The following is a 57,671-nucleotide window of genomic DNA, read 5'->3' as shown; positions in this document are numbered from 1 at the left end:
GCCCCCTCCTTCCTCTCCTTGCCGGCGCTCCTTTGCCCTTGCCGCGATGAACTCACCAGGGAGATGGCCTTAACCATCAACGAGGAGAAAACCAGAATGCACACACAAAACGTCAACATCAAAACCGCCGCTCAGGAATCTACCAGAAAGATGGGGGGCAAAACCGCGTCGCTCACCATCCTGATCGCTGAAAACGAAACCGGCACCTCTGCCCCGGATTCTGAATGGGATGTGATGGCGTTCAGCTCGCTCGCGGAGCTGACGAAAATGCGCCGCCGCAGCCCGGAGAAAATGAAAGGTCGCTACCACTATGCGCTCAGTGGCGGCGTGGATGAGCAATTTCGCCACGTTCACCTGGTGGAGGCTGACCACTTCAGACAATTTGCCCGCGAAATTAAGCGCCAGGGCTTCAGCATTTAACACGGTGCCGCCCTGACGGGCGGCAGATAAACACGAAATGGCGGCTACAGGCTGCCTCCAGGAGGAAAAATGTCAGCACTTGAAGCAGTACTCAGGCCCACCGAAATGGCTTTCTTTCAGGTATCGCGGTCGCGCATCTGGGCTTACGCCGTGCAGTCAGGCGAGGAATGGCGTTCGGCATTCGGCGGCCAGACTCTGGCGCAGATGCGTGAGGAGATGCCCGATATGGAGCTGATCCCCACCGTGGATGCACTGAAACGCGAGAATGACGGTTACCGGCAGCCCTGGTGCGAAATCAGCGAGGCGCGGTACATCGACCAGCTGGAGGTGCTGCCGCCGATGGACTGGCACCGCAGCGGTGAGTGTGAGTCGTTCAAGTCTTCGGAACGGTATGGCGGGGATGTGACCAGCATTTTTGCCCGCTTGCGTGGGCGCTTCTTCGAGTGCCGCGATCTGGACACGCTGACGCCGGAGCAGATCAGAGAAAGTCTCGTCAGCACGTTTTTTGCCGGGGATTCAGCGAATTCCGGGCATTAAAAAAGCAGGGCAAAGCCCTGCTTAATCAACGGGCAGCACGGTCAAGGTGCCGCCCTCATCAAAAACCAGGAGGTAGTATCCATGAAATTTGACCCGCAAACTGTCGCACATGCGAGGACGTTTGTAAACGCCCTGCGCGCAGGAAAACCCGCGCACATCCCAGCCATGCCCTTTGCGCGCTGGCAGGAGTTTATGACCACGGTTCACTCCGGTCTGGGGGCGTCTGCGGACGCAGATAATGGCAGCAGCGTTTATCCGGCGCTGGGACTGGCATAAGGGAGGCGGCCACAACTGCGGGGGTGGCCTGCCACTGAAAGGGAGAATAACGATGAAAGTTAACCTGACTGATACAGCCCCGGAACACACTGCGGCTGAAACAGTCCCGGCGACAGAGCTGGAAGCGCTGGCGGCACAGCTGCCGATCGCGGAGTTTCCCGTGGTGATACACGACAACCAGCAGCGCGCCGCCCTGGCTGCCGAAGCGCTGTGGCTGTTCGCGCAACGCACCGGCATGGCTGAAGATGGCGAGCCGGTGGGAAGCGTTATCGTCGATTTCATGGCAGATATGATGCACCTGTGCCGCCAGGTGGGGATCATCTCCCCGGCAGGTAACGGTCTGCCGGAACTGCTCAGGGTCGCTGAATTTCACTTCGATGCTGAAGAGGAAGACGATTTCTGAGTCCGTGCCCGGAACGGCAAAAGCCGGGAAGGGCGTTCCCCTCCGGGGAACGGGGCAGGGCGGGAACGCCTTCGGCGCACCCGCTCTCCTCCCTCCGCCTCCTCGCCCTCATCTGCATACAGATGCCTCTCATCTGCTCCTGTGTTCTGCTGCCTCTGTGGGGGTTGCGCAGGATTAGCCTGGGCTGCTCACCATTCCCGGTTGTTTCTGGCAACAAAATCAAAATCAAGGTCAGGGGCTGGCCACCTTCGGCTCCCCGTCCGTTCCGGCCGGGTCGTCGGCCCTACTCCGCCCGTCGCCCGCGCGCGGGCTCCAGTCTCCGGCCGAACCCCTTCGGGTTTCGCGCTTCGCTAGGCCCCGATGGAGAAGGTCAACGGCACCGCTTGCTGCGACTGTACCGGTCGCGCCGCGTCCACCGCCCCGGCGCTGCCGGTGCTTTAAGGTCGCCACGCCGTTCCGACGTGTCGGGTGTGTGCATTCTGTCAGCATGCTGTTGACCATCACCCTGACGTTCTCACGCGGAGGGCTGGTCGTAGCACCGTCGGGCCGTCATCCGGGGGGTGATATGCACTCCGCCAAAAGTTTTTGCGAACGGCCGCAAAAACTTTTGTCTCCGCCCCCCTCCTTCCTCCCCTTGCCGTCGCTCCTTTGCCCTTCGCCGCGAGAGAACTCACCAGGGAGATGGATTAACCATCGACGAGGAGAAAACCAGAATGCACACACGAAACGTCAACGGCAAAACCGCCGCTCCCGAATCTTCCAGGAAGATGGGTGGAAAAGACACGCCCCTGACGGATGCCCAGGCCACTGACATTCTCTGCTGGGTTTTTGCTGTCACATATGACATGCCTGGCGCGAAACGCCACGACTTTGACCCGCCAGCTGGCGCGGAGGAGATCGTCATATATCAGGACGATGTGCCGGACTTCAGCGTCATCTGGATTGCAAATGGCTGGCCGGTTGCGGCTGCCATGCCGCTCGATTCTTTATTTCGTGTTTTATCTGACTGATTAACTGTTAAGGAGAAAATTATGGTCCGCTTATCCACCCGTTATGCTGCCCCGAACACGATGCGTAATACCCGCCCGTTAACGAACGATGAATTAATGCGTGTCGTTCCGAGCGCATTTTCTGTTGAAAAACATGAGTCACGCTCTGAACGCTACACCTATATTCCGACCATTACTCTGCTGGATAAATTACGTGAGGAAGGATTCGAGCCGTATTATGCCGGGCAGTCACGGGTACGCGATCCGGAACGCCGGGATTTTACCAAACACATGATTCGCCTGCGTCGCGGAAATAACGGCAGCGGGTCAGAGGTGCCGGAAATCGTTTTACTGAACAGCCATGATGGCTCCAGCAGTTATAAAATGATCCCCGGTATTTTCCGTCAGGTCTGCACAAATGGCCTGGTGTGCTGGAAATCGTTCGGCGAAATTAACGTGCCCCACAAAGGGGATATTGTTTCGCAGGTTATCGAGGGGGCATATGAGGTGCTGGGCGTGTTCGATGCCGTCGCCGACAATATGGAAAAAATGAAAAGCATCCAGCTCGACAGCGCAGAACGTCGCCTGCTCGGCGCGATGGCGCTGGAATATAAATATGGCAAGGATAAATCGCCGGTCACCCCGGAGCAGATAATTCAGCCCCGCGCCTGGTATGACAAAGAAACCGATTTGTGGACGTCCTTTAATATTGTGCAGGAGAATCTGATCAAAGGTGGCGTGCGTGGCAGAACGGCGAAAGGAAAAAGAACCACGACGCGACCGGTGACCGGAATTGATGGCGACATCAAACTTAACCATGCGCTGTGGAAAATGGCGGAAGAGTTTGCCCTGCTGAAAAGCTGAATAAAAAAAACCGGTTAACCGGGTTTTTTTATATCAGTCTTTCAGCGGCTCATGCGTTATTTTTGCCGTCAGCTGCGTTTCTTCCTGCTGCACAGAACGCTGCGCCAGTATGGATTTTCTGGCCAGCAGAATGCGGTAAATATTTCTGATATCTTCGGCATAGGCCCGTCGCTGTTTGATCAGGTTTTTCGACGGCCCGGTATTATACATTCCCACACTGTCCCAGTTTTTTCCGTATGACCTGAAGTTATGCGCAAGAACCCACCCGCCGGTGTAAACGCACACGCAAGGATCATTAAGCAGATCCGATCGCGTAATATTAAACTTTTTCAGTTTCCTGTAATGCGAACTGTTTATCTGCATCCCGCATACATCCTCCGAACCGTCATTGTTCGCCTTATTAACCGCAGCGGGCCTGAGTCGACTTTCTTTGATTGAAATTGACATCAGCAGCAGCGGGTCGATTTGGTAATCCCGCCCAGCCTGGTCGAAACACATTTGCGGTGCTGCGCTGCAGGACATTGAGACGCAGAGCAGAATGAGACCGAGTTTATTCATATTTATAACCTTTGCGTTTTTCGCGCGTGGAATGTCGCCGGAGCAGCGCAATAAAAAATACCCCCGCCGATCATTTAAATCAATACCCGCTCTTACAAACGCGCAGAGAGCGCTGCGGGTACGTGCCAGGAGTCAGTCTCTGATATTAAAGAGGCTCTGGTGTCGCTTATTATTGGCCGCTCTTTGCAAACATATAAAACATGACACCCCACGCAAGACTTCGTCTTGCAGATTTTTCCTTTGGAATCAGGTTGTTGTTCTGATTATTTTGTGCGGTATTTGAAATATAAAGAAAAAGGTGTGTTATTCCCCACACATCACAGTGCCGTAACCGGCCACACAGCAGTGCCGGAACAGCACACCTGTTGGTGCCGCTGGCGGCACTGTAAAGTGGCCGAAAGGTGTGTACTACGTATATTCAGGAAGTTATAAAGCATATTTGGTTATACAGTGCCGGATTAACACACCATGCAGTGCCGCAAGCGAACACCTGTATAAAAGTAATTTTTCATTGACAGGTGCCGGATTAACACACCATATTACGCAAAATCATCCAGACTCATTTTTTAAAAATCTTTCGCTTACAGTGCTGCTTCCGGCACTGTTTGAACAGGACGGAAAATTAATGCCGCGTAAAAATATCTACTTTAAAGATAAAATCGATCGCGAGATTGAAGGTATTCTTGAAATGGAAAGACAGAAGGGCGCAACAAGCAGCGATGTGAGCTATTCCAATCAGGTCAATGAACTCGTTCGCCTGGGTATCATGGTATATAAATCGAGGGAAGAACCTGCCAGTTTCGATCTCGAAGGGTTTCGTCGGGATTTAATAAAAAAAGCGAGCGGAGCAAGGGAAGGAACCATGATACTGATGACAATGATTACAGAAATGTACCTGAATTCTAAAGGCATAAGCCCGGACGGTAATCTGGAAGAGCTGCTCAGCCAGAATTTTACGGCAATGAACAATGCTGAGGACGAGGCCGAATCTCACCACTTCATATCTGAAGAAGAATAACAACCTGACCGGCAAAGCCGCCGGCCAGACCTGTCACGATTACTCCGGTTTATTCCACGGAAGCGGCACATCCCCTGCTTCCGATAATTTTTCCCTGAGATACCACTCAAATGACATGCACAGCACTTTAAGCGCCTGCGCATCCTCGTTCTGGTCAAGAAGACGCTGGGTTAAATAACCCATAGAATCCATCAACCTTGTCAGCATTTCGTCATTCAGGCTGCGCTTATGCACCCGCGCCATAATTCTGATTTCAGAGGCAAGATTTTCAGGAATGCGCATACTGTAGCCTGACGTCTTTCCGGGAATTAACACCCGCACACCTTCACGCCACATCCAGGCAGGCTCATCGCGCGCCTTTTCCTTTCTGTTTTCATTTTCATCTTCACTACCATTACTTAATAAATCACACAGCCACTCTTCAAACTTCACTGCCAGAGAAATTAACCTTTCCCCCTCAGCCGTTTTAATAACAGGCACATGCGGCTGATAATTCAGTGAAATAAGCAACCGTGCGATAATTTCATCGTTAACACTCCTCTCGCTAATTCGGGCACACACCCGCAGTTCCATCAGCAGATTGTCCGGCGCACGCAGCCGCCACTCCACTGTTTCGCCCGCAGTGAACTTCCGTGGGCGTCCACGCTTTCCCCACAGATTCTCTTTTACTTTCATATTTATAGATCCCTGACATCACAGGCGTCATACCTGCATGACTCAGGATATGTTGCGCCACTGCTCAGATAATTCCTAATGATGTTGAAAAGTGTGACGCAGCTCACAGTTTTTTTTTTTTTTAGGGTCATGAGATACTTATGCCCGCGTAAACAAGCACTTACGCAAACACATTTTGTTTACATCCGGAGAAACAAGCATGTTTACTGAGGACAATGCCCTTAAGGTCACAAAGGGATGGGCGGTAGCGTCTTTATTTCGCAAAGCCCGTGAAAATATTCAGATGAGAAAGTATTTAAAAAACGGAGGGTTAATCCTTCTTTCTCTTCTGGCCTGCAATTATGCATTTGCGGGTAGCACTGATTTGCTGGCATCACAGTCAGGAACCATTTCTGGTACATTTGGTCATGGTTCATCGCTCGAGAAATATTTCTACTTCGCAGAAATCTTTATTGCGCTTTTTGTTTACTTCAAATCCCGCTCCCCGCTGGTATTTACTGGCTTCGTTATTGTCGTTATTTTTACCCGCGTAGCATTCGCCATCGCAGGCTAAAAATGAACGGGGAAGATGATAAATATTACTTCCCGGAAACCCTCAATCAGCAGGCCCGATTTTTCGGTCTCCCCCTCGACGAACTCCTCGTTATTGCTCCCCTGACCTTACTGGGTGTCGCCTGCAATATGTCGACCGCCCTGGGGATAGTTTCGGGCGTGCTGTGGTTAATTGTCAGGTATCTGAAAAAAGGGCAGGGCTCGTTCTGGTTACTGAATTTCTGTTACTGGTACCTGCCCACCTTTATTTTCAGGGTGACCTTCCGGTTAATTCCTGACTCAGGTTTCCGTCACTGGAGGGCGTGAATAAGTGAAAATGGATATCAAGCGAAGCAGGGATAAATACCTGCGACTCGCCTTTATCGGGATGGGCAGTTTCGCTGTTTTATGTACCACAGCAACGATTCTGAGCAGCGCTCTTGCGTGGCACTTTTACAGCACGCAAAGAACCATCACCACGCCCATGTCTTACAACCAGCCTTTCAGCTCCGATGCCTCATCTGCCGATACCGCAGGCATGAATATGTTCGCCACGTCATTCCTGTATCTCAGGCTGAACGTCAGCCCCGAGAACATCGACAGCCAGCAAAAGATGCTGCTCAACTACGTGCCCGCGCAGAGCCGCGACGCACTGAAAAAAGCGCTCGATGTGGAAGCTGACCGCATTAAAAAAGGAGGCCTCACCTGGCGTTACGATGTCCGCGCGCTGCGCATGGTCAGTCCCGGCGTGATTGACGCAGACGTCGTACTCCACCCCTCAACCACCAACGGCAATATCACCACCGAACTGAAGGAGCAGGCACGCACTTACCGGCTCCGGATGCGTTATGAGAACGGCATCATCAACCTCGATGAAATGTCCGAACTCATGCCGGTCACCACTAACTGAATCAGGACTGCCCATGAAAAAGCGTTTTTCACCGGCAGCTGCTGCTGTGTTAATGGCAACGGTCATGTTCACAGGCGGCCTTCGGGCCGCCACCGGACCCGTCGCCATACCGTTTGAGAATGACGCCTCATTCAGCGTTAATCTCAGTAACACCAACCCCAACAAAATCATCATTGACGGGGAACTGGTGACCAGCATCAGCGGGCCTACAGGTGCCTACGACCAGGACCACACTGCCGATGGCGCATTACTGCTCTCGCCACTCGTCGGTCAGAATTTCACGATATTCATCCAGACTGCCGGCGGTGCGGCGCTGAGCCTCAACGTCACACCGAAACCCGGCACAGGTAAGACCCTGCACTTCACCCCGCTCAGCGCCCCGAAAGTCGCTAATGACGATGCTAAAGCGTGGGAAGAAGGGCAGAGCTACGAAAAAACCCTCGTCAGCCTCTCCCGTACCATCGCCCTCGGTGATGTACCTGAAGGATATAAAGAGTTACCCGTCAGCCGCATGCCGGCGTATAACCCGGCCGTCACCGTCAGGCTGACCCCGGAGCGCCAGTTCACCGGCTCCCACCTGCGCGTTGTGCGGTTTCGCATGACAAACCCCGGCGTGGTCACCACGCAGCTGCGCGAGCGTGACTTCTGGCGCAAGGGCGTCCGGGCCGTGATGCTGTCGCAGAATCAGCTTTACGCGAACGGGGAAGAGTATGTGTGGGTGGTGTTCTCGTATGACGGAGAGCCGCGCGCATGAACCTGAATGTGAAAACACGCCGCACACAGCTCGCCATACTCATCGGCGTCCTGGCCGCTGCAGGCGTTACCACTGCCATGGTGCTGACCTTCGGCACCGAAGATAACAAAGCACAGCAGGCGCAGAACGCGCCCGCGCCCAACATGACCGGCGTCGTCACCGCCACCTTTGACGAGCAGGTCAACCAGTCCGCGATGGCACAACAGCAGGCCAGGACGTCCGCGCTCGAAGCGCAGCTGGCCCAGCTCGCGCAGTCATTTGAGCAGAGCAAAACCACTTTCAGCCAGCAACTGCAGAAGAAGGACGCTGAAATCCAGCGCCTCAGCGAGCAGATGCAGACGAAGCCGGGTGCCACCGGCAGCAACGAACAACCCTCCGGCCAGCAGACACCACCTGCTGCCGCAGACGGCACACCACTGCCGGGTCCCGTTGCTGCCGGTCAGGCCAGACTCCCCCAGTACACTGTAACCCCTGCGACAGGCACACCGGCCGCCACCGGTCCCGCCACCACGCAGGGTGCCGGATTCTATCCGGGCGGCAGTGGTAATCGCATGAGCGGGGGAATGCAGAAAACCTCATTTAATTATGAAAGCCTGAAAAAGAAAGCCACAAAGCTGCCCTGGATATCGTCCGGCTCCTTCTCGGAAGCCGTGCTGATTGAAGGTGTTGACGCTAACGCCAGTGTCACCGGCCAGCAGGACTCCAGACCCGTGACCATCCGCCTGCTGGGCAAAACCACCATGCCGAACAACAAGCAATTTGACCTGGACGGCTGTTTTATCGTGGGCGAGGCCTGGGGGGATATCTCCAGTGAGCGCGGTAACGTGCGGACACGCTCCATCGCCTGCAACCTGAAAAACGGTAAGGACATCGACATGGAGTTCGAAGGCCATGTCAGCTGGCAGGGCAAGTATGGCATCAAGGGCACACCCGTCATGCGTAACGGCAAAATCATCGGGTATGCCGGTGCGGCCGGGTTCCTGTCAGGGATTGGTGAGGGCGTCAAGTCAGCTGCCACGCCATCCGTCGGGCTGGGGGCAACCGCGAACGTGAGTGCCGGGGATGTATTTGGGCAGGGGCTGGGCGGCGGGAGCAGCAAAGCGGCTGAAACGGTGAGCCAGTACTGGATTAAGCGCGCCGAGCAGTATCACCCCATCATCGATATCGGGGCGGGTAATGCGGTCACCGTGGTGTTCCAGAAAGGCTTCCAGCTCGAAACCCGTCAGGATATGGAAGAAGCGAAAGTCCTGACCGAAGCACAGAAAGCCGGCCAGACAGCACAGAGTGCCGTCACCGGAAACACTGCCCAGGCTGTCCCGTCGTCCTCAACCTCCACGACCTCTGTCGGCAACATCGATCCGGATGAAGTCATGCGGCAGGCGCGTGGCCTGAAAATGGGTGACACCATTAACTGAGGCTGAAAGCATGAATGATGACTACAACATCACGATTCTTCGCAAGACTGGCAGTGATATTCAGAAATGGGAACGCAACGCCTTCACACCCCGCCAGGTGAGTTTTTATGTGGTGCTCTTTGTGATTGTCATGGCAGTCGCGGCGGGGAACGAGCATATCCCTGTGCTTTTAGGGATGGTTATCGGAGCAGCGACAGGCGTCATGTTCCTTATTAAGGGATGGCGGGATGACGACTGGCCACGGGCGATACGCCGGCGACTGTCACAGTACCGGCCCCGTAACAAGGCAGCCTGGCAGCACTTTCAGGAGACCATTGAACGGAAATTGCGTATGGACCCGGTCGACCTGCGGGCCTGGTATGAAAGCGAATGCATGACCGTCTTTCACCCGGAAAAAGCAACGCCGCAGACTCAGGCGAATACGCCGGACAAAGTGACGGTGAAAACATGAGCAAAGCACAAAACAGAATGTTGCTCCGCAAAATTGGAACGGATATCCAGTTGTGGGAGCATGATCGCTTCACACCCCGTAAAGCAGCATTTTACGCGATGGCGGCGATTTTGCTCTTCGCTGTGATGGTAGCGGCTGCTTTACTCTTTTCCCCTCCTTTATGGGTTTTAATTATTGGCTTCTTCATCTGCGCCCGGCTTATCGCGTCTTTTTGTGAGAACCTTCTGCCCGGATGGGCAGAAGACAACTGGCCCGATGCGATAGACAGAAAATTGTCCCTGTACCAGCCCTGCAACCATTCTGCCTGGCGATGCCTTCAGGAGGCTGTCAAAAGTAAAGGGGGCATTGAAAAGGACGACCTGCGAACCTGGTATGACGACGAGTTCAGGGTTGTCTTCCGGCAAACAGACAAACCACTGCCGCATTTTCTGGAGAACACCCCGGATAAAGCAGAGCAGCAAGAGGATGAGCAGTTGCCATGAACCGTTATGCAATGCACACCCTGATGCTCGTTACGCTGGCCCTGCTCGTCTCCCTTGTACTGATGGTCAGCGCCACTAAAAGCGAGGCTGCTCAGAAAGACTACATAACGCCGCTGCAGTGCTGTTCCTGCAGTGTCAATCCACTGAAGGGGTTTTCTCATCATGAGCTTAATTAAAAAAGCCGGCTTCGCCATGCAGTGGCTCTGGCTGGCGGTACTGAGTTACGCCTTTGGCCTGAAAGTGTACGCCATGCTGATACCCAAAGGCCTGGCAGGTTTTGAGTGGCCCCTCTGGCGGGTCGCGCTGGCCATTACGGTAATCTGGCTGACAATTATGGCAATGCATCTCAGCGACAGGAAAAGGGATTTATCGGTCCGGGCGGTATTGGCAACAGTCATCCCCTGGGTTGCCCTGGCGTGTGTCTGGCTCATGAAAATGTACTTTGACTGGACGTTCTCCTGGCCCCCTGCTGACTGGTTCTTTATCGCTTTTCTCAGTACTTACGGTCTCCCGATTTTCTGTGGCGTTGCATACCTCGCTCGCTGTCTGGTGTACGCCACTTAACAACTGCACTTCCTTTACCCATCTTCTTAACCCGGAGTCATCCATGCATAAATTACTGGGTGCTGCACTGCTGTGCAGCGCGCTGACCGGCTGCGCCGGTATGAATTCAGATTTCGACTGTAATGCCACCGCCACCGATAAGTGCCTGACCACCGCTGAGGCCAATGCCCTGGCCGCAAAGGGGAAAAGCATTAACGACATCGGTCAGGACACTGCCGTAAAAAAGCCTGCGGGTGAAACCCTGCCGGCACTGCGTAACACGGCACCGACGGTCAGTTCTTCCCGCCCCGTTTCTGTCGCAGCAACCGGTGTCATCGCCCCGCGCCCGATCGCCACCGTATCGTCACCGGTACGCAGCGCCCTGACCGGCCCGACTGCACAGACAACATCGTATGTGTCGCCGGCGAGCTCTGTCAGCGGCGCGGGACGCGTGACCGCGCAGCGTATTCCGGACGCCACACAGCGCCTGTGGATTGCCCCGTGGGTCGACACCGACGACAACTTTCATCAGCCCGCCGTCGTGGAGTTTGTGAAAAACAAATCTCACTGGGATGAGGGGTTCCGCATTATCGGGGAGGGGGATGAATGAGCCGCAAATCACCCCGGCGTGTCTGCCGGACCGGCAACGTTATCTGCACCGGGAAACCGGCTGCCGGTAAAAGCTTCCTGCTGTATGACATCCTCGTTGCGAAAGGCCTGGTCCAGCCAGGCGATATCGCTGCCCGCCTGCACCAGAGCGAGAGGACAAAATAATGTCTGACTTTATTGAAAGCATGATGGATTTGCTGAAAAAGGGCGGCCAGAAAGATGGTTCTGCAACAGCGAAAGCCAACCTGCAGCAGACCTGGGATTATCCCTCCCTGACCGCCGCGCTTCCGTGGCGTTATTACGATGACGCTAACGACATGTTCATCAATGCCGGCAGCGCGGGGTTTATCGTTGAAGCGGCCCCTCTGCCGGGAGCGAACGAGCAGGTGGTGGCCACGCTGGATGACATGCTGCGCAAGAAGCTGCCGCGCAAAACGCCGGTGACCGTCATCATGGTCGCCAGCAAGTGTGTCGGGGAGCGTATCTCGCGCGGCGTCAGCGCCGATATGTGGAAAGGTCCGATGGCCGCGCACCTCAACAGCATTACCCGCGCGTTCTGGGAAAAATCGGCGGTGGAGGGGCTGGCCAATGAACGTGAGTATCCGCTGTACCTGCGTAATTACCGGGTATTTATTGTGTACGGCCGTAAGGCTCGTCACTTCACCCCAAAACTGATTGATGAACTCAAGCAGATCCGTAACACCATCCGCGTGTCACTGAATGCCGCGCGCATCGACTCAGTAAACACCACTGCAAACGACTTCCTCTCGCTCATGCGTGAACTCGTTAACTACCGTTCCGGGCAGGTCATGCCTGCCGGTGATGAGTGGAACACCGAGGAGGAGATGAACCGGCAGGTTGTTGATCAGGGTATCGATATCAAGGTTCGTCCGTCGCATATCAGTCTTGCGCTGCCTGAAACCATCATTGAAAAGCAGATGCGGGATAACGACGGTAACGCAACGGAAGTCCGGCAGACGCGCGTGGCGGCCTCATCGTGTCGCGTGGTGAACATGCAGCTGACCAAAAACCCGACGCGCTTTGCACTCTGGCAGGGCGCTGACAACCTTCAGAACCTGCGTTTTCCTGACCTCGGCATTCCCTGTCCCTTCATGCTGACCTGGACCATTGAGCTGGAAGAGCAGACCCGGAGCCAGGGCGAAGCGATGCGCAAGAACATGGATCTCGGCAAGAAAGCCAACTCGGCCTATGCCATGCTGTTTCCTGGCGTGAAAAAACAGGCAGAAGAATGGCGAAGAATGCAGATGGAACTGGGCACGAACGAGGTGTCCCTGTGCCGGTATTACTTCAACCTCACCCTGTTCACGCCGGATAATGAGGCGGATGCGCTGTCCTGCGAGCTGGCCGCCGTTAACCTGTTCCGCAAAAATGAGCTGGAGCTGACCACGATTCAGTACCAGCAGATGCGTAACTGGCTGGCCTCCATGCCGTTCATGATGCAGGAGGGGATGTGGGAAGATCTGAAAGCGACCGGTGCCACACTGCGCGCCAAGAGCTGGAATGCCGTTAACCTGATGCCGGTGGTCGGTGAACGTCACCTGTCACGGCGCGGCATGCCGCTGCCGACCTACCGCAACCAGACTGCCTTCTTCGATATGTTTGATGAGGCGAACGGCAGCACAAACTCCAATATTGCGGTAACCGGCACGTCCGGGGCGGGAAAATCGTTTCTCGTTCAGGGGATACTGCGTGATGTCCTGAATTCTGGCGGTTTTGGCTGGGTCATCGACATGGGTGACAGCTACAAAAACTACTGTAAGCAGGCCGGGGGCGTCTACCTCGATGGAGCCGATCTGCGCTTCAACCCGTTTGCCAACATCCGTGATATCAAAGTATCTGCTGAAGGCATTGTACGGCTGCTTGCCGTACTGGCCAGCCCGACAGAGCCGCTTGACGGCGTCTGTGAAGCCATACTGCAGAAGGCTGTGACCGAGGCATGGCAGCTTAAGGGCAGCGGGGCGCGCATCGATGACGTCCATGCCTATCTCACCAGCCCGGAGGTCAACAACGGATTTCAGGACCGGCCAACGATTGTTGCCCGTCTTGCCGAGCTGGCCCTGTTGCTGGAAGCCTACTGCAGCTGGGGTTCATACGGGGAATACTTCAACGCAGAGAAGCCGACGCTCGACGAAGATACGCGCTTCGCGGTGCTGGAGATGCTCAGTCTGGAAAACAAACCCAAGTTGCTCAGTGCCGTTCTGTTCTCGCTCATTCTGGCGATTCAGGAAAAGATGTACCACAGTCCGCGTGACCTCAAGAAAGTGGCCATTATCGATGAGGCCTGGCGACTGCTCGGTGGCTCTAACCCGCACGCTGCCACCTTTATTGAGACCGGCTACCGTACTGTGCGTCGTCACAGTGGGGCATTCATCACCATCACCCAGGGTATCAAGGACTTTACCGCCAGTAAGCAGGCCGAAGCGGCCTGGAACAACAGCGCAACAAAAATCACCCTCCTGCAGGATGCAAGGGCCTTCAAACAGTACCTGGCGGAATATCCCGATCAGTTCACTGAAATCGAAAAAGAGGTCATCAAGTACTTCCAGCCCGCCATCGACACCGGCTACAGCTCGCTGTTGATCACGATCGGCGAGCGCAGTTCGTTCCATCGCCTGTTTGTCGACCCGGTCACGCGCGCCATGTTCAGTTCGCGTGGCAAGGATTTTGCGTTCATGCAGGAAGAACAGATAAAAGGGGCCAGTTCCGAAGAGGCAGCATACCGGCTGGCAGGTCTCAAATATGGTCAGGAACTGGCGGAGCTTGAAGAATGGGCAAAAGCAGCATGAGTGATAACAAACCTTATGACGCGGAGGTGGTGCGTGACGGTGTGACGCTGGCGGGCAGTATGGCGTCGCGCTGGCCGAAGCTGGTCGCGTGCGGCGCGGGCGCGCTGCTGATTGTGACCGGCATTGCCTGGGGCGTGGCCAGACTGGTGACTCCGCAGGTCGTGACGTTCGACATGAAGGGCACGATGGACATCTTCATCCAGCAGTCTGCGCAGCAGAAACTCGATGAGGCGAGGGCAAAAGCCCTGGTCAGTCGTTTCAACCAGGCCATGATCGACAGCCTGGCCGCGTGGCAGCAGAAGCATAACGCGGTGATTCTGGTGCAGCCGGCGGTGGTGAGTGTGCAGCCTGACATCACCCCTGTAATCCGCAACGATATCGCGGCGCGCATGCAGTCGCCTGCCGGGGAGGTGAAATGAACCTGACCCGCTGTCTGGCCGTGATACTCCTGGCGGGCATCACGGCCGGTGCCGGGGCAAAAGACCTCGGCACCTGGGGGAATGTCTTTGAGCCGCAGGAGCAGGACATGCTGGTTTTTATCCAGAAGCGCCTGCAGTCGATGGAGCAGAGCGGTGAGCTGAACCAGCTGCGCAACGAGGCGGTTGAGCGCGTTAAGCGTAACGCCGTCAGGCCGCCGCCCGTTGCCGGCCTGACGCCTGCCGAAAAGTACCGCGCCTTCAGTTATGACCCCACCTTCACCGTCAATGAAACCATCACCGATATGCAGGGCAATATCATTGCCCGCAAGGGCGATCAGGTGAATCCGCTCGACCGGGTGCCTTACAGCCAGACGCTCTACTTTCTCGACGGCGACAACCGCGACCAGGTGGCCTGGATGAAGCAGCAGCTGGCCGGCGCGACGGGTTTCAAAATCATCCTGGTGAAGGGAAACATCAAGGAAACCAGCGATGCCCTGAACGAGCGCATCTACTTCGATCAGGCCGGTGTCCTGACCACAAAATTCGGGTTTGAGCACACCCCGGCGCGTATCACGCGTGACGGTCGGGGCCTGAAGATTGAAGAAATACGTTTACCGGAGGTGGGAAAATGAACCCGGCTTACATGGTGATATCTCAGATGGTTCTGGTAACCCCGTTGTTGATATGGATCACGACGGGGTTATGCAGGAAAGAGGAAAAAAGACTTGCCCGATGGGCCTCACTGGTCACATTACTTATACAGTGTATTGCCTGCTTTATATTGCGTAAGCATTTCGTGGCAGACCCCTTTTCTTTTAGCCTCGCGTTTATATTTTGTCAGACCTTTATTCATTTCCAGCTGCAGACTGCCAGGGGGTTACGCGAGAGTTTTCATTGCCTGCGTGTGCTGTCTCCGGTGATTTCGGTCATGCTCAGTGCCTTCTTATACACCGTTCTGTGGTGGCTGTTTGCGGGTCGGATCCTCATCCTTTTTACCTGGTAATCAGAAAGCTGCTTATTGAATAGGCAAGGGTTACTACAATGGTGCAGGCAAACACCCCAAAAAAATAATGCCATTTTTTATAGTGCTTTGATGTTTCGAACACGTTTATAAGCATTAATACACTTCTGTTTATTATGCATCCATGCCAGAGGAGTATGAACAGGGAAACTATCGTTAATGCCAGGAGATATAACCAGTCCAGAATATCTGGGTTGATACATAGCCTTTTTCCAAAAATAACGATAAGCGTCATGATGGATGTTGTGGTCAGCGTGTCACGCAGTATATCCCTGACAGAGTCAAGGAAACGGTCGTCGCTAAATTCGGCCGGTAAACGCATCTGTTTAACTCCATTCAGTAATCACCTCTGTATCGTACCCGTACACCCATTTTATGTCGTGTTGAAAAGCGAAAGTCTCACCTTTTTGCCGGAGAAATAATGACAACAACCCTCGCAAACAGCAGTACCGGTCCGGTACCTGCTAAGCCGCTGCGTGTCAGTGGCAATCAACTGAAAGAGATTTACCCCGAACTTGATGGCTGGGCCAGTCATCTCGTGACCAAAGCCTTTGTGGGCTGGCAGCGCGCCACCGGCGTGATCGTTAAGGAGGCAGAGAAGCGCGATGAGCGGTTCACGGACTTTCTGATCAATGCGTTTCTTGATAAACAGCGGGAGAGCCGCGCATGAAACCCATACTCATTGCCTTGCTGGTTCTGCTGATGTTGGGTGTGGGCTTACCCGCATACGGAATACTGGCCTTTGACCATTCAGGACCTGTCATGATTGTCTGCTTTCTCCTCGCGCTGGGCCTCATGATTTACATGAGTCGCCAGCGCTCAGGAAAAGAAAAGGCCTGGCGCTATGGCACCCCTGTTGAAGCGTCGAAAAACGAGAAGCTGACCGATCTCAGCACGGCCGTTTATCTCTGGCAGGAAGGCGGACTCAGCACGATGATCCGGATGCTGGAAAGTCTGGAGCGCGCGCTTGATGAGGCCGGTTATGCACTGACGAGGGAGACCGGGCAGGTGCCCGGCATACTGGCGATGCGCTCCATACCCTTCGCAGACCGGCAGCAGATTGCCGCCGCCCTGGTCCGTGACCGGGAGCAATACTGGGCACCGAAGCAGACGGCAGAAATGGTGGAGGACGCTGTACGGCAGAGTCAGAAAACCGGCTACGGCGACAGGATGCTGGAAGAACTGCTCGAAAACCTGCGCAAGCGTGGCTGGCGCTTACAGCGGGTGGCGACACCGGAAAAAACCACTACGCCGATGTTCTGGCAGCTGATTCTGGACGTGGAGGCTGATGAAGGCGTCCCGTATGCCACTATCTCCCGGGCGCTGGGCCGTATCGGCAGCACCTGGCGGGAAGACCGCTCACTGTTTTCGGTGGAAGCACAGACGGTCAGCGGCGGGTTTGAGCACAGTGGTATCGCCGGCAATGACGCCTCACCCGTCCGGTGGTCTGTCACTACCCGGCTCTGTACCGACGGCGCGGGCTTCTTCCCGCAGAGCGGCATGATGGTGATGCCCCCGGCGCTACTGGAGATAAAGAACGCCGCGCCTGTTCCCGGTCGTTTTGTCGCCCGGATTATCGTGCAGGGGACGGCTCAGGATGACCGGGGCACTATGGCAAACCTGCTGCAGAAAGCGGTTTTCAGTATGAGCCTGGGAAGCGCGGAGGACGTCCTGGTGAACGGTGATGCTGGTTACGGATTCACGGCGCACGTACCTGACGCTATGTACAAAACAGCCTGAAAAGGTGGACACATGCTTAAAGACCCTGAACGGAGCGGGGCACACAGATTGATTATCTCTTCCGTCAGGCATAACGCGGATTCCGATGCCTGCCTGAAAGAGATCCTCGGCGAAAACCCGCTCTACAAAACCTCTGTAGTCATCCGCGCCGCCATTGTGGGGCTGCGCCGGATGGACAAGACCGCGCGTGAGCAGCTGATTATCGAAGCCGCGCCAAACGACTGATTTCCCCCTTTTACCCGCCCTCCCGCCGTCCGGTGGCCGTGGCATACCCCGCTGAGGCATAACATGAACCTTCCTGAATCTGTCGGGCCGGTGCCGGTTGTCCGCACACCTGACGGCTACTGGTGCCATCCCGCACTGACTGCATTTTACCGTGACCGTGACTGTGTCCCGCAGGCTGAATATGACCACTGGCTGGCGGACAACAGCCTGGAGGACACGCTGGTCTGTCTGGATCCTGACGAAGACACGCCGGCGGCGCAGGCCTATGCCCGCAATGCCGATATTTCATACTGGACGCCGCCCGTACCTGCAGGTGAGGGCTGGTTTACCGGCGCGATATTCGACGACGAGGATTACGGTCCCGCCTGTATCTGGCTGCGCCGGCGGGAGGTGCCATGCGACGCAGGCTGAGGGCGGTCTTCTTTCTGCTCGGTATTGTCCTGGCCGGCACGGCACTGCCCGTGTCGTCCGCCAGTAATGCCGGGGAAGGACGCTGGGTGAACCCCATCACGGACGTGTGCTGGAAGTGTCTGTTTCCCATGACGCTCGGCAACATTAAGCTGGCCTCCGGGCCACAGCCTGACACCAGTAACCCGTCCAGTCCGCTGCAGATATGCCCGGTCGGGGTGTTGTACCGCGTCGGGCTGGCCATTGGTTTCTGGGAGCCGATGGCCATGACGGACGTCACCCGCGAGCCGGGCGTGATGGTCAACATGGGCGGATTTAAAATCGATCTGGGGCGGACCGGGACCGGAACGGCCGGACAGAGCGACAGACCCGCTGCCGGCGCGTTCTACCATGTTCACTGGTACAAATACCCGCTGATATGGTGGCTGAATATCATTACCAGTATCGGCTGCCTGCAGACCGGGGATATGGATATCGCCTACCTCTCCGAGGTCGATCCCCTCTGGAATGACAGTACGCTCTCGATGCTGATTAACCCGGAGGCTGTGCTCTTCGGCAACCTGGTGGCACAGGCCGCCTGTTCGGCAGATGCCGCTGCCGCGTCCGCCGGCCTGCCGCTGTCGCCGCTGTTCTGGTGCGCAGGGGCGCAGGGGTCGATGTATCCCCTGACCGGGTATACCACCGGGGAATTTTCACCCCTGGAGACGTCAGTTCTGGTGACCGAGCGCATGGCGTTCAAAATGCACCGGGAAGGGCTGGTCTGGAACTCGATCGGTGCCAACAACGCCGTCTGTAACCAGTACCCGTCTCCCATTATTCCCAAAGAGCGCTGGCGCTATCAGATGGTGAACATGCTGCCGGAGGCGTCCAACTGCCACCCGTTCGGGGCCAGTACGCAGCTCTGGGGCACGTCCCACAACTCCCCGTCGTCGAAGAAAAACTTCGGTTATCTCCTCTGGCGTAAACGTAACTGCGTCTTTCTCTGAGGTCTTCCATGAAAAATACTCTTTTCCGGGCGCTGCTTGCCGGCAGCCTGGTGCTCTGCCATTGCGCCGAAGCCAGTGAGCAGGCTGACGTTTCCGCCCGTGACCGGGCGTGGATGAAGCAACAGCAGGATAATTTACAGGCTTTCAAAGACACGCTGTCCGGGCAGACGATGACGCTGCCGGCGCAGCAGCAGGACCTGATGTCGCGTCTTCAGCAGGGGATCGCGGCAGAGCATCCTGACGGTGAGAAAAAGACCTTTCCGGCCATTTACTTTGTCAGCCTGGGGCTGCCGCGCGAAGGTCTGGTGCCGATGCTGAAGCATGCTCACCGCTTTAACATCCCGGCCACCCTGCGCGGGCTTCGCAACAATAATTTCCGCCAGACCGCGGCGGCCATGTTTGAGCTGGCCAGAGAGGACAAGGACATCGGCGTCCAGATAGATCCGACGCTCTACAGCGACTATCACATCACCGCTGTACCGGCGCTGGTCGTCACCTGTCCGGGGCATTACGACGTCATTCGCGGCAGTCTCCCGCTGCAGCAGGCGCTCGAGAAGGTGGCGTCTGACGGTGACTGTGCCGCCACGGCACGCCAGCTGCTGGAGGCCGCCCGATGAAACCGGTCATTTTTCTTCTGGCGCTGCTTGCCAGTGGCCTGGTCCGTGCGGATGCGAATCAGGATGCATGGAGTGCCGGGGCCGGCTTTGGTAAGGGACAGGCCTCACAGGGCACCTCGTCCCTGAAAAACCCCGGCACGGTGCAGGGCAGCATTCCGGGCTATACCGCCAGCCCGCCCGAAACGGGCTACTACGGCGGCGTGTCAGGCGGCGACGGTGGCCTGAACAGTAAAGGTCAGCAGGCGCTGCAGAACAGCGGGGCGGGGCAGGTCGTCATCGATGCCGGCACGAAAAACCCGCTGCCGGTGATTGACCCGAAAGCCCCTTACATCACCGCCGGCAAGAACGCGGAAGGCGCTGCCGACAACATCGTCAACGGCACCGGTAATCCGCAGCAGTGTCAGCCTGGCACGGTCACGAAATCCGTGTTCGACAAATACACCTGCGAGCGGGATGTGTGGGTTAACCAGAGCTGCAAACGCAGCGCGACCGTCGAGGTGGATAACAGCGGTACCACCTGGGAAACAAAAACGGTGGAGTACGAAATGAGTCAGCAGCCGGTGCAGGAGATAAACGGCATGAACATCGCCACCATTGTGCCGACCGTCAGCGGCGAGATTGTCCGCGCCACATACACCTGGTCAGACCGGCTGGGCAACAAACCGCGCTTTTACATGACCATTTATGTCCTTGGAGCGGAAATCCCCTGGCATAACAAGGGCAGCGCGCAGGATGTGGCGTTCACGCCGGTCCCCGCCACGCTGACGGCCGGCGTGGCGTTTACCTCGAAACATCAGCACAGCATCCACTCCGGGTCGGGAAGTCAGACTTTTAAACACCGGCATGTGCAGCTGAAAATCTCCCTGATCATCCGGGTGAAAAAAACCAGCAGCGTACCGAAAGTGGTCTGGCGTGAAACCTGCGGCTTCGACAAAAAAGGTGCCGTGCCGGTTTCCAGCGTCTGTACCGTGCCCGGCGGCAACCGCCCTGTGGTAATCGACGGCGAGACGCAGCAGGTTCACAGCGACTGCTGGGAGTATGAGGACCAGTACCTGCAGAAAACCGGTTCGAACGGCACCTGTGCCTCGCTGATGAATAACCCGGCCTGCACCGTTACCGGAACGCAGTGCAAGACTAAAACCGGAACGTACTGTGAGCATGAAGTGGTCAGTTACGAGTGCCAGCGCAACTTCTCCTCCACCGGGCTTATCTGCGGCGGGACGTACTTCTGTAAGTCCGGGAACTGCAGCGATACCGATGGCGCGGGTGACAGCGGGTTCGACACCGCCGTGGCCAAACTGGCCAGTCTCGCCTCCGCCGCCGCCGATGTGAAGGACGATCAGATAAATGTCAAAGCCTTCACCGGCAAGGCGATGAGCTGTCGTAAGGCGTTTGCGGGCTTCTCCAACTGCTGTAAGGACAGCGGCTGGGGACAGGATGCCGGGCTGTCCGCCTGTAATGACGATGAGCTGGCGCTGGGGAAAGCAAAAGCGAAGAAAATCACCGTCAGCGTGGGCGAACGCTGTGATCATGAAGTCCTCGGCCAGTGCGTGCAGAAAAGCAAAGTGTACTGCGTGTTTGACGGCAAGCTGGCGCGCATCATTCAGGAGCAGGGACGACGCGATCAGCTGGGTGTCGGTTTCGGCAGCGGCAGCAGCCCCAACTGCGGCGGCATCACCGTTCCACAGCTGCAGGGCATCGATTTTGACCGTATCAACTTCGCTGACTTCTACGAAGACCTGATGGCTAACCAGAAAGTCCCCAGTTCGTCGGTGATGGTGAAGCAGGTGAAAGACCGCATCGCAGCGCAGGTGAAACAGACAGGAGGCACAAAATGATGCGCCGCAGTATTTCCCTGTTGCTGATGCTGATGGTACTCCCGGCATTCGCCGAGGAGATTGTCACGCCGGCACCGCCGTTCACGGGCTGGTCCTGGTACAACGAGCCGAAAAAAGCCCCCGCGCCGCCGCCGGTTCAGCCTCAGCCTCAGCCTCAGAAGCCGCGCGTGCCGGACATGAGCAACATGACGGCGCAGGAGCAGACGAAGGTACTGCGTCAGTACACAATGGAGGCGCTCAGCCGCGCCCTCCTGAACCCGACGCGGGAGAACACCGCCACGTACCTCAAGTGGCAGAAGTTCTGGACCGACCGCAGCAGTCTGTTCAGTCAGTCGTTTGCTGCCGCGCAGCTGGAGCATCCGGAGCTGGACTACAACCTGGAGTACCCGCACTACAACAGCACCGCCCCCCTGATTCAGGCCCGCGATCAGCAGCGCCGTCAGGACGCGATTGCGAAGATGGGTCAGCAGTACGGGCTGTTTTACTTCTACCGGGGAAGCGACCCGATTGATGCGCTGATGGCCGGCGTGGTGGCCGATTTTGCAAAGACCAACCATCTGTCCCTCATTCCGGTATCCATTGACGGTAAGGCGGCTCCCTCGCTGCCCGACAGTCGCCCGGACAACGGGCAGGTAGAGGCCATGCGCATCTCGCACTTCCCGGCACTGTTTCTGGTTGACCCGCGCAGCCGCAACTTCCAGCCGCTGGTCTACGGCTTCATGACCCAGGATGACCTGGCGAAGCGCTTCCTGAATGTGTCCACCGGCTTTAAACCCAACTTCTGAGGAGTCTCCGTGAATAAAATCCGGATTGCCGGAAACGTGTTGTCGGGCCTTCAGGCGGTGTTTTTCTGCTTTATCACTGCCCCCGGCATCTTACTGCTGGCACTGGTGCTGTCCGTTCCGTCGCCGTCGGCGTTTTTCGTCAGCGCGGCGAGAACGTTCAGCAAGACAGTGCCCGTGACACCCGCACACCCTGTCAGCCATGACTGCGAAGTGGTGCCACTGGATGACCCGTGGCCGCGACCGTGTCTGCAGCCCGTCACGCCTGAGTCAGATTTCATCCTGAAGGGCGATCGGTTCCTGGTGAAATTTTACCTGCTTATCGCGCTACTGAATTTTCCCGTGTGGTGCCTGTTAAACATGCCTTCATCTGTTAACCGGCGTGAAGGTCACTGACCCTTTCTTCTGAGGATTACCCATGAGTACATACCGCGCTGCCCGGAGCCTGCCCGCCTGCTGGCGTGCTGCCTGGTTCAGTTTAGTCACCGCGCCGTCACTGGTTCTGTTCTGCCTCTTTATGCTGCTTACGTTCAATAACTCTGTTACCGGTACGTTTCTGGATGCCGCCCGCGATCTGGTCGTGGACGCCCCGCCCGGAAAAATATGGGGTTGTGCACCGCCCCTCAGCACGCCCGTTGAAAAGGTTATGCCACAGGAGAACGGTATCGCTGCAGCGCCGCCGGACGTCAGGTGTGAGCGCGCGGCCGTTGATGCCATTGCCTGGCAGAAAAATGTGGATCGTCTGATACGCAATCTGTATGTGACCGTTGCGGTTGCCGGCGCGTTTTTCTGGTGGCTTTTCGGCAGTAAGCCTGGCGTTCCGGAGGCCGCTGAGTGGGCCGGCCGGAAGGTGAAATCATTGCGTAAGACTGTGCAGGAGAAGGAATAGCACCATGAAACCATTGTCCCTGTCTGACATTGTCGTCATTTTCTTTGCGGGCATCATGTTCAAGTGCCTCAGCGATATTTACGGCGCCTATCCTTGGCTTACCCAGTTAATGTGCCTGTGGGGAGGCTATCTCCTGATGGCGCTCTCCGCGCTGCTTCTGGCCTGTAACCGGTGGTGGTACTGGCGACACCGCCATGACGTTATCCCGGAGGTGCAGGATGAAAAGTAATGCCCTGACCGCGCTTTTACTGCTGTTTCCCCTGCTGGCCAGCGCCGGTGTGCGGGATGAAATTGCCGCCCTCGATGCGGCAAAAATCACACAGCAGCAACCCGCGACGGAGACGCCGGCAAAACCGGCCGACCCGCAGAGCCTGATGCAGCTGCCTGACGGTCGTCGCGTCAACATGGCGGATTACGCCGTGGTCGTCTTCATGCAGGCGCACTGTCAGTACAGCGCGAAGTTTGACCCTGACCTGAAGCACTGGGCCGACCAGCACAATATCCGGGTGTATCCCTACACGCTGGATGGCGGCGGCGATGCTGCGTTTCCGGTGCCGCTGATCCCGCGCAAAAGCGATCCGGTTCTGCCCCTGGCGGATGAAATCATGACGTTCTTTGGCAACGGGCTGCCCATTGCCACACCGACCGCGTTCATGGTTAACGTCCACACCCTGCGGGCCTACCCGCTGACGCAGGGGGTGATGGATATCGGCACGCTGGAAAGCCGCTACGCCAGCCTGATTCAGGCTGATATGGACCAGATTGATCCACAGTCACTTCCCCCGCTGCCGGCAAACGCGCAGGTAACGCCTCAGTAATACACACGGAAAACAGAATGACTACAACACCGTATGCTTCACCGCGTACCGGTCGCGCATGCCTGCAGGACAGCAGGGCGTTTCCGGTCAACGATCCACGCGATGCCCGATTTACGGATGCTCAGCAACTGAAGGAGTGCGCGTAATGAACAGGCTCAGAACAGGGTTAATTGCTGTTATGAAGATCATGATGAGCGACGAGCCGGGAAAAGCCGCCACAGAGAAAGCCTTCTGGCGATTGCTGAGCGCGGCGATTTTTCTGCTTGTCGTGCATGTCGTTTACCTGCGATGCATCGGCCTCACACTGGAAACGCTGATGTCACTGCGCCCGGATGTGACGCGCGGCGAGCAGTTTACGCTTTCCATTCTCATTCACTACCCGGACTACATGGTACTGTCGTTTCTGGTCGGGGTTCTGGTGCTGCTCTGCCTCAGCGTCCTGGTGATGGTGGCCAGAGAGTTCGCCGGCGTGCTTCACCGCCGTCTCACACGTCAGCCCGCTGTGCAGGAGAATATCCATGATTAAGCCTCTCCTGACGGCAGCAGCCGTCTTCCTGACCGGCATGGTCATCACACCCGCACAGGCTGACGTGAACGGCGATCTCAACGGCTTCTTTGGCAGCCTCGGCTACAGCGGCAACGTCACCCAGGCGCAGGCATGGCAGGGGCAGGCCGCCGGGTACTTCACCGGCGGGTCGGTTTATCTGCGTAACCCGGTCAAAAACGTCCAGCTAATCTCGATGCAGGTGCCCTCCCTGAACGCCGGCTGCGGCGGTATCGATGCCTATCTCGGCTCCTTCTCGATGATCAGCGGGGAAGAAATTCAGCGCTTCGTGAAGCAAATCATGAGTAACGCCCAGGGCTACGCCTTCGATCTCGCGCTGCAGACGATGGTGCCGGAGCTGAAGCAGGCGAAGGACTTCCTGCAGAAGCTGGCCAACGACGTCAACTCCATGAACATGAGTTCGTGTCAGGCTGCGCAGGGCATTATCGGCGGTCTGTGGCCGGTCACTCAGGTCTCCCAGCAGAAAATCTGTCAGGACATCGCCGGCGAAAGCAACATGTTCGCGGACTGGGCAGCCTCCCGTCAGGGATGCACCGTGGGCGGCAAGAGTGACAGTGTGACGAGCCGTGCCAGCGACAAGGACAAGGATCAGGTCCTGAAAAACAAAAACCTTATCTGGGATGCACTCAGCCGCAACCGGCTTTTTGACAGCAACCGCCAGCTGAAAGAGCTGGTCATGAGCGCCGTCGGCTCCATCATCTTCAATAAGGAAGGGCAGGTGACCATCCTGACGCCGCTGGTTGATAACCGCGACCTGGTCAAGGTGCTGATGCGGGGTGGCACCGCGAAGGTGTATGGCTGCGATGAAGAGTCGGTATGCCTGACACCGGTGGTGGTGAGTATCAACGTTCAGGAAAAAAACGGACTGGTCACGCTGGTGAAAAATCTGATGCTCTCGATGCAGTCGAAACTGGTCAATGACACCCCGTTGTCGGATCAGGAAAAGGGGTTCGTGAACACCACCTCCGTGCCGGTGCTGAAGTATCTCACCAACGCCCAGAGTATGGGGCAGAGCGCGACGTATCTGCTGCAGGTCAGTGACTTCATTGCCCAGGACCTGATGATTCAGTACCTCCAGGAGCTGGTCAAGCAGGCCTCGCTCTCGATGGCCGGGAAAAACTGGCCGGAAGAAGCGGCCTCAAAACTGCGCGACAACGTGCTCCATGCGCAGGGACTTCTGGCTGACATGAAACTCCAGTCAGCGGCTGACCAGAATGCGCTGGACGGCATTGACCGCAACATGCAGTACCTGCAGCAGCAGGTCTCAACCATCGTTTCCGGCTCATACCAGAGCAACTACAAGTGGGGGAACCCCTGATGCTTGAAATCTATACAATCTACGGTGGCGGGATGTGGAAGTCTGCGTTTGACGCGGTCGTCGGCATCCTCGGCACCGGGACGTGGAGCACCCTGCTGCGTATCGCAGGCACTTTCTCGGTGCTCGGCGTACTGGCAACGTTTACCAAAAGCCGTAACCCGATGGTGTTCGTGCAGTGGCTGGCGATATTCATGCTGATCACCTCTGTGCTGCTTGTGCCGAAGCGCTCAGTACACATTATTGATATCACCGATCCGGCGGCCGTATGGGTGACCGATAATGTGCCGGTGGGGCTGGCCGGCATTGCCTCGGTGACAACCGGGATCGGGTATCACCTCGCGCAGCTTTACGATTACATGATGGCACGCCCGGACTCGGTGACCTACACCAAAACCGGCATGCTGTTCGGGTCCGGTATCGTGGCGGAAAGCAGTGACATTCAGACGCAGAACCCGGAGCTGGCACAGATGCTGCCTGACTACGTGGAAAACTGCGTCATCGGCGATATCCTGCTGAACCACAAATACACCGTGAACCAGCTGCTGAACACCACTGACCCGCTGGGGCTTATCACCAGTAACCCCAGCCCGCTGCGGGGGATTTTCAAAACAACGTCGACGAACCGTGAGTTTCTGACCTGTCAGCAGGCCGCGTCGCAGATCCAGACGCTCGCAGGGCATGACAGTCAGCTGACCAGCCCGACCTTCTCCATGCTCACGCAACGCATCTTCGGAAACCGGATGAACGGGGCGGTGATGCTGGCCAACGCGATGAATGAAAGTTACGGCTTCTTCTACGCCGGCGGAATGAGTGCGGCGCAGATCATGAAGAACAACGTGACCAACAGCGCCATCCGTCAGGGCATCCGCGGCTTTGCGGCCCGCTCATCGGACACCGCGAACCTGCTGAATCTGGCCACCGAAAGTGCGGCCACCAAGCAGCGCCTCAGCTGGGCGGCAGGCAGCACACTGGCCACGCGGCAGTTACCGTTCCTGCAGTCACTCATGATGCTGATCCTGGTCTGCCTCTTCCCGCTGGTCATCGCGCTGGCAGCGGCAAACCACAGTCTCTTCGGACTGAACACCCTGAAACTGTATATCGGCGGGTTTCTGTACTTCCAGATGTGGCCGGTGATGTTCGCCATCCTCAATTACGCCGCGACATTCTGGCTGCAGACAAAAACAGGGGGAACCCCCCTGGTGCTGTCCAACCGGGATGCGGTCGCGCTCCAGCACTCCGATGTCGCCAACCTTGCCGGGTACTGCGCGATGTCGATTCCGGTGCTGTCGTTTTTCCTGACCAAAGGGGCGGCGGCAATGGGATCGCAGCTGGCAGGCAGCGTGATGAGCTCGATGGCGTTTGGCTCTGCCGGCGTGGCCTCCACCACGGCAGACGGCAACTGGTCGTTCAATAACATGTCGATGGACAACCTGAACCAGAACAAGATGGACACCAATATGGTGCAGCGTCTGGGACAGCAGACCTGGCAGGCAGATAACGGCTCAAGCCACACCCTGACTTCCAGTGGACAGAATGTGATCGACGGCTCCGGTGCCATGTCCAACCTGCCGGTGAACATGCGTCTCAGCCAGCTGGCCAGCTCCGGCTTCCAGGAGCAGGCGCGCATGTCGCAGGTGCAGGCGCAGACGGCGCTCGATGGCTACAACCACAGCGTCACCAGTGGCTGGTCACAGCTGGAGCAGGTGACTAAGCAGTCGGGCAGTACGGAAAATATCAGCAATGGCAGTGAGAACAGCCAGGCCGTGAATGCTTCTCGCGGAGCGAACATGATGATGTCAGCAGCGGAGAACTATGCTAAAGCCAAAAATATCTCTACCCAGCAGGCGTATAACGAGCTGATGGATATCAGTAACCAGGGTTCACTTTCCGCAGGCGTTAAAGCTACAGCAAGTGGAGGCGTTAACCTTGCTGTAGTGAAATTTGGCGCAGAGGGGCATCTCGGCGCAGATTTGCGTCATTCTACTGGTAGTTCTAGAGGCATACAGGATAGTGGTATGTCATCAAACGAACATCGTCATGATGAAAACAGCCAAGCTGTACGTGACTTTAAACAAGGCATGGATATGGTGTCCAGCAGCCGCGTTAACGAGTCTGCGATCCATTCCGAAAGTGCCGGCACCAGTAACGTTCAGCAGCTTGCTGCCACGCTTAACGATGCGCAAAGCCAGTATCATCAGTTCACGACCAGTTCGACAAACAGCAACGAATTCAGCCGCATGGCCACACTTGCTCAGAACGAGAGTGCATCGCTTGATACCAACTATACGCAGGAGTTCGTGGACTGGGCATCCAACCGCTATGGAGACAAGGCGCAGTCCATGCTGACCAGCGCCCCGACTGCGCGAGAGGCCGCGATGGAATTTGTTAACGAACGCCTCAAGCCTGAAATTATGGGCGACTATGGACAGGGGCGCAGCGATCTGCAGAGCGGCAATGAGCACGCCGCTTTCAGCGGAGAGCACATCGTCCGCACCGCCGGTGAACCGCAGCCGCTTAATGCCGCAATGTCTTCGCACGGTGGACAGTCTGAAGGCGGTACCTACAGCCCTGCATCCTCCGGCAATCAGCACTTTGCCAGCGAGAGCGGTAATCATACTGTCAGCGGTGGTAATCATGCGGCAGGCAGCGAAACGGGTGGCAGCCAGACCTATCGCAATGAAAGTGGCAGTGCTCCGTTAACCACCGGGTCGCAAACGGCAGGTTCTGAAATCAGCGGTTACGGGAATACTGAGCATCGCAGTGTGTCAGGTGTTACCACTCCGGGCAGCCATGCACGTGCTAATGGACCTGACGAGCCGGTTACGAACAGTCCTTCAGGCAGATTCAGTGAGTCCGGCAGCATGGAAACCCATCGTGCGGGTGGAAATAATATACAACACCATCATACTGAGCAGACGGGGCACAGCCACTCAGCGCCTCAGACCCCGGTAAATAATGTGGGCGGTTCAGGGCAGCAGGTGCGTGGCGGCAAGGTTCCAGGTGAGGATATGCAGACAGCATTCCAGCAAAACCAGTCACGACTTCAGGAGCAGGCAGGACAGGGCTTTGCGCCACAGGAAGAGATGCATCAGCGCGTGGCAGCACAAAGATCTGCCAACGAGCAAAATATCAACAGATCTTCTGTGGAAATAGGCAAAAAACAATCCACTGTTCAGGCATCCAGTGATATGCTTAAGGATGAATCTAATAACGCTCAAGGAAGATTCAATCTCGAGCGTAAAGAGAAAGAATATGATCAGTCGAGTAATTTCAATCCGTTTAACGAGTTAGACCCTGGCAAGCTCAAAGATGAAATTGACGATATGAAGAAGAATGGGATCAAGAGGTGACTATTATGAATCGAACAATAAATAATATTTATTGCTTTATGCCGATGGTAATGTTTTTAGGTTACGCTGGCGTTATGAGTCTACGCTTCGGCTTATCATTCTTATATATGTCACTTATATTGAATTCTCTTGCTTTTTTGATATATCTCGCGATTTACTTCTCTCTCAAGAAAAGTAAATTAATGTGCTCAACCTCCTTGGTAACGTATATTTCGTTGGCATTGTTAGCTTGTTTGGGGGGGCTGGCCGCAACTGTAGGTGAAGATCGTGAAACAGCTTTAATCTGTGGGATCGTAATTCACTCTGTTTTGGCGTTTGTATTTGTATTTGTTTGTGGTGCCAAGATATCCAAAAACCAATACTTTTTTGATAAAGATTCAGGCAAGTACTTTAAAGTCAAAGATGGACGCTTTCATGAGCTTACAAACGAGCAAGTGCAGAGCATCCCAAATCTTGGCCTGATTGCAACAGAGTCATATAAAGGACATTTTGCATCTGTAGGCATGTCTAATGACTTAAGTTCAAATGAAATCAATGCTCATGTTTATACTGGTTCGATTAGTGGTACAGATAATTATATAAACCCTTCATCGGGCCTTCCCATGCAAGGTGGCATGTCGGGGTTGGATGTTGCAGGCAATAGCTGGGGAACTAATTTTAATGACCCGACGAATCATCAACCTTATGATTCGACTCGTGGATACTAGACGAAGTAAAAGTTTATCCCGTTACACGTAATCGTCGCCCTCAAATTCATCCTTTTCTCACTAAGCGCTAACCACTGCCCCGGTGGTTAGCGTTTCTTTTATAAAACACTTCAGGAATAAATATGAAACTGAATAAATTTGCAGTTTGCGGTATCGCTTTGTCTGTTTTTGCCCTCAGCGGCTGCGGTGCCATGAGCACAGCAGTTAAAAAGCGCAATCTGGACGTCAGAATGCAAATGAGTGAAACCATCTGGCTTGAGCCTGCCTCAGAAAGAACGGTGTACATTCAGGTGCGAAATACGTCGGACAAAGATATGTCGGGGCTGCAGACAAAAATTGCGGCAGAACTTACTGCAAAAGGGTATCAGGTGTCAGCCTCTCAGGACGCGGCGTATTTCTGGGTGCAGGCGAACGTGCTCAAGGCCGACAAAATGGATTTACGGCAGTCACAGGGCTTCCTCAGTTCCGGTTACGAAGGAGCAGTGACGGGCGCTGCCCTGGGCGCGGGCATTACGGGTTATAACACCGGCTCCGCTGGTGCAACACTCGGCGCAGGGCTGGCGGCAGGCCTTGTCGGTATGGCGGCTGATGCGCTGGTCGAGGACGTTAACTACACGATGGTGACCGATCTGCAAATCTCCGAGCGCAGCAAGGCTGTCGTCACAACGGACAATGTGGCGGCGCTGAAACAGGGCTCATCCGGGGTGAAGCTGCAGACCAGCACAGAGCAGGGCAACCGGGCGAAATACCAGACCCGCGTGGTCTCGAACGCCAACAAGGTTAACCTCAAGTTTGATGAGGCAAAACCGGTGCTCGAGGCGCAGCTGGCCAGGTCCATCGCCGGCATTATGTAACACCGCTTTTCTCTCCGGGCCTCCTGCCCGATTTCACTGTTAACAACGCCTTTCCGGTTCCGCTTTCCTGTCGCGCGCTGCGCTGTCGGGTGCATTGCTGTATCCGGAAGGGCGCAACATGATGAGGTGCAATAGTGTCGGTATATATCCCGTATCGCAGGCCGGGTGGCTCAGAAGACCTTCTGGCGCTGATTGCGCTGGAAAGCGATCTGGTTCATGCCCTGGCCATTATCCGCCAGTCCGGAAGCGTTGAAGAGTATGAGCGGCTGGCGCTTGCGCCGTGGTGGGCCGGGTACGTTATGACCCTGGAGGGCCTGGACGCCAGTTTGTGGGACTCTGAAGCCTGCGCGGATGTGGCGTTGTCTGTCAGACATCTGGCCACTGAAATGGATGAACAGGCGTGGCGGACCGGCATCAGGGACGCAACGTATGAACTTAAACAGCAGGAGGAAGACCGGCATTACCTTTCAGTCTCATCGCCGTAACCCCTTTCTGCATGTCTTTCAGCCCGGCGCGTATGTGCCTTTCTCACCCTCAGTGGATATTTCGCTTCCTCACCGGACAAACGGCTGCGCCGGTATCCGGATTGCGGCGAGCGCTACGGGTTTAACGTCAAAGGACTGTTTCCATCATGAATTCTGAAAACAAACAGCATGACCTGCCCGGATTATGGTCGCTTATCCATCTTGAGAGCGCGCTGCTGATGACGGTTTCCTGTCTGAACGTGCTCGGTTCGCTTCCGGATGAGAAGGACAAAACCCACATTGCGTACTGGGCCGGCTACGTATTCACCCTTTATGGTCTGGCATCCCGGGCGGGGCATTCACCCGGTTATGCAGATGTGGCCACCACTGTCCGTTCTGCGGCGGTGAGCATTAACGAACAGGACTGGGAGGACGGATGTCATCAGGCACGGTATGAGCTGAGCCAGCTGGCATAGAACGATCCTCCCACGCAGTACCAGGTTAATCACACCTGTTTCAACTTTTCTTCCCTGATAACGCACATCACCACACCGGTGATGCGATAACGGCCGGACAAAATCTATGAGCTTTAAAGGAAAAAACCTCACACAGGGCGGGCAGATGACCGCCTACCGCTGGCGCATGTTTCTGCAGGTGAACAACTGGATCGGCTACTGGGTATTCCTGTTGTTTGGTGCCATCACGGCATGCCTGTTCTTCTGGCTGACGCCCCAGGAAATGCTGGATAACGGCAGCTGGTACTGGTTTGCACGGGTCAACGAAAGTTTCATCGACCTGATGCCGGCCGGTCAGGGGAAGTTTTATGAGATCCATTACTTCTACGCGCCGACCAGCACCACCATGACGCTCAAAATGACTCTCCAGCAGATGCTGAAAGACCCGTACATGCAGTTCATGGGTGACAGGCTGGCGGGGCATCTGCAGACCGCCGCAGCGATCGCCGGTGTTATCAGCATGGCGGTCTTCGCCGGCGTCGCCTGGTACATCGCGCGTATTGGTAAACAGGAGAGCGAGGACGAATACATCTCCGGTATGAAACTCACCGAAAAGGCATCTGAGGTTAATGCCCTGCTGCGTAAAAATGGCGAGTTGTCAGATTTGCGGATAGGCGACCTGCACCTGGTTAAAAACGCCGAGGTGATGAATTTCCTCATACACGGCACCGTCTCGGTCGGCAAGTCCACCGCAATCCGCTGGCTGCTGGATATCATCCGCCGGCGCGGCGATCGCGCCATCATTTATGACTCCGGATGCACCTTCGTTCAGACCCATTACAATCCGGATAAGGATTTCATCCTCAACCCGCACGATTCACGCTGTCCTGACTGGCGGCTCTGGGAAGAGTGTCTGGATGTTATCGATTTCGAAAACTTTGCAACGAGCCTTATCCCCATTGAAGGTGATTCTGATCCGTTCTGGGTCTCCAGTTCCCGGACGATTGCCTCAGACCTTGCCATCCGCATGTCAGCAGACCCTGAGCGCAGTATCGAAAAATACCTTAAGACCCTTTTGTCTCTGAGCATGAAAAGCTTGCGCGAGTATCTGGCCAAAACGCCGGCGGCAAACCTGGTCGAAGAGAAAATCGAAAAAACGGCCATCTCCATCCGCTCGGTCGTCACCAACTACGCCAAGGCGCTCCGGTTTCTCCAGGGGCTGGATGACGGCACGCGGCCTTCATTCACTATCCGTAACTGGATGACCAGCGAGCAGTACAGTGACAGCTGGCTGTTTATCTCCACCCAGGCCCGTCACCGCAAAAGCGTGCGACCTTTAATTTCAATGTGGATGTCGATGGCCACCCTCTACCTGCAGAGCATGGGGGAGAACGCTGACCGTCGGGTGTGGTTCATCATGGATGAAAAGCCAAGCCTTCAGCGCATCCCGCAGTTTGAGGAGACCCTGGCGGAGGCGCGTAAGTTTGGTGGCTGTTTTGTCATCGGTATCCAGAACATGCCGCAGTTGATCAATACCTATGGCCGGGAAGTGGCGAAAGCCATTTTTGACCTGCTCAACACGCGCATGTACGGCCGCTCACCGAGTGCTGATGTGGCGAAAATGGTTGAGGCGGAGCTGGGTAATCAGCGACGCCGGGAGGCGCGCGAGCAGAACTCCTATGGCCTCGATCAGGTGCGTGACGGGATATCCATAGGCAAGGACAAGGTCAGCCAGCCCATCGTTGATTATGAAGAGGTCATGCAGCTGCGTAACCTGAAGTTTTATGTGCGGTTGCCTGGCGAATATCCGGTGGTGAAGCTGGCGCTGAAGTACCGTAAAACCAAAAAAAGAAATATCGGCCTGATTGAGCGCAATATCCGCGATGCCCTCAGCCCCGAGCTGGAAAAGGTGATCAGGGAGAACGAGCGCGATGCGGCCCTGGCCGGCCTGGTGTTCCCGACCGGGGAAGAGCACCTGGAAAAAGCGGCGGCACAGCCAGATGCACAGCCGTCAGGTCAGCCGGTCAGTCCGGCTCCTGCTGCCACGCCATCACAGCGGGTCCAGCCAGCCCGCAAGGACGCCGTGCAGCCTCCGGCCGGAGAATCTGTTAAAGCGGCGCCGCTACAGGTTACACGTCCTGAACCATCCCTGCCCCGGCGTCCGGGTGTTGCCCATCTTCGTCCGGTTCCTGCAGAGACACCGCCGGAGAACCCGGCGACAGAGGCTGTTAATGATGCCCCCACAGTAATAAAGCCGTCTCCATTGCCAAAAACACCTTTGCACGAAACGCCTGCTTCTGCCTCCCCGGTGGAACTGCTGAACCGTATGCGTCGTAAGCCACTCGATGCTGATGCTGCAGAAAGTAATGAGAGTGAAGGCGGCGGAGAGGCACAGGAACTCAGGATGCAGGTCACACAGCTGGGAAACGGTGGGCTGGAGCTGAAGACCGCCGGCCAGCCCAGAACCGCGTCCGGACACCACAACGAAGACGGGAATACCCGCCAGCGGATGGAGCGCGAGGAGGAATACATCCTCGTTAACCGCCACCCCGAAGATCCCGGCTTTGATGAAGCCGATTTTAAACGCGATTATGACGGAGAACCCGAACGATGATGTCACCCGCCCCCATCGTGTCTGCCGGTGATGCGGCAGGCTACTACAGCAACAAAGACAATTACTATTTTCTCGGGCAGCTGGAGAGCGAATGGCTGGGTGAGGGGGCCAGTGCGCTGGGGCTGGAAGGTCCGGTGCGCAGCGACCAGCTGACGGCCGTGCTCGAGGGCCGCCTGCCTGACGGCTCCCGGCTCGGTAAGGAGGTCAACGGTATTCACTCCCATCGCCCCGGCCATGACCTGACGTTTTCGGCACCGAAAAGTGTCTCCATCCTCGCCCTGGTGGGCGGGGACAAAGCCATGCTGGAAGCCCATCAGTACGCTGTGCGTGTGGCAGCAGGCTACGTTGAAAAACTGATCTCCGCGCGCGAAACCGTGGACGGCAAAACCTCCATCATCCCCACCGGGAAAATGGTGGCCGCGCTCTACACGCACGACACGTCCCGTAACCTCGATCCGCTGCTGCACACGCACATGCTGGTTGCCAACATGACGGAGCTGAACGGCAAATGGAAGGCGCTGGCCACGGACTACATCCACAACGCCGGTTTTATCGAGACGGTGATGAAAATGCAGGTCACGCTGGGGAAACTTTACCGCACCGCCCTGCGTGATCGCGTGGAAACCCTGGGGCATGAAATTGAGGAAGTCGGACCACACGGGATGTGGGAAATTAAGGCCGTGCCGGAAGAGGTCCGTGAGGAATATTCCTCGCGCGGCCGCGAGATACGGGGTGCCGTCGGTGCCGAGGCCACGCTGAAAAGCCTCGATATCGCCGCCAAGAACACCCGTAAAGCCAAAGTTGATCCCTCCCGTCTTCGCCTGATGGAGCGCTGGCAGACCCAGATGAAAGAGAAGGGCTGGGATATGAAAGCCTACCAGGACAGCGTGGTGCCGCGCGATGCGCCCGACGCCGGGGCCATCCCTGCGGCGCACCGTCAACCTGTTCGTGACACCACGCAACCGGACGCAACGAAAGCACCGTCGCCGGCAGAACAGCCTGCCCGTGATGAGCAGGTGACACGCACTAACGGTCAGCGCGACGCGGAACAACCGGCACGGTCTGCAGAAGGGCGTGACTCGGCTGAGCCAGTGCCGGCCCGCAGTATACCGGAGCGCAGCGCACCGGTCAGCGCAGAGCGTGGCGGGAACGTGAAAACGGCCGATTCGCAGCAGCCCGACGTCCGTCAGGAGGTGACGGATGCCGTGCGCATGGCGGTCTCGCAACTGAGCGACAGCAAAACCCGGTTCACCTGGGGAGAACTGCTGCTGAGCACCACCGAATTCAGCGACACAATACCCGATGTGAAAGAAATCAAACTGGCACTGGATGAGGCGCTGAAAGAGGGGTTGATCGTGCCGCTTGATGCAGAGAAAGGCGTGTTCACCTCCCGCCATCACCTTCTCGATGAACTCTCCATTCAGGCGCTGGGAAAGGAGCACCTCAGCGAAACGCACGTTGTCAGCTTCACCCGTCCGGCACAGTACGCGCCGCCTGCCCTTGAGCCTGTTGAGAAGGATGCCCTGGTACTGATGAATGCCCCGAAGGGCGTGGCTGGCATCCGTGAACTGACGGAGCAGCTGGCCGGTATTTCTGCTGCGCATGGCCGCGAAGTGAAGGTGCTGGCCAGCTCGGCTGAACGTGCCATTTCACTGGCTAAATCAGACGTACTGCGGGAACACATCACCGGGCGCCAGCAGATGCTGAAGGGGGAACTGAGCCTGCGGCCACAGAGCACGCTTATTATTGAGGGTGCAGAGCGTCTGGGGCTGAAGGAAACGCTGATCCTGCTGGGTGAGGCGCGGGAAAAAGACGCTCAACTGGTCTTTCTCGACAGCGCGGGTCGTCAGGCGAACGGGAATGCCATGTCAGTGCTGGAGTCTGCCGGCGTGAGGCGCAGCCGCCGCACGGAGCCGTCGCCGGGTCTTGAAGCAGAGGTTATCAGTATTGCTGACAAGCGCGATCGGTACAGCGCGCTCGCCACCCGCTTTGCGGAGCTGAATCCCGGCACGGAGCCGGTGACGGCGGTGGTGATTGGGCAGCGCGAGCAGAAGCAGCTGACCGGGCTTATCCGCGATGCCCTGCAGAACGCGGGGCAGCTTGAGCGTGACGGTGTCACCATTGAGGCGCGCACACCGGTATGGCTGGACAGCAAAACCCGCCGGATGACCGGGTCTTACCGTGCCGGCCAGGTACTGGAAGACCGCACGGAGCGTGAAGCCCGGCACTTCATTATCGACAGGGTGCATGAGGAGACCCGGATGCTGTCGCTTATTGACAGCGACGGGGTACTGGTCATACAGAAAATCAGCGACCTGACTGCCGACTGGCGACTCTTCAACAGCGAGCAGCTGCACGTTGCCGGCGGCGATAAACTGATTGCGCTGGCCGCCGACCGCGGTGCAGGCCTGAAGGCAAAAGACAGGCTGACCGTGACCGGCATCAGCCCGGCGGGCATCGGGGTCATGCGGGACGGAAAGGCCGTCACGCTGCCGGCAGACAGGCCACTGTATGTGACCCACGGCTACGTGGCCGGGCCGGGCAACCGTGACAACGACACCGGCGTGGTGCTGGCCGCCCTCAATTCGCGGGATATCTCAGCCCAGACCATGAACTCCCTGGCGCAGTCCGGGAGCCGCGCCGAGATATTTACGGCCGAGACGCAGGACCGGGCGGAGGCACGGCTGCAGCGAATGCGTGTCGACAATTCGCCGGTGCAGCTTGTGACGAAACTCAGCGGTGAGGCCGACATCAGCAGCGCCGTCCGGACACTTCAGGCCGGTGTGCTGAGTGACGCCGCGCTGGCGGTCCAGCGTGCCATTGCCGATCAGCAGTCCGTGACCCTCAACGAACTGAAGCTGGCTGAGGCCGCGACGGCATTTCATCCGGGTCTGACGGAAGTGACGCGTGAAATCAATGCGATGATCAAAAACGGCGACCTGATCCGCGTCCCGAACAAAACAGAGCCCCTGCTGGTAGCCCGCGCGACCTGGGAGATGGAGAAAACCATCATCAGCGCCATTGTCGCGGGCAAGGACACCCAGGCGCCCCTGATGGAGCAGGTGGATAATGCCCTGCTCGACGGCCTGACGCAGGGGCAGAAGACGGCGGCGCAGCTGGTCCTCAACAGCCGGGATCAGTTTACCGGTATACAGGGGTATGCCGGGGTGGGTAAAACCACCCAGGTGCGCGCGGTGAAAAGCGCACTCGACACCCTGCCGGCATCCGCTCGTCCCGCACTGCATGGTCTTGCACCCACGCACCAAGCGGTGAAGGAGCTGCGGGCGGTGGGGATCGAGGCACAGACGGTCAAATCCTTCCTCGTCGAGTATGACCAGATGAAGGCCGCCGGCGAAAAGCCCGACTTCAGCAACCGCGTTTTCCTTATTGATGAATCCTCAATGCTGGGCAACCAGGACACTGCCGCCGCGTATCTGGCCATTCAGGCCGGCGGGGGGCGGGGCGTGTCGATGGGGGACATCGATCAGTTTGAATCCCCGGAATCAGGGGCACCGTTCAGGCTGGTTCAGGAGCGCAGCCCGATGGATGTGGCCATCATGAAACAGATTGTCCGCCAGAAGGAGGTCAACCTACGTGACGCGGTACATGACGTCATTGATAACCGCATCGATGCCGCGCTTGAGCGGCTGAAGCATCAGCCTGCGGATCTCGTTGCCCGTCAGGAACCGGACTGGCAGCCCCCCGCTGAGGGACTGGCGGAGTCAGACAACCCGGTCAGTGACCTGGTGGCTGACTGGCTCAGCCGCACGCCGAAGGCACGGGACGAAACGCTGATTATTGCCCAGCTGAACGACGATCGCGCGGCCATTAACCGGGAGATTTTTGACGCACTGGACGCGCGGGAGGAGCTGGGCCAGAAAAAAATCAGCGTGCCGGTGCTGGAAAAAATTAAGCATACCCGGCATGAGTTCAACAAGCTGGCGGCCTGGGAGGCGGGGATGGTGCTGAAGCGCGGCGACACCTATCAGGATGTGGTGGCCGTCGATTATAACGGCTCGCTTGTTACCGTCCGGAACGAGAATGACCGGATCGCGATGGTTTCACCCCGCGAGCTGCTCACCGGTGACGTGGAGCTGTTTAAACGCAGCGAGAAAATACTCGCAGCGGGTGCCGTGGTGCGCTTCACCGTCACCGACCGTAACCGGGGGCAGGCTGCCAACCAGAAATTTACCGTTGAGAAGGTGACCGACAGCGGGGACATCGTGCTGCAGGGCGCGGACGGGAAGAAAACCATCAATCCCGTGCAGGTCAGGGCCGAACAGCATCTGGATTATGCCTGGGCCATCACAGGCTATGGCGCACAGGGGGCCAGTGAGGAGTCGGTACTGGCGCTGGAAGGGACGGAGGGAAGCCGCCAGGCGATGGCCCACAAACGTGCATTTTACATTTCGTTATCGCGTGCAAAACAGCATGTGCAGGTCTACACGGACGGGACGGAAAAGTGGGTCAAAAGCATCAAGCGAACCGAGTACGATCTCAAGACGGCGCACGATGCCCTCAGCCCGCAGACAGAGCGCAAACAGGCGAAGGTTATCTGGGCGATGGGACAGCCTGTCGGAAAAACCGCGATAGGGCGTGCGTGGTCGCGGCATGAGGCGATGGGTGAGCATAATCTCACCGCAAGAGTGATCCCGGCCACCCGGCGTTTCCCGGACCCGTCCCTGGCGCTGCCCCTGTATGACAACAACGGTCGCAGCGCCGGACTGGCGCTCGTCTCACTGGTAGCCAGTGACACCGGTCGCCTGATGAGGGGTGACGTGCGTATGGTGGCCACCCAGGGCGCGACCGGGGCAGTCATGCAGCGCAGCCGCAGCGGGAACACCCATGTGGTACGCACGGCTGACGAGGCGTTTAAGGCGGTCAGAGAGCATCCGGAAGACGGCGTGGTGTGGCAGACCGGCGACGAGAAGCCTTCACCGTGGATGCTGAAAGTCAGCCAGGGCGCAGCCCTGTCGGAAGAGGCTGCCCGTGCACAGACGATCAGGCTTGCTGAGACAGAGACCGTGGCGGTGCCTGCAATCGCCCCCGCGCGTGATGATGAACCTGTTCCTGCCCGTGCCATCGAGCAGGCCATTCAGGCGCTGCGGGGAAGCGATGAGTATGCGATTGCAGAGGCACAGCGTCAGCAGGAGATGCAGGCGTATGAGGAGTACCAGAGCCGGATTGTGCTGCCTGAAGAAGAGAGTGTCGCGGATATCCGTCTCAGTATGAAAGACGACGCCACACAGGAGCGCCAGCCCGCACCTGACGGGAAGGACATTGCGCGCATTGCAGGCGAGGAGCGGGAACTTCAGGCGGATAAGGCGCGTACCGGCCCGCTGCCGGCACTGTCGCAGGATAAAGCCACCGGCGAGCATGCCGTTGCCGGGCAGGTGGCCCGGGAGCTTGCTGAGCAGCAGCGTGACATGCCGCTGCCGCGTGATATGCCTGAGCGCGGACGTGAGATAGAGCATCAGGAACACGCCCCCCCACGCACCATTCAGAAAGAACGTTAATCAGGAGAGCACTCATGAACGCCAGACAGGCAACACTGCCATTAGTTACAACAATCATATTATCTGTTTTCACCCCACTCCATGCGGCACCTGCGCCGGCATTCACGCCTGAGCAGGAAGCCCGCATCGGGAAAATAGCCGCTGACTATCTGCTGGCGCACCCGGACGTTCTGGTGCAGGTCAGCCAGAAGCTGCAGCAACAACAGCATGCGCGTGAGCAACTGGCCATGAGCCTGAAAGTCATGGATAACCGGGCGGCACTGCTCAGGGATGCTGACACGCCGGTGACCGGCCCGGCCGGCGCGAAGGTCGTCGTGATTGAGTTCTTCGACTATCAGTGCGTGTTCTGCAGCAGGCTGGCACCGGGCATGGAGCAGGTGATGAAAGCCCGCCCTGACGTGCGTTACATCTTTAAGGAATGGCCGATATTTGCACCGAAGTGGGAGACGTCGTCCCTGGCGGCGCAGTATGGTATCGGGGTCTGGAAAGCGAAAGGCGCAGCAGGCTACCTGACCTACCATAACGGGATTTATCACACGGGGCACATCGAGGGTGAACTGACAACAGAGGATATTAAGGCGGCAGCTCACGACGCCGGCGTGGATACGCTGAACGCCGTGGACCATGCCCCTGTTCTGGAAAAAAACGATGCGCTCGCGCAGGCGCTGGAGCTCACGGGCACGCCAGGCCTGATTGTGATGCCGGTGGAGAATGCCTCGCCTGAAAGCATCTCTGCCTTTGCCGGGCAGGCGTCACCGGAGCAGATTCTGGCAGCGATCGATAAAGTAAAGCACTGAAGTGTCCTGTCTCGCAGAGCATGTCCAATCTTCTTGTTTAGTCTTTAAAAATTTGAACATCTGCATATAGAAAACGCTGGGTGAGGGCTGAGAGAACTTTGATGCTCTTAGAGAGCTATCAAACAGGCTCGAGACTTCACCTTATCAAACCGGATTGCCCAAATGACCGGGAGAAAGGACAATCAAAGCTAGAGAGGAAAATACAGTTACCATCAAAAAATAAATGCTAACCATTTGATATTTATGGATTATTTTCAGTTTTTAGTATGCGTCATATATTTTTAATAAAATAATTTAAAAAAAAATAAAAAAAACATACAATGTGGAAAATATGTTAAAAATGATGACGCTATGGAATTAAACATATGTTGGTGGAATATTGGAATCTCTCCACCTATAAGAACGAACAATAAAGATAAAACTCAAGCTATTACATTGGCAAAACATTATATAAAAAAGATATCCCAAGAAAAGAGTGTCGATTTATTTGGGATTTGTGAAATATCAGAGGATGAAGCTATTGATTTTAAAGATCTCGCAAAGAAATTAGATCTTGAGTATCTGGATTTATCTGGAAAAGTAGGGCGAGTAATAATTGATATATCAATTATGTATGAAGCCTCGAAGTTAGAGTTTATCTCATTTAAATACATTACAAAAATACAGCCAGATGATAAAACTTTGCGTGTTGGTGTAAGAGTTGTTTTTAAAGATATTAAAACAGAACGCTTGCTAACGGTCTTTTTGTCTCATTGGCCTTCAGTTTTAAGTGCAAGTGAAAAAACACGAGAAGATGTAGCTGAAGCGCTACGAAGCAACATCTCGAAAATATTAGATGATCACGGCGTTGATTCCCAAATAATATGTATGGGAGACTATAATACAAACCCTTACTCTGTTGCTATTAATGAAAAACTATATGCAACAAGAGATTATCATCAGGTGCAAAAAAAAAGGAAGCTACTTTTCAACCCGTTTTGGTACCTTCTATCTGATAAAAAAACCAACAATTTAGGTACTTACCATTATAAGTCAGGATCAACGAATCGGTGGTTTGTTTTTGATCAAATATTATTTTCATCATCATTTCTTTTTGGTACTGATAGCTGTCTACAATTAGATATGAACAGTCTTGATTTTTATCGCATCATGGGCGATGATAACACATGTCTAGATCGCAGGTTTTTTGAAACCTTTGATCATTACCCTATTTTTTTGTAGGATTTATCATGACAAGTAAATTAGAAGAATTGAAAGAAAGATTAAAGAAATCATTGGAGAATGCTAATAACATCTTGCAATTAAAAGCAAGAATAGAAGATGATATTTCTTCAGTTTTAGATATACTAAAAGAGCTAACATCTAATTCCATTGATTATAAAATTTGTGAAAACGAACCAATGGTTTTTTTGTTCAAAGATTGCAAAAGGCTTGTTTATATTAAGAAGAAAAGTGATGAAAGTTATGGCTCTAATTTAATTTTGCTTGGATTTAGTATTAATGAAAGCACTGGATATCCAATGCAATTGGAAACCGATTCGGAATTTTTCGAGTGTAAAAGTGTTGACGAAATGAAAGAAACTTTAGCCTATATTATTGATAAAAAATCAATTGAGATAATGAAATTAATATCTGAGGATAACAGTCACGTTCCGTTTTAGATTAATAATATACTAAGCTATCAATTAAGTATTAGAAACTGTATTGTATGCAATATTAAGGATGAAACGAGAAATAAAAATAATTAATACACCTTTGATTTTTACTTTTTAAATCAACTAACTCTTATTGATAAAGCGCATGTTTCACGCCTTATCAGCGCAATGGACACAAGCATAACTGGCGTTCCTGCGTCAGGACAAGGCCTTGCCCCATTCTTTGTTTACTGGTGAAGACTGCAAAAGACAGCGTGCGGAAGATCCTCTACAGGCACGAAAAGAAAGTGACCGTATTCTCCAAAGAAGTTCTTCATTAACCTAATTCGTGCAGGAAGAGTCTGTTTCGAACTTTCGAATTTTTTCCACGCTACGCCGGCCATGCTTATTTGTGGTACTGACATTGGCACTCACCATCGTATAATCCTTAACCATAATCTAATTATCGCCGCTATACAGATGTGCGGGGATAAGTTTGGATATGATCGAGCGGGCGGCTTCATGCTGATAGAGCTACAATGTATGCTTTTATATCGAAAAGATGACCTGACAGTAGCCATCGAGGATACTAAAAGCATTTGAAAAGCAGCTGAAGATTAGAAAATGGTCAAATGCGTAAAAGAGATGCGAAAACTGTTTAGGGAGTTTAGCGAAAAGGAGGCACTTACACTTCTTAGTGGTGTGTCCGCTGCGAATGATGCTCTCAGATCAGATGGAAAAGAAGCAAGCTAAAATTTAAGGTCTTACTTTTTGGGTCTTTTTTATACAGTATAAGATAGCCAAAGAAGCTGCTGAATTAATCAAGGTTAAGATTATCCCGTGCGCGACGAAGTTTATCTTCACCACGGCGATCGTACTTTTGTGTGGTGTTGACACTGGCATGTCCCATCGCATCTTTGACGGTAATCAGATCTTCCCCGTTATCCAGCAGTGCGGTAGCAAAAGTTCGCCGCAGATCGTGCGGGGCGCACCTGTCCAGTCCGGCCTCGCGCTGACGCACCTGCAGGATATGGTATACCGCCTGGTCGGTCAGGCGCTCTTCCGTGAGGCAGTCGTGCCGGCGGATACGCGTGAACAGCGGCCCGGGAGCCTCGCCCCGGACCTGGTCCACCCACAGCTCCAGCCGCTGCCATGCCCCGGCCGGGACATATGCCACTCTTTCCTTGTTCCCTTTGCCGAGGACTTTCAGGGCGCGCTCGCCGGTAAGTATATCCGCATAATTCAGGGCCACGGCTTCAGAGCGGCGTAAGCCACATCCGAGAAGGACGCCCAGCAGGGCCGCATCACGCACGCCCTTACTGCTCCGGTCCGCCTCACAGGCACCAAATAAGTGACGGATTTCCTCCCGGCTCAGGGCCCGGCCCCGCGGCAAGGCGCTGCCCCGCACTGAACGCACGGCCCGGATGTGCTGGTAATCCTCGACGCTCATCAGCTTCAGCATCCAGGCCTCGAGCGCCACGCCGCGCAGAGCGGAGAGATAGGTGTTGATGGTGGCCACCGCCAGCCCCGTATCCCGCAGCATTTCGGTGAGGGCCAGCACATGGTGCCGGCGCAGCGCCGCCCAGCTGCAGTCCGTCAGGTCCCGGGCGCCGAGAATCCGGGCCACCGTGTTAAGGAACGAGGCCATTGTCTGCCGGCTGCGGGGTGAATTAAGGGAAATAAGGTAGGCACGGGCCGGGTTGACGGGGGTGACAGTGTCACCCGACAGTGTCGGCAACAGATTTGCCTTCGCGCCGGAACTGGCCGGGGCAGAGAAAGGAAGAAAGTCGTCTTCGTAAGGTAAGCCAGGCATCGTGCTCCGTACCCCGTCAGTAAAATCCGGCGGCCGCCGGTGAAAAGCCTCCGGTGCGCTGCGTGAAATCTGGTACCGCATAGGTCTGCCCAATAGTATCAGCACACCTCTACTTTTTCAAAGGTACATTTTAGTAACTAGAGAAAAACCCACACTTAGCGCAATGCTGCTAAGAGTGGGTTTCATTAAATTATAATGAAAAGTAACTTTCCGAATCAGACATAACCTTCAATTTATCGACCAGAATATTATGTAATTTCTTAATTTTCAGCACTTCTTTTGAAAATGCTGTTTTAAGATCTTCTGTTAAATTCATATCGGATATCAAATTCGGAAGCGAAGTAGAGTTGTCGTTGGAGAATTCTACTTCATGGTTTTTAACTTTTTTTGCATGAGTAGATATATAAGTGCGCTTAGTTGGTGTGTTAAAAATTGTATTCTGCGTTATATCATTAAAACTTTTAATTTTTTGACTGCTGTCATCAATAAAAATATTAAACACAAATGAAATATCGTTAAATTGATCAACTTTATTGATAAAAAGAGATTCTTGGATTTTTTTATTGTCTTTATGGTGGGTTCTTTCACCATAAAAAATCATACCAATTCTTGCCTCACCTATGATAGAATTATAAATCATATCTAATTGTTCGCTACTGACTTCATGGTTCGCATCAAAACCAAAGCGTTCAAATATAGGTATTGTGATATTTTTTAAGGTTGATTCATGATCTATTTCATATAAAAACTCAGTCAACCCAAAAAACTCGTCATTGTATTTTAATAATTCCGAACAAATTTTATTTTGATATGTTGATTTTTTTTCGGAGTTTTTGATGTAAACAGATGCATGGTATTCCATTATTGAACGATGAATGAATGAGTAGTTTTCAAAGCCATCTGAGTTGATAAGGCCAGTAACACTCACTAAATCTTCTAGAAAGCACTCTCTATCATCTAAATTATTTTCTTTGCCTATACTCTTTAGTGACATGTATATTTCATGTAATACCTCTTCCTTAGAAAGAGAAAGTTTTGAAGCTGAAAAGCATAAAAAACAAAGAGCCATAAATGCTTTTTTTGCTAAATCAGTTGGTAAATTAAGTTTTTTTTCACGATTGTAAAATAATTTCCTTTTGTCATGTCCTTCATATAAGATGTTGAAAATTCGAGAATAATAATCACTAGCAGTTTTGGGTATAAAGTCGGTTTCAGGATAGCTCGCACAAAAAAGAGAAACTAGTATAGGCGTTATGAGTGAGTCAAATAATCTTTCATTCACTTCTAGAATTTCTTTAGCTTTTGTATAGTGCTCCTCATCCATTCTTTTTTTGATGATATCCAGTGCCATTGACCGAGAGAGATTTTTAATTCTTAACCCTTTAACAAGCGTACTATTACAGATGGCGGTATCAGGACGAGAGGTTATAATTAAAGGAGTTTTAAACTTCAACTTCAACTCTTCAATTTCATTATATATCCTCTCTCTATCTTCATTCCTAAGCTCATCATAGCCATCTAGCAAAAGGAGAAGTTTTTTGCTCATAAGAGCAGATTGTGTATTTTCAATATCAGCATCAAGCCCCGCAACTCTAAGTACAGAAACTACCGCACTGATGATACTCTGCTCATCTTTTAGCTTACGAAGCTCTATGAAAATAGGTAAATGCGTACGCAATTTGATGCAATCAAGCATTAACCTTCTTAAAAATGTACTTTTCCCTTGCCCTGCAATACCCTCAATATTTAAAGCTTCCGTTCTCGCTAGCTCTATGATTTTTTTTGAGTTAAGCGATGTGTTATCATCAATAAGTTCTATTTGAGTCTCAATGTATATATCGTCTACAAAAACATTTTTGTTTTTACCATCAATTGTTTTTATAAACAAACATTCCATTATATGTGATTTAATAAATCCACTATAGATCTCATCCTCGATGAGGATTTTCGAAATTAATTCATTGCCTTTTTTCGACTTATGCGTCCATTTTTCTTTTAACAAGGTGGACATCAATAATTTAAAGTTATCCTTAATGCTCTCATCAAGTAACATATCTGCTTTAGATAGGATATAGCCACCGATTGCTGCTTCAGCTACCATAATATTCCCTCATAAAAAATTGAAAAAGTAAAAACAAGCCTTGAAAATCATCGTACAACCTGATACTAGGCCCGATTTATTTATATTGCAAGGTATATTCATCAACTCGCCTAGCACAGCATCACTCATAAAATGATGTGTGCAGGAAAAAAGACCTCAAGAAATTTATGATAATTTTTTCATTGATGAATGACCCTTAATATTATTGGAACTTGAAAAAAGTTTCAGATATTAGGGAATTAAACTTAGGCGCTGCGCCTGTCATGGTTTAAGGTAGATACATCAAGAAAATAAAACATAGGCTCAAAAACGAAAGACCTACTGAGATTCTCGATGTTACTTGACGCATTCGGCTAAAAAAGTTCCCATATGGTTTAGCTCAAGCGACTCCTGCCTATATCATAGGCATTGGAAAGTATTTCTCAACAGGGCTTTTGGCACTCAACTTCCTCAACTCCAAATGTCTGCTTAATTATTACGCCCTCCCCCATAAACAAAATTCGATCAGCTGAAGCTAACGTTTCCTTACGATGGGCGATCAGGAGAACGGGAATACCCAAGGTTCGAAGTGTCTGACTTATGATAATTTCACTTTCTACATCCAAGTGGCTAGTTGCTTCATCAAGAAGCAATAATCCAGGCTTCTTATACAATGCCCGCGCAAGCAAAACCCTTTGTTTCTGGCCGCCAGAAAGGGTGCCCCCGGTTTCGCCAATTAATGTCTGAAAACCCATCGGCATCGACATAATATCATCGTAAACGAGGGCTATTCTCGCGCACCATGCCATTCTTTCCTGATCACGCTCTTCATCAAAGAATATGATGTTTTCAGCAATTGACCCCCTGAAAAGTTGGTCTTCCTGAAGAACAGTTCCAATACGCTGACGAACCTGAAAATAGTGGGGGTGCGTGTGAGGTACTCCAAAGGTACGGATAACGCCGCTTTCCGGAGAGTGGGTTCCCAAGATCAGTTTAAATAACGTAGATTTACCGCAACCTGACTTACCCGTTATAGCCACGACTTCACCTGGATTCACTGTCAGCGATATGTCTCTGATTACTTTCTCACCTGAACCCTTATGGAAGAATGAAATACTATTCAGAGTCAATGGTGGTTCCGCCTCTGCAAGAGAGAATTCTCTCATCGCAGGGGAGTAGTCGCGAACGTTTACAACTGCCGAATGAGGTTGATGTAATTGTTCTTCGGTTTGGCTCAGCACAATATCGGCCAGACGAGTATTGTAAATATCGAGCATACGCCAAGAAAACACCATGTCTGTCAAATTACTAATACTGCCAGAGAAGCGTTCCTGATAAGCTAAATAGGCGACCAGCATGCCTACGGTAAAGGTACCGTCAAGTACAGCGCCCGCGCCTTTCCATAAAATAATGGCGGTAACCACACTACCCGTTAGCGTATGTGCAACGTTATACCACATCATCAGGCGACTCTGACGTAAGTGGGTATTCCTGCGTACGACATTGAGATTGAGCCAGGCAGCTTCCCTGTGTGACATTACACCGTTAATCCTGAGGCTAAGGATACCACCCAATGTTTCAAGGAAATGTCCGGATTCGCGAGCTTCTGCATCCCATGTATCCTCTGCAGACTGCTTCAATGAAGGGTGCCATAATGCTCTCATGAGTCCGTAGATCACTGCTGCAAGAACCGCAATCAATGTCATGCTTGGGCTATACAAGATCATCATCGTAAGCGAAGTAAGCACCAACAACACATCCATAATCCCTTCAAGCACTTGAGTGGTCAACGCTTGCTGGATATTGTCGACTGCGCTAAAACGGGCACTGATACTTCCCAAACTGCGCGCATCAAACCATGCCAGAGGAAGCCGTACCAGATGGTGAAAGACTCTGGCGGTCCATTGCATGTTGAAGTTTACCGAAAGGGTGATGGTTGCCCACTGCCTGGCCAGCGAGAGCATCATATTTGTCAGGGTTAGCAAGAATAATGCCGCGATAACAAGTGTAAGTAGATTTCTGTCCGCGGTTACCAGTACTTCATCAATCACCAGCTGATTAAGGAGAGGCGAACCTAACGCCAGAATTTCCAGCGCTAATGCGAAAATCAAAATACGTAGCATTGCCGGAACCAATCCAGAGGTTTTTCCAGTCAACTGGCGCAGATGTATTTTTTTTCTATCATCCCTCGGCATGAAGTCAGCGGCAGGAGTTAACTCCAGTGCCACACCAGTAAAATGTTTTCCTGCCTCCTGCAAAGATAATGTTACTTTTCCCCTTTCAGGATCATGCAAAGTGAGTTGGTTTCCCCGTACTTTATGGAGAACGACAAAATGGTTCATGTTCCAGTGGAGGATGCACGGCAGATCAAGCGACTTAAGATCCGATAGCTCCAGTCTGACTGCCCGTGATGACAGACGGAGACCTGCAGCGCATTCCGTAAGCCTTTTAAGAGTCATTCCTTGGGAACTAACAGTAAAAAATTCCCTCAAACTCGGTAAATCTATATTATGTCCGTACCAGCTAGCCATCATAGCCAGGCAGGCTAATCCACACTCCGCAGACTCTGCCTGTCGTATTACGGGCAAGCGTTTCCTGCCACTCCAGTTCAATGCTTCCATCACAGTTTTCCTTTCACACTCCACAGTGGTTCCGTCAGCCACTCCCACAGATAACGGGTGTCTAGGTTTACGTCCCCTTCAAGAGTCATACCTGGGCGTAGAGGCTCCTGCCTGCCGTAGGCACGAATAGATATCTGCTCCGGTTCAACAATGACACGGTAGTGCCCTTCATTTTCTTTCCAGGTCACCGGTGAGACGGAGAGTAGGTCTGTAGGTGTCAGCGTGGTATGACTAATGTCCTTGATAACACCGTACTGGACACCAAATTTCTGATATGGGAATGCACTGAAGCGAAGCGCAACGCGTTGCCCGGGCTGAATAAATCCTGCATTCTGGCTGGTTGCATATAGTTCAACCTGGAGACGGGCATCATCGGGTACGATGGTCATGACCGGTTCAGAGGCATGGACTGGTTGTCCTTCTTTTATCAGAACGGCAGCAACTGTCCCAGAAACTGGGGCCGTTAGCATAAAACTCTCCTGACTGGCTAGCTCTACCTGTTGCTGTTTGATCTCCTGTAGCTGTCGGTCGAGCTCCTGATTCCGGCTCTCCCCAAGTGTAATCAGATGCTGAAGTTCATCTTCTGCCGCTTCTTTAGCCGTACGAAGTTGCAAAAGAGCCATGCGCTGTTCTTCAACGTTTTCATTAGCGGCAGCGACAGCCATTTGTCTCTGCTTATATTCGATATCTGAGACGTAGTGGCGTGGTACAAGATCTCGATAACGCTTCATCATTGTGGTGGAAATTTCTGCCTGATTTTCAGCCTCTTTAAGGCGTTGCTGCGCACTCATTATTTGCGGTTTAAGAGAAGAAATTCGTTGCTTAAGTCCCTGCTGTTGTTGACTATTGTCGCGCATCTCGAGTCGTTGCTGAGATTCAAGTATCTGATATTGTGTATTAAACGATAGGCGCAGCTCAGCCAGGGTACCGGCTCCCTGCCCGTTATAATGCTCGCCACTGATATAATAGAGTGGGCTGCCAATGTTCACATGCTGTCCCTCAGATATGTTCATCTTTGTGACATAACCTGAATATTGAGGGATAACCTTTATTAGTCCTGATGAAGGCATGACAATACCAGACAAATGAGCTTTTCGGGTATAAACAGCACTACTCATAAAAATAAAGATGAGAACCAATAAGGAGACCGTCAGCAAAGCACTTATTGAACTTCTGAAGGATGTCGGGATTATTATTTCACCCAAAGCCGTGTCGTTCTGGTGCTCTAGAGCTTCAGTTCTGAATAATGTCATATTATTTTGAGATAAAAACATTAAGCGCAATTACAAAAACATTCATTAATGAATGCAGTATAATTGAAGGTAATAAACTCCCAGATTTAAGTCGTGCAACAGAAAATATTACAGAAGCGGCAAACAAAACAGAGAAATCCAGAATACTTGAATACTGTGTATGCATAGCGCTGAAAATCAAAGAAGTTAATACTACAGGCATTATAGTATTTCTTTTAAAAATTAAACGAAGAAAGTCAATCAGGCAACCCCTGTAAATGCATTCCTCGTAAAAAGGTACAGCAAAGAAAGCAAGCAATAATGGTAGCGCTTGATTGAAAGGGAATTGACCGGATTGAATGCTACTCTCTCTCATCATATAAACAAGGAGTTGAATAGAAATAATTAATAGCAAGCACTTAAAAAAAAAGCTTTTATTACCAAGCACCCAGGGTTGCCTATAGAGAAGAATCACGACTCCAACGGAAAGGATAAATTCAAGTAAATACATAAGATACAATGACGTTTCCAACCCGACCCACTCTAATGTAAGGAGAGGAAACGCTGTAATACCTATAGATAGTAGAACCGATGCAAAAGAAATTATTGTTTTCGTCCTGAAATTCACTTTATTGTTCCTTAAATATAATAACTACGCTATTTCAATTATTTACCGATGAGCCTTATAAAACTAACAATACGTGAGTGACAATTAAAGTTTCTCAATTACAATTAATTATGCTTATACCCCGTCAAATAGGTATATAAATTAATACCCCATCTGGTTACGGCTATAAGTACGATTAGCATAACAAAAAACTTCGATATCATCTCACTTCTTGAGATGTTGTTTATGTCAAGGATGTTCGCATATTTTAACAACGTAAAACCGACAAGAAATAAACCTAGATAAGCTAAGAAGTAAAATAATTTTTTTATAAAAAACATTCTATTTATATTTCCTGCTAAAACCAACATCATTGAACCCCACTAAGACGGCATTATCTCGTGTATTAATAACTGGATATTAAAACGCAGAGGTAATCTTAGTGGGAGTGTAAAAACTTACTTAGGAATTACCAGTGGCACTGGCCGCCAAAATCATGAGACTGGCTTTGATTAGCATTACCATTGCCGCCTTTACTGCTAAAGCTATCTTTAGTGCATTGACCAGCTATCATACCGCCAGCAATCCCCAAAGCCATACCCACAGGTCCGCCAGCAGAGCCGGCAACCATGCCACCTAATATTCCAGCGCCACAAGAATCTACACCACTGTAAATATCTTTGCCTGACGAACGGCCAGAGCGAGATGAGCTGCCTCCCCCCCTACGCGAACCGCCACCTTCGTAGTTACTGTTCGCGTTTCCACCACTGACCATGGAAATCTCATCAAAAGACAACTCTCTGATATTAAACATAAAAATCCCTCTTTGTATGTAATGTAAATTTTGCACTATGTGCTATTTGTTTATCACATAAGCAAAGCGTCAAGAAAATTGAATTATTGTAATATTTTGTAAATAACAAATTTGTGTAAAGTGTTTTTTAGTAACCATCCTTTAGCATGTAAAATTTGAAATATTAATTTGGTTTTAAGCACAGTTAGCGATTGCGCTGAAAGTGAATGTAAAAACACTTATTATTTCGATACTTATCTAGCTGACCTGTTTGCCGTTGATTAACGCACCGTGATATTAGTAATGTCTTCATTATTCACATGTGGACATCCCCATGAAGAAGCGATTTTCCGACGAACTGATCATTAGTCTCGTCCGCGAGCACGAAGCCCGGGGTTCGACCCGTGAACTCTGGCGCAAGCATCCTATTTCAGACGAAACCTTCTAAACCTGGCGCAAGAAGTTTGGCGGTTGGAAACCTTTGAAGTTAAGTGGCTCGGAGAGCATCCGCCTCAAGAAGCAGACGCTTATGCAATGCTGGATAAGGAAGTAGAAGTACTTAAGATTTCACTGGGCCGAAAGTTCTGAGGACAGGCCAGAGGCTGGATCGGGAAAAATAGCTGTTGTCTATCTGCAGGCGCATCCGGAAGAACTGATACAGGTCAGCCAGAAGCAGCAACAATAGCAGGACAGATGATGAAAACCTGCCCTGACGTGCGGTATCTCTTTAGAAATGTGGCCGATACTTGCATCGAAGCGGGAGGTATCAGGGGCCGGAGAACAAAAGGCGCAGTAGACTGCCTAATATACCATAACAAGATTTATCACACCGAGCATATCGAGGGGCACCTGAAAACTCAAGCTGCGCTCACTACGCCGGCGTGGATGAGCTGAACGTCGTGAACCATGCCCCTGTACTGGAAACTCGCGCAGGCTCCTACGGGTACGCCAGGCTGATTGTAATGCCAGTCGGGAATGCGTCGCCCGCGGAACCGTCATAATCATTGCCGGTCTGGCTTCTCCCAAACAGAATCTGGCGGCGATCAATAAAGCACACCATTGACAACCGCATATTCTCATCGGTTTGCACTTAATGCAGCCTAACCTCAGCGCGTCCTACAGAATAAACAGTTATAAAATAACCGATTTTAATTCTGCGAAGAAAGAATATCGTAATTTGCTTACAATCATCCTATATATAATCCGCTTGAATTTACATAATATTACAATACTTTGATTTTATTGACACCTCGCTTATGTGATAAACAAATAGCACACAGTGCAAAATTCACATCACATACAAAGAGGGATTTTTATGCTTAATATCAGAGAGTTGTCTTTTGATGAGATAGCTATAGTAAGCGGAGGTGGTAATTCCGGAGATCATGAAAGGAATTATGGAAGCTCCCGGGATAACTCGACTTTGGGCGGGATAGGCTATGGTGCGCAGGCTAATGGACGTCTGGGTAATACTGCCGCTAAAAACCAAGGCTTAGGTCAGGGAGATTGTTCAAATGGAGTTGCAGGCGGTCTTATAGGAGGCCTGTCTTCCGGTACTCCGCTCGGCTTTGCAGGTGGATTGATAGGCGGGGTTATCGCAGGAGGTTGCTTCAAAGGTTCTGATAACAGCAATTCAGATAACCGAGGTCGCAGTAGTTGTAATGATGGCGGCTTTGGTGGAACCTGCAGATAATCCCACGGATTTATTGCATTATACCAGAACCAGTCCAGTGGTTCTGGTGCTGTTGATTAAGGTGCTTACGATGCATTTTGAAAAGAAATGGCATTATTTATGCCTTATTATTTCATTTTTGATAGTTCCGGCCTTATATCTTAATTTGAACATGGTAGTTTATTGGTTTTATAGCATACCTAAAGAGCTTTCTCTAATCATTTTGTGGGTTGCTATACCTGTGGGAACCTATGTTTCAATCAAGAATATACTCCTCTCTATGAAGTATATCTTTCGTAAAGACAATCATATACAAGAAGATAAAAGACAGATGTAATTCATGACTTATCCATCCTTAGAATTAATGAATTTGAGGGCGACCTGACAGCAGACGATATTAAAATGATGACATGCCCGGTCCCTCCGGGCTTTTTCAACCAGGCAAAACCTTATGTTCGGTTTTCTAAAGCTTGAGCTCAAATATAAGCCGGTTTTAAATATCTAAACTGTCCCGCGTACTGCTCATCTTTGTCTCGATATGCCGATCGTACTTCCGGACACACTTGCATGACCCACCGCATCCTTCGCAGTAACAAATATTCTTCTTGATCCATCAACGCCGTCGCAAAGATTTACCGCAGGTCATGCAGGAACAGATGGGTTACGTACTGCCAGAAGCTGCATGCCTGTTTTCAGAAGACAGCAAATATGGTCGAACCATTTTTAATTGCGCTGATATCTTTGCCGCAGCATAACCTGCAGCATCTCTGGAAAACCATGCCGTTTATACCAATCGGTTTTAGCCTTCAACCTGACCCTAACGAGTCCAGCGCTCGTGTTGAGCGAATGTAGGGTACAGGTTAAAGTTTTTCCAGTATCGGACTCGTCAGACGGTAATCTGTCGTTATGTTGATGCGGCCTGAACGAGTCTAGTTCGATACACTGGAAAACCTGACGCCAATTGGATAGACTTCATCGTATATGAAACCCTGTGGTGAGGCGTTTTCATAGCTACAAATCTGAGTTATGAACTTATCTCAAATCAGCGTGCTGACCTGATCTGATGTCTTGTGGTGGGACGGAGGGTTATGGGAGACAGGAATAATTCATGCTTTTCGTCTGTACATGCGAGCGGGAGAAAAGCGCAAGGAATTCATGGATGGGGCGTGTCCGAAAGACGCCCGGGAACAGGTGACGGCAGATTTGCCGGAGCCTGAATGCAAAAACCCCCCGAAATCTGTACTCAACTTGGCGGAAGATTCAGATATCAGGGGGTCCAAAAGCAGGCGCAGCGCCTGTGAAGGATTATAACGCATGCACCACATAAAACAACACACGGCCGCCATAAGAAAAGGCCGGCGTGAATGACAATCTCAAACTACGCGACGACCGTCGCCACCGTGGTACTCATTCCACGGCCTGTAAATGTCCGGCACCTCAGTATGTCCGCCCGGCACACTACAAAGCCCTCAGCAAAGAGCATGGCCGCGCCCTGCGCAACCTGATGACCCGGGACAAAACGACCGGGGAATGGGTTGTGCGCCGCCGGGTCTCTGCCGACCCCCTCTTCACCTTCCTGCGACCGCAGACCGGGCGCAAGCGGGCATTTTATCCTGAGCGCCGGGGACTGCTCGATGCGCTGTTCATCCTGTTCATGAATAAGGTCGATCTGGCCACCAGCATTGTGACCATCAATACCACAAAGCTGGCGGAAGAGCTGAGTCCTAGGGATGAACAGGGCAACATTATTCCTGAGGAGGCGGTCACCGTCTCTCGTGTTTCACGCCTCATCACCGCTCTGGTGCCGTTTGGTGTCATCGAGGAGCCGGAGTCTGAGTGGGATGTCATCAATAACTGCCGCTTCCCGAAACATATCATCATCACCGAAGCCGGCTGGCGCCTGACCGGCGTAAATATGGACAAACTCCGGGCCGAACAGGATGCACGCCTGGCCGCCATTCAGGACGGACAGCTGGCACCAGGCGAAACCTTGAGCCTGAAAGCCGCCCGCCGTCGCTGGTACGAACGCTGCCGGCACCAGACCATCCTGTCGCGCAGAACGCGCGCCCTCGAGGGCAAGCAACGCAAAAAACTCGCGGCGCTGCCCTTTGACGAGCGCAAGCGGCAGGTGTCCGAGGACCTGATGCGCAGCATGAAAGGCCGGACCGGCCATATGACACATCAGCAGTTCGAGAAACTGGTCTGGTCGCAGCTGTATCAGCTGGAGCTGGTCAGCCTGGAGCCGCCGGGAACGCCGCCCCCTCACTAGCTCGCCTTTTTTAAACATCCGCTTTGCTGCGGAGGCTTCCGCACGTCTGTCATAAATTTCCGGTTAAATATCACACAACACATACGCCTCTCCCACTGCCGGCATGCCTCACACGGGCGTGCGATGGCCATCACTTTCTTTTACCCACAGATTTTCGCAAACAGAATAAAGGCCTTTCCTGCAACCCTTGTCAGGAAAGGCGCAATATATTCAGGAGTTCGTCCTTACTTATATTCATAAAAGATGCACCTTATTCACTGGATAAAAACGGTGGATAACGGGGAAAAGTCAAAGAGGCCTTCGCTTGCAGCAGCCTCACGGCTGCGCCGCTCAGAAATGAGCTTCCCCCCACCGCTCGTGGCGGGTCCCGTCAGCGCCAGAATCCGGCCACCATGCGGCCATTTAGCCCCTGAAAAGCCGCGCCGCCCCGGGCCGGAGGCCCGGAACAGTGCCGCTTTTAAAGGGGATGATGTAACTAAGGGTTTGAGTTGCTGCACGTAGTGTTGCGGTAAGTATGGGGTAACACGCTCGTAAGCGCCCTGACGGGACGCTAACGCGGAGATACGCCCCGTCTTCGGCAATGCCTCGACGTGACCACTCCGACCGCGCACAACACGTTCTGTGTCGCTTTTAGCGGGTTATGGCTTAGCAGGAATGGGGGGGTGATAGCCACAGGCTATTACGTTGCCGGCTTCGCCGGGCGCTCCGGCGGATGCAGGAACGGAGTCATCTTCAGCCTGATTTCCGCCGGCATGTGCCTGCGGCACATTCAGGGTCGCACTGCGCACTGCTCGCGCTCCGGTTACAAAAATTAAATTAACATTTACCGGCGGCTTTAAGTAAGGCATTACATTGAGAGCCAGCCGGTAAACCAGAACCGTCTGTAGGAGAGCACAATGCATCGCTACTTATACCAGCGGAGGTATAATAGCACTGGTATACTTTACCCTTTGTAGTTGCATTGAATTTAACTGAGTCTATATCGGCTTTCCGGTTACTTATCGTTATTTTATCTGAAGTTGTGCCCAGAGCAAATGCAGCTTTTTCCTTAAGGCTTTCATCACCCCGAACAGCATTATCAACCATTCCGCAGCCAGATAGCCCAAGAGAAATAAGTAGAGTGCTTAAAATAGTTATGTTTTTCATTTAACACAGTTCCATATCAGGTGAAAGGTAAACTCATTTTTTCATTACTGTGACAGATGCAGTAATGAAACAATATGATTAAATAATTTTATCATTAAATCAACCGGATACCGGCTTCCGGTAAGTTTCGTGGGTGAGGCCAGCTAAAGTAGCAAGGTCAAAAAAGCTCCTTAACGTACAATAATTTTCGATATCTAAACTGCCTCCTGTTACGTTGCCGACCTCGCCGGGAGCTCCGGCGGAATCAGCAAAGGTATTATCTTTAGCCTGATTTCCGCCTGAATGTGCCTGCGGCACATTCAGGGTGCCCGCGCTCCTTAGATGCAGAAGTTGCCAGCCAGTGCAGAAAAGATAGAATAAATTCTTCTATAGAAGGACAATAAACGCTCTGTCGAACATTCTGGCTCATTCTCATGGGCATTTTCTTTTGAGGAGAAAGTTCGGGATCCAGGGGATACAACAGTCAGACGTCTGAAACATGTGGTAGAATCCGCTTAATGTCAGATCAACATGAAATTGCACACTTCAGTGAGGGGCAGGTCAGGCTTCCTGAAGGCTATCTGGACCGTACGGTCAACGTCTTTACCTCCCGGGACACTCAGGTGCCCTCCTTCAATATTGCCCGCGATACGCTCGACCAGGGCGAGAACCTGACGGCATACACCGATCGCCAACTGGCTCTGATGCAAAAGCACCTGAAAGGCTGGAAGCAGAGTGAACGCTGTGCCGTGATGCTGGGCGATAATCTTTTACAGGGTGAAAGTGTGCACGCCACTTTTCTGCGCGAAGGTAAACGCATCTGGCAGCAGCAGGCCGTTTTCAATACGCAGGGTGCACATATTCTTGTTTTCACCATGTCGTCAGCAGAAAAGCTTACCGAAAGAGACAGCAGCCTGTTTGATGACCTGCTCAGAAGCTTTCGTCCCCACGCTTAACGATAAGGAATATTGTTATGTTTGAAGCCGCGCGTGCCGGTGATGATATAGGCCATTCCGGCGCGCTGGCCGGGATGATCCTTGGCACCCTTGTCGGCGGCGCGATTGCGGCACTCGGCGGTATCGCGGCCGGTGCGCTGATGGTCGCAGGCATCGGTGCCTCCTGCTTTGGCATCGGTGTGCTGCTTATCGGCGCCAGCCTCGCCGTCGGTTTTCTCGCCGGGGAGGTGGCGACCGGCGTGCG

At 53.2% G+C, this 57,671-nt stretch carries 58 protein-coding genes and 1 pseudogene; 50 read left to right on the top strand and 9 right to left on the bottom strand.

The features are described 5' to 3' along the window. Window positions 1-96: 96 nt before the first annotated feature. From PU683_RS05425 to PU683_RS05400, 6 genes are all read left to right on the top strand, one after another. Window positions 97-420 (top strand): hypothetical protein, encoded by a 324-nt coding sequence (locus PU683_RS05425; protein WP_277170552.1) that lies wholly within the window; start codon window positions 97-99, stop codon window positions 418-420. 69 nt (window positions 421-489) lie between these two features. Next, window positions 490-957 carry a DUF1419 domain-containing protein gene (locus tag PU683_RS05420; protein ID WP_277170551.1) on the top strand — a complete coding sequence of 156 codons (468 nt, stop codon included), beginning with the start codon at window positions 490-492 and terminating at the stop codon, window positions 955-957. 81 nt (window positions 958-1,038) lie between these two features. Beyond that, window positions 1,039-1,233: a hypothetical protein gene (locus PU683_RS05415; protein ID WP_054804692.1), complete on the top strand. Its 195-nt coding sequence runs from the start codon at window positions 1,039-1,041 to the stop codon at window positions 1,231-1,233. A gap of 52 nt (window positions 1,234-1,285) precedes the next feature. After that, a complete protein-coding gene (locus PU683_RS05410; protein WP_277170549.1) occupies window positions 1,286-1,636 on the top strand; it encodes a hypothetical protein in 351 nt (116 codons plus the stop codon). 713 nt (window positions 1,637-2,349) lie between these two features. Continuing rightward, the gene (locus PU683_RS05405) at window positions 2,350-2,646 is read left to right on the top strand and encodes a hypothetical protein (protein WP_277170548.1); all 297 of its coding nucleotides are present in this window, start codon (window positions 2,350-2,352) and stop codon (window positions 2,644-2,646) included. 21 nt (window positions 2,647-2,667) lie between these two features. Next, window positions 2,668-3,489: a DUF932 domain-containing protein gene (locus PU683_RS05400; RefSeq protein ID WP_277170547.1), complete on the top strand. Its 822-nt coding sequence runs from the start codon at window positions 2,668-2,670 to the stop codon at window positions 3,487-3,489. A gap of 33 nt (window positions 3,490-3,522) precedes the next feature. Here the strand turns inward: PU683_RS05400 and PU683_RS05395 are convergent, their stop codons facing one another. Continuing rightward, a complete protein-coding gene (locus PU683_RS05395; protein WP_277170546.1) occupies window positions 3,523-4,047 on the bottom strand; it encodes a lytic transglycosylase domain-containing protein in 525 nt (174 codons plus the stop codon). 403 nt (window positions 4,048-4,450) lie between these two features. On the opposite strand from PU683_RS05395, the gene PU683_RS22360 reads away from it, so the two are divergent. Then, entirely contained in the window at window positions 4,451-5,065 is a 615-nt protein-coding gene (locus PU683_RS22360; RefSeq protein WP_346771056.1) for a relaxosome protein TraM, read from the top strand. 39 nt (window positions 5,066-5,104) lie between these two features. Here the strand turns inward: PU683_RS22360 and PU683_RS05385 are convergent, their stop codons facing one another. Next, window positions 5,105-5,740, bottom strand: coding sequence for an Arc family DNA-binding protein (locus PU683_RS05385; protein WP_277170545.1), 636 nt, complete (start codon window positions 5,738-5,740; stop codon window positions 5,105-5,107). A 199-nt stretch (window positions 5,741-5,939) separates the two neighbouring features. On the opposite strand from PU683_RS05385, the gene PU683_RS05380 reads away from it, so the two are divergent. The 39 genes from PU683_RS05380 (at window position 5,940) to PU683_RS05190 (ending at window position 42,286) form a co-directional block, all read left to right on the top strand. Further along, window positions 5,940-6,293 carry a type IV conjugative transfer system pilin TraA gene (locus PU683_RS05380; RefSeq protein ID WP_277170544.1) on the top strand — a complete coding sequence of 118 codons (354 nt, stop codon included), beginning with the start codon at window positions 5,940-5,942 and terminating at the stop codon, window positions 6,291-6,293. A gap of 2 nt (window positions 6,294-6,295) precedes the next feature. Further along, entirely contained in the window at window positions 6,296-6,598 is a 303-nt protein-coding gene (traL, locus tag PU683_RS05375) for a type IV conjugative transfer system protein TraL (RefSeq protein WP_277170543.1), read from the top strand. A 10-nt stretch (window positions 6,599-6,608) separates the two neighbouring features. Further along, entirely contained in the window at window positions 6,609-7,181 is a 573-nt protein-coding gene (locus tag PU683_RS05370) for a TraE/TraK family type IV conjugative transfer system protein (RefSeq protein ID WP_234467353.1), read from the top strand. A gap of 13 nt (window positions 7,182-7,194) precedes the next feature. After that, entirely contained in the window at window positions 7,195-7,935 is a 741-nt protein-coding gene (traK, locus tag PU683_RS05365) for a type-F conjugative transfer system secretin TraK (RefSeq protein WP_277170542.1), read from the top strand. Then, a complete protein-coding gene (gene traB / locus PU683_RS05360; protein ID WP_277170541.1) occupies window positions 7,932-9,350 on the top strand; it encodes an F-type conjugal transfer pilus assembly protein TraB in 1,419 nt (472 codons plus the stop codon). Before traK ends, traB begins: the two co-directional genes overlap by 4 nt. Window positions 9,351-9,360: 10 nt before the next feature. Beyond that, complete coding sequence (locus PU683_RS05355; RefSeq protein ID WP_277170540.1) at window positions 9,361-9,801, top strand: hypothetical protein; 441 nt, start codon at window positions 9,361-9,363, stop codon at window positions 9,799-9,801. Continuing rightward, window positions 9,798-10,283 carry a hypothetical protein gene (locus tag PU683_RS05350; protein WP_277170539.1) on the top strand — a complete coding sequence of 162 codons (486 nt, stop codon included), beginning with the start codon at window positions 9,798-9,800 and terminating at the stop codon, window positions 10,281-10,283. Before PU683_RS05355 ends, PU683_RS05350 begins: the two co-directional genes overlap by 4 nt. Next, a complete protein-coding gene (locus tag PU683_RS05345; protein WP_277170538.1) occupies window positions 10,280-10,459 on the top strand; it encodes a hypothetical protein in 180 nt (59 codons plus the stop codon). Before PU683_RS05350 ends, PU683_RS05345 begins: the two co-directional genes overlap by 4 nt. Further along, window positions 10,446-10,847 (top strand): hypothetical protein, encoded by a 402-nt coding sequence (locus PU683_RS05340; RefSeq protein ID WP_277170537.1) that lies wholly within the window; start codon window positions 10,446-10,448, stop codon window positions 10,845-10,847. Before PU683_RS05345 ends, PU683_RS05340 begins: the two co-directional genes overlap by 14 nt. A 43-nt stretch (window positions 10,848-10,890) precedes the next feature. Beyond that, window positions 10,891-11,436 (top strand): type IV conjugative transfer system lipoprotein TraV, encoded by a 546-nt coding sequence (gene traV / locus PU683_RS05335; protein ID WP_277170536.1) that lies wholly within the window; start codon window positions 10,891-10,893, stop codon window positions 11,434-11,436. Beyond that, the gene (locus PU683_RS05330) at window positions 11,433-11,600 is read left to right on the top strand and encodes a hypothetical protein (RefSeq protein ID WP_277170535.1); all 168 of its coding nucleotides are present in this window, start codon (window positions 11,433-11,435) and stop codon (window positions 11,598-11,600) included. Before traV ends, PU683_RS05330 begins: the two co-directional genes overlap by 4 nt. After that, window positions 11,600-14,242, top strand: a complete 2,643-nt coding sequence (gene traC / locus PU683_RS05325) for a type IV secretion system protein TraC (protein WP_277170534.1) — start codon at window positions 11,600-11,602, stop codon at window positions 14,240-14,242. The genes PU683_RS05330 and traC overlap by 1 nt, the downstream gene beginning before the upstream one ends. Next, a complete protein-coding gene (gene trbI / locus PU683_RS05320) occupies window positions 14,239-14,661 on the top strand; it encodes a type-F conjugative transfer system protein TrbI (protein ID WP_277170533.1) in 423 nt (140 codons plus the stop codon). The genes traC and trbI overlap by 4 nt, the downstream gene beginning before the upstream one ends. After that, entirely contained in the window at window positions 14,658-15,293 is a 636-nt protein-coding gene (traW, locus tag PU683_RS05315; protein WP_277170532.1) for a type-F conjugative transfer system protein TraW, read from the top strand. The genes trbI and traW overlap by 4 nt, the downstream gene beginning before the upstream one ends. Before the next feature lie 810 nt (window positions 15,294-16,103). Then, window positions 16,104-16,352 carry a hypothetical protein gene (locus PU683_RS05310; RefSeq protein ID WP_277170531.1) on the top strand — a complete coding sequence of 83 codons (249 nt, stop codon included), beginning with the start codon at window positions 16,104-16,106 and terminating at the stop codon, window positions 16,350-16,352. Continuing rightward, window positions 16,349-17,422: a hypothetical protein gene (locus tag PU683_RS05305; RefSeq protein ID WP_277170530.1), complete on the top strand. Its 1,074-nt coding sequence runs from the start codon at window positions 16,349-16,351 to the stop codon at window positions 17,420-17,422. Before PU683_RS05310 ends, PU683_RS05305 begins: the two co-directional genes overlap by 4 nt. Before the next feature lie 12 nt (window positions 17,423-17,434). Next, the gene (locus PU683_RS05300; RefSeq protein ID WP_094419028.1) at window positions 17,435-17,647 is read left to right on the top strand and encodes a hypothetical protein; all 213 of its coding nucleotides are present in this window, start codon (window positions 17,435-17,437) and stop codon (window positions 17,645-17,647) included. Window positions 17,648-17,710: 63 nt separating this feature from the next. Beyond that, window positions 17,711-18,058 (top strand): hypothetical protein, encoded by a 348-nt coding sequence (locus tag PU683_RS05295; RefSeq protein ID WP_277170529.1) that lies wholly within the window; start codon window positions 17,711-17,713, stop codon window positions 18,056-18,058. Beyond that, window positions 18,043-19,041 (top strand): conjugal transfer pilus assembly protein TraU, encoded by a 999-nt coding sequence (gene traU / locus PU683_RS05290; RefSeq protein ID WP_277170528.1) that lies wholly within the window; start codon window positions 18,043-18,045, stop codon window positions 19,039-19,041. The genes PU683_RS05295 and traU overlap by 16 nt, the downstream gene beginning before the upstream one ends. Before the next feature lie 8 nt (window positions 19,042-19,049). Further along, a complete protein-coding gene (gene trbC / locus PU683_RS05285; protein ID WP_277170527.1) occupies window positions 19,050-19,658 on the top strand; it encodes a type-F conjugative transfer system pilin assembly protein TrbC in 609 nt (202 codons plus the stop codon). Continuing rightward, the gene (traN, locus tag PU683_RS05280) at window positions 19,655-21,496 is read left to right on the top strand and encodes a type-F conjugative transfer system mating-pair stabilization protein TraN (protein WP_277170526.1); all 1,842 of its coding nucleotides are present in this window, start codon (window positions 19,655-19,657) and stop codon (window positions 21,494-21,496) included. The genes trbC and traN overlap by 4 nt, the downstream gene beginning before the upstream one ends. Continuing rightward, window positions 21,493-22,281, top strand: coding sequence for a type-F conjugative transfer system pilin assembly protein TraF (traF, locus tag PU683_RS05275; RefSeq protein ID WP_277170525.1), 789 nt, complete (start codon window positions 21,493-21,495; stop codon window positions 22,279-22,281). Before traN ends, traF begins: the two co-directional genes overlap by 4 nt. A gap of 9 nt (window positions 22,282-22,290) precedes the next feature. After that, window positions 22,291-22,674: a hypothetical protein gene (locus PU683_RS05270; protein ID WP_277170524.1), complete on the top strand. Its 384-nt coding sequence runs from the start codon at window positions 22,291-22,293 to the stop codon at window positions 22,672-22,674. Window positions 22,675-22,696: 22 nt separating this feature from the next. Continuing rightward, on the top strand, window positions 22,697-23,167 hold the full coding sequence (locus tag PU683_RS05265) for a hypothetical protein (protein WP_277170523.1): 471 nt from the start codon (window positions 22,697-22,699) through the stop codon (window positions 23,165-23,167). A 4-nt stretch (window positions 23,168-23,171) separates the two neighbouring features. After that, window positions 23,172-23,396, top strand: coding sequence for a hypothetical protein (locus tag PU683_RS05260; RefSeq protein WP_042712770.1), 225 nt, complete (start codon window positions 23,172-23,174; stop codon window positions 23,394-23,396). Continuing rightward, a complete protein-coding gene (gene trbB / locus PU683_RS05255; protein WP_277170522.1) occupies window positions 23,386-23,985 on the top strand; it encodes an F-type conjugal transfer protein TrbB in 600 nt (199 codons plus the stop codon). The genes PU683_RS05260 and trbB overlap by 11 nt, the downstream gene beginning before the upstream one ends. A gap of 17 nt (window positions 23,986-24,002) precedes the next feature. Continuing rightward, window positions 24,003-24,131: a hypothetical protein gene (locus tag PU683_RS05250; RefSeq protein ID WP_277170521.1), complete on the top strand. Its 129-nt coding sequence runs from the start codon at window positions 24,003-24,005 to the stop codon at window positions 24,129-24,131. After that, entirely contained in the window at window positions 24,131-24,511 is a 381-nt protein-coding gene (locus tag PU683_RS05245; RefSeq protein ID WP_277170520.1) for a hypothetical protein, read from the top strand. The genes PU683_RS05250 and PU683_RS05245 overlap by 1 nt, the downstream gene beginning before the upstream one ends. Next, window positions 24,504-25,868, top strand: a complete 1,365-nt coding sequence (traH, locus tag PU683_RS05240; RefSeq protein ID WP_277170519.1) for a conjugal transfer pilus assembly protein TraH — start codon at window positions 24,504-24,506, stop codon at window positions 25,866-25,868. The genes PU683_RS05245 and traH overlap by 8 nt, the downstream gene beginning before the upstream one ends. Then, window positions 25,868-29,218, top strand: coding sequence for a conjugal transfer mating-pair stabilization protein TraG (gene traG, locus PU683_RS05235; protein ID WP_277170518.1), 3,351 nt, complete (start codon window positions 25,868-25,870; stop codon window positions 29,216-29,218). Before traH ends, traG begins: the two co-directional genes overlap by 1 nt. Before the next feature lie 5 nt (window positions 29,219-29,223). After that, the gene (locus PU683_RS05230) at window positions 29,224-29,925 is read left to right on the top strand and encodes a hypothetical protein (protein ID WP_277170517.1); all 702 of its coding nucleotides are present in this window, start codon (window positions 29,224-29,226) and stop codon (window positions 29,923-29,925) included. Window positions 29,926-30,047: 122 nt separating this feature from the next. After that, window positions 30,048-30,779 carry a complement resistance protein TraT gene (gene traT, locus PU683_RS05225; RefSeq protein ID WP_277170516.1) on the top strand — a complete coding sequence of 244 codons (732 nt, stop codon included), beginning with the start codon at window positions 30,048-30,050 and terminating at the stop codon, window positions 30,777-30,779. Between the two features lie 134 nt (window positions 30,780-30,913). Beyond that, window positions 30,914-31,264 carry a hypothetical protein gene (locus tag PU683_RS05220; protein ID WP_277170515.1) on the top strand — a complete coding sequence of 117 codons (351 nt, stop codon included), beginning with the start codon at window positions 30,914-30,916 and terminating at the stop codon, window positions 31,262-31,264. Window positions 31,265-31,410: 146 nt separating this feature from the next. Then, window positions 31,411-31,719 (top strand): hypothetical protein, encoded by a 309-nt coding sequence (locus PU683_RS05215; RefSeq protein ID WP_277170514.1) that lies wholly within the window; start codon window positions 31,411-31,413, stop codon window positions 31,717-31,719. A gap of 106 nt (window positions 31,720-31,825) precedes the next feature. Beyond that, window positions 31,826-34,312 (top strand): type IV conjugative transfer system coupling protein TraD, encoded by a 2,487-nt coding sequence (gene traD / locus PU683_RS05210; protein ID WP_277170513.1) that lies wholly within the window; start codon window positions 31,826-31,828, stop codon window positions 34,310-34,312. Then, window positions 34,309-39,828, top strand: a complete 5,520-nt coding sequence (mobF, locus tag PU683_RS05205; RefSeq protein ID WP_277170512.1) for a MobF family relaxase — start codon at window positions 34,309-34,311, stop codon at window positions 39,826-39,828. The genes traD and mobF overlap by 4 nt, the downstream gene beginning before the upstream one ends. Window positions 39,829-39,842: 14 nt before the next feature. After that, entirely contained in the window at window positions 39,843-40,625 is a 783-nt protein-coding gene (locus PU683_RS05200) for a DsbA family protein (protein WP_277170511.1), read from the top strand. Window positions 40,626-40,976: 351 nt separating this feature from the next. After that, on the top strand, window positions 40,977-41,846 hold the full coding sequence (locus PU683_RS05195) for an endonuclease/exonuclease/phosphatase family protein (protein WP_277170510.1): 870 nt from the start codon (window positions 40,977-40,979) through the stop codon (window positions 41,844-41,846). An 8-nt stretch (window positions 41,847-41,854) separates the two neighbouring features. Next, window positions 41,855-42,286, top strand: coding sequence for a hypothetical protein (locus tag PU683_RS05190; RefSeq protein ID WP_277170509.1), 432 nt, complete (start codon window positions 41,855-41,857; stop codon window positions 42,284-42,286). Between the two features lie 790 nt (window positions 42,287-43,076). On the opposite strand, the gene PU683_RS05185 is transcribed toward PU683_RS05190, so the two are convergent. The 6 genes from PU683_RS05185 to PU683_RS05160 all read right to left on the bottom strand — a co-directional run bounded on the left by PU683_RS05185 (window position 43,077) and on the right by PU683_RS05160 (window position 51,426). Beyond that, complete coding sequence (locus tag PU683_RS05185; RefSeq protein ID WP_277170508.1) at window positions 43,077-44,072, bottom strand: tyrosine-type recombinase/integrase; 996 nt, start codon at window positions 44,070-44,072, stop codon at window positions 43,077-43,079. 190 nt (window positions 44,073-44,262) lie between these two features. Continuing rightward, complete coding sequence (locus tag PU683_RS05180) at window positions 44,263-46,173, bottom strand: NACHT domain-containing protein (protein WP_277170507.1); 1,911 nt, start codon at window positions 46,171-46,173, stop codon at window positions 44,263-44,265. Window positions 46,174-46,595: 422 nt separating this feature from the next. Further along, complete coding sequence (locus PU683_RS05175) at window positions 46,596-48,773, bottom strand: peptidase domain-containing ABC transporter (RefSeq protein ID WP_277170506.1); 2,178 nt, start codon at window positions 48,771-48,773, stop codon at window positions 46,596-46,598. Then, window positions 48,773-50,026: an HlyD family secretion protein gene (locus PU683_RS05170; protein ID WP_277170602.1), complete on the bottom strand. Its 1,254-nt coding sequence runs from the start codon at window positions 50,024-50,026 to the stop codon at window positions 48,773-48,775. The genes PU683_RS05175 and PU683_RS05170 overlap by 1 nt, the downstream gene beginning before the upstream one ends. A gap of 1 nt (window position 50,027) precedes the next feature. Then, window positions 50,028-50,633, bottom strand: coding sequence for a CPBP family intramembrane glutamic endopeptidase (locus PU683_RS05165; protein ID WP_277170505.1), 606 nt, complete (start codon window positions 50,631-50,633; stop codon window positions 50,028-50,030). A gap of 448 nt (window positions 50,634-51,081) precedes the next feature. Then, complete coding sequence (locus tag PU683_RS05160) at window positions 51,082-51,426, bottom strand: hypothetical protein (RefSeq protein ID WP_277170504.1); 345 nt, start codon at window positions 51,424-51,426, stop codon at window positions 51,082-51,084. A gap of 1,294 nt (window positions 51,427-52,720) precedes the next feature. Between PU683_RS05160 and PU683_RS05150 the strand changes: the two genes are divergently transcribed. Both PU683_RS05150 and repA read left to right on the top strand, forming a co-directional pair. Next, window positions 52,721-53,098 carry a hypothetical protein gene (locus PU683_RS05150; protein ID WP_277170503.1) on the top strand — a complete coding sequence of 126 codons (378 nt, stop codon included), beginning with the start codon at window positions 52,721-52,723 and terminating at the stop codon, window positions 53,096-53,098. A gap of 1,339 nt (window positions 53,099-54,437) precedes the next feature. After that, the gene (gene repA / locus PU683_RS05145; protein WP_277170502.1) at window positions 54,438-55,346 is read left to right on the top strand and encodes a plasmid replication initiator RepA; all 909 of its coding nucleotides are present in this window, start codon (window positions 54,438-54,440) and stop codon (window positions 55,344-55,346) included. Between the two features lie 816 nt (window positions 55,347-56,162). Here repA and PU683_RS05140 read toward each other — a convergent pair. Next, entirely contained in the window at window positions 56,163-56,492 is a 330-nt protein-coding gene (locus tag PU683_RS05140) for a hypothetical protein (RefSeq protein ID WP_076770359.1), read from the bottom strand. A 497-nt stretch (window positions 56,493-56,989) separates the two neighbouring features. On the opposite strand from PU683_RS05140, the gene PU683_RS05135 reads away from it, so the two are divergent. Together PU683_RS05135 and PU683_RS05130 are read left to right on the top strand one after the other, a co-directional pair. After that, the gene (locus tag PU683_RS05135) at window positions 56,990-57,427 is read left to right on the top strand and encodes a DUF1795 domain-containing protein (protein WP_277170501.1); all 438 of its coding nucleotides are present in this window, start codon (window positions 56,990-56,992) and stop codon (window positions 57,425-57,427) included. A 17-nt stretch (window positions 57,428-57,444) separates the two neighbouring features. After that, window positions 57,445-57,671: pseudogene (locus PU683_RS05130) on the top strand (hypothetical protein); the annotation flags it as partial.

This window comes from Candidatus Kosakonia sp. 282A-S69 (assembly GCF_029433855.1).
Taxonomy (GTDB): domain Bacteria; phylum Pseudomonadota; class Gammaproteobacteria; order Enterobacterales; family Enterobacteriaceae; genus Kosakonia; species Kosakonia cowanii_A.
Note: the sequence above shows the minus strand (reverse complement) of the source record. Positions and strands in the feature narration are given on the sequence as shown.

Coding starts and splice junctions, on each gene's coding strand:
- trbB (WP_277170522.1), top strand. CDS start 23,386: ATGAAAAGTAATGCCCTGACCGCGCTTTTACTGCTGTTTCCCCTGCTG.
- PU683_RS05295 (WP_277170529.1), top strand. CDS start 17,711: ATGAACCTTCCTGAATCTGTCGGGCCGGTGCCGGTTGTCCGCACACCT.
- PU683_RS05400 (WP_277170547.1), top strand. CDS start 2,668: ATGGTCCGCTTATCCACCCGTTATGCTGCCCCGAACACGATGCGTAAT.
- PU683_RS05420 (WP_277170551.1), top strand. CDS start 490: ATGTCAGCACTTGAAGCAGTACTCAGGCCCACCGAAATGGCTTTCTTT.
- traL (WP_277170543.1), top strand. CDS start 6,296: ATGAACGGGGAAGATGATAAATATTACTTCCCGGAAACCCTCAATCAG.
- PU683_RS05415 (WP_054804692.1), top strand. CDS start 1,039: ATGAAATTTGACCCGCAAACTGTCGCACATGCGAGGACGTTTGTAAAC.
- PU683_RS05265 (WP_277170523.1), top strand. CDS start 22,697: ATGAGTACATACCGCGCTGCCCGGAGCCTGCCCGCCTGCTGGCGTGCT.
- traD (WP_277170513.1), top strand. CDS start 31,826: ATGAGCTTTAAAGGAAAAAACCTCACACAGGGCGGGCAGATGACCGCC.
- traW (WP_277170532.1), top strand. CDS start 14,658: ATGAACCTGACCCGCTGTCTGGCCGTGATACTCCTGGCGGGCATCACG.
- traN (WP_277170526.1), top strand. CDS start 19,655: ATGAAACCGGTCATTTTTCTTCTGGCGCTGCTTGCCAGTGGCCTGGTC.
- PU683_RS05215 (WP_277170514.1), top strand. CDS start 31,411: ATGAATTCTGAAAACAAACAGCATGACCTGCCCGGATTATGGTCGCTT.
- PU683_RS05345 (WP_277170538.1), top strand. CDS start 10,280: ATGAACCGTTATGCAATGCACACCCTGATGCTCGTTACGCTGGCCCTG.
- PU683_RS05395 (WP_277170546.1), bottom strand. CDS start 4,047: ATGAATAAACTCGGTCTCATTCTGCTCTGCGTCTCAATGTCCTGCAGC.
- trbC (WP_277170527.1), top strand. CDS start 19,050: ATGAAAAATACTCTTTTCCGGGCGCTGCTTGCCGGCAGCCTGGTGCTC.
- PU683_RS05380 (WP_277170544.1), top strand. CDS start 5,940: ATGTTTACTGAGGACAATGCCCTTAAGGTCACAAAGGGATGGGCGGTA.
- traG (WP_277170518.1), top strand. CDS start 25,868: ATGCTTGAAATCTATACAATCTACGGTGGCGGGATGTGGAAGTCTGCG.
- PU683_RS05330 (WP_277170535.1), top strand. CDS start 11,433: ATGAGCCGCAAATCACCCCGGCGTGTCTGCCGGACCGGCAACGTTATC.
- PU683_RS05185 (WP_277170508.1), bottom strand. CDS start 44,072: ATGCCTGGCTTACCTTACGAAGACGACTTTCTTCCTTTCTCTGCCCCG.
- traC (WP_277170534.1), top strand. CDS start 11,600: ATGTCTGACTTTATTGAAAGCATGATGGATTTGCTGAAAAAGGGCGGC.
- PU683_RS05305 (WP_277170530.1), top strand. CDS start 16,349: ATGAAACCCATACTCATTGCCTTGCTGGTTCTGCTGATGTTGGGTGTG.
- PU683_RS05170 (WP_277170602.1), bottom strand. CDS start 50,026: ATGACATTATTCAGAACTGAAGCTCTAGAGCACCAGAACGACACGGCT.
- PU683_RS05135 (WP_277170501.1), top strand. CDS start 56,990: ATGTCAGATCAACATGAAATTGCACACTTCAGTGAGGGGCAGGTCAGG.
- PU683_RS05405 (WP_277170548.1), top strand. CDS start 2,350: ATGCACACACGAAACGTCAACGGCAAAACCGCCGCTCCCGAATCTTCC.
- PU683_RS05230 (WP_277170517.1), top strand. CDS start 29,224: ATGAATCGAACAATAAATAATATTTATTGCTTTATGCCGATGGTAATG.
- PU683_RS05300 (WP_094419028.1), top strand. CDS start 17,435: ATGCTTAAAGACCCTGAACGGAGCGGGGCACACAGATTGATTATCTCT.
- PU683_RS05425 (WP_277170552.1), top strand. CDS start 97: ATGCACACACAAAACGTCAACATCAAAACCGCCGCTCAGGAATCTACC.
- PU683_RS05195 (WP_277170510.1), top strand. CDS start 40,977: ATGGAATTAAACATATGTTGGTGGAATATTGGAATCTCTCCACCTATA.
- traB (WP_277170541.1), top strand. CDS start 7,932: ATGAACCTGAATGTGAAAACACGCCGCACACAGCTCGCCATACTCATC.
- PU683_RS05385 (WP_277170545.1), bottom strand. CDS start 5,740: ATGAAAGTAAAAGAGAATCTGTGGGGAAAGCGTGGACGCCCACGGAAG.
- PU683_RS05200 (WP_277170511.1), top strand. CDS start 39,843: ATGAACGCCAGACAGGCAACACTGCCATTAGTTACAACAATCATATTA.
- mobF (WP_277170512.1), top strand. CDS start 34,309: ATGATGTCACCCGCCCCCATCGTGTCTGCCGGTGATGCGGCAGGCTAC.
- PU683_RS05370 (WP_234467353.1), top strand. CDS start 6,609: ATGGATATCAAGCGAAGCAGGGATAAATACCTGCGACTCGCCTTTATC.
- PU683_RS05355 (WP_277170540.1), top strand. CDS start 9,361: ATGAATGATGACTACAACATCACGATTCTTCGCAAGACTGGCAGTGAT.
- PU683_RS05340 (WP_277170537.1), top strand. CDS start 10,446: ATGAGCTTAATTAAAAAAGCCGGCTTCGCCATGCAGTGGCTCTGGCTG.
- PU683_RS05250 (WP_277170521.1), top strand. CDS start 24,003: ATGACTACAACACCGTATGCTTCACCGCGTACCGGTCGCGCATGCCTG.
- traK (WP_277170542.1), top strand. CDS start 7,195: ATGAAAAAGCGTTTTTCACCGGCAGCTGCTGCTGTGTTAATGGCAACG.
- PU683_RS05260 (WP_042712770.1), top strand. CDS start 23,172: ATGAAACCATTGTCCCTGTCTGACATTGTCGTCATTTTCTTTGCGGGC.
- PU683_RS05410 (WP_277170549.1), top strand. CDS start 1,286: ATGAAAGTTAACCTGACTGATACAGCCCCGGAACACACTGCGGCTGAA.
- PU683_RS05180 (WP_277170507.1), bottom strand. CDS start 46,173: ATGGTAGCTGAAGCAGCAATCGGTGGCTATATCCTATCTAAAGCAGAT.
- trbI (WP_277170533.1), top strand. CDS start 14,239: ATGAGTGATAACAAACCTTATGACGCGGAGGTGGTGCGTGACGGTGTG.
- traT (WP_277170516.1), top strand. CDS start 30,048: ATGAAACTGAATAAATTTGCAGTTTGCGGTATCGCTTTGTCTGTTTTT.
- PU683_RS05175 (WP_277170506.1), bottom strand. CDS start 48,773: ATGGAAGCATTGAACTGGAGTGGCAGGAAACGCTTGCCCGTAATACGA.
- traV (WP_277170536.1), top strand. CDS start 10,891: ATGCATAAATTACTGGGTGCTGCACTGCTGTGCAGCGCGCTGACCGGC.
- PU683_RS05350 (WP_277170539.1), top strand. CDS start 9,798: ATGAGCAAAGCACAAAACAGAATGTTGCTCCGCAAAATTGGAACGGAT.
- traF (WP_277170525.1), top strand. CDS start 21,493: ATGATGCGCCGCAGTATTTCCCTGTTGCTGATGCTGATGGTACTCCCG.
- PU683_RS05310 (WP_277170531.1), top strand. CDS start 16,104: ATGACAACAACCCTCGCAAACAGCAGTACCGGTCCGGTACCTGCTAAG.
- PU683_RS05150 (WP_277170503.1), top strand. CDS start 52,721: ATGCTTAATATCAGAGAGTTGTCTTTTGATGAGATAGCTATAGTAAGC.
- traU (WP_277170528.1), top strand. CDS start 18,043: ATGCGACGCAGGCTGAGGGCGGTCTTCTTTCTGCTCGGTATTGTCCTG.
- PU683_RS05160 (WP_277170504.1), bottom strand. CDS start 51,426: ATGTTTAATATCAGAGAGTTGTCTTTTGATGAGATTTCCATGGTCAGT.
- PU683_RS05245 (WP_277170520.1), top strand. CDS start 24,131: ATGAACAGGCTCAGAACAGGGTTAATTGCTGTTATGAAGATCATGATG.
- traH (WP_277170519.1), top strand. CDS start 24,504: ATGATTAAGCCTCTCCTGACGGCAGCAGCCGTCTTCCTGACCGGCATG.
- PU683_RS05190 (WP_277170509.1), top strand. CDS start 41,855: ATGACAAGTAAATTAGAAGAATTGAAAGAAAGATTAAAGAAATCATTG.
- PU683_RS05140 (WP_076770359.1), bottom strand. CDS start 56,492: ATGAAAAACATAACTATTTTAAGCACTCTACTTATTTCTCTTGGGCTA.